The sequence below is a fragment of the Leucobacter faecis genome, assembly GCF_054456695.2.
On sequence record NZ_JBTJER020000003.1, the window covers coordinates 230161 to 287386 of the forward strand.

The following is a 57226-nucleotide window of genomic DNA, read 5'->3' on the forward strand; positions in this document are numbered from 1 at the left end:
GGCATTTATCGACGCGGTGATCGCACGCGAGATTCTCGATTCGCGGGGCAACCCGACCGTTGAGGTTGAAGTTGGCCTGACCGACGATTCGGTGGGACGCGCAGCGGTTCCCTCAGGTGCGTCGACAGGCGCCTTCGAAGCGTACGAACTGCGCGACGGTGACGAAGACCGTTACCTCGGCAAGGGCGTAACCCGCGCCGTCGACGCGGTGTTTGATGAGCTCGGCCCGGCCATTGAAGGCTTTGCGGCTGACGACCAGCGCATCATCGACGAGGTGCTGAAGGAGACCGACGGCACCGACAACAAGCAGCGGGTAGGCGCAAACTCGATTCTGGGTGTGAGCCTCGCTGTCGCACACGCAGCTGCAGCCGCAGCCGAGCTGCCCCTCTACCGCTACCTCGGTGGCCCCAACGCCTCGACGCTGCCCGTGCCGCTGATGAACATCATCAACGGAGGCGCACACGCCGACACCGGCGTTGACATTCAGGAGTTCATGGCGGTGCCGCTGGGCGCCGAGACCTTCTCTGAGGGGCTGCGTTGGGGCGTTGAGGTGTACCACGCACTCAAGGCACTGCTCAAGGAAAAGGGCCTGAACACGGCGCTCGGTGACGAGGGCGGCTTCGCCCCCGACCTGCCGAACAACGCTGAGGCACTTGAACTGATCGTCGAGGCGATCAAGCGTGCGGGCTACGAGCCCGGCCGCGATGTGGCGCTTGCGCTCGACGTGGCGTCGACCGAGTTCTACAAGGATGGCGTTTACACGTTTGAGGGCCAGGAGCGCACGGCCGCCGAGATGTCGGCCTACTACGCCGACCTGATGGCGAAGTACCCGCTCGTTTCGATCGAGGATCCCCTCGCTGAGGACGACTGGGAAGGCTGGAACCTGCTCACCGCCGAGATTGGTGACAAGGTGCAGCTCGTGGGTGACGACCTGTTCGTAACGAACCCCGAGCGCCTCGCCGATGGCATCGCCCAGGGCACGGCCAACTCGATCCTCGTGAAGGTCAACCAGATCGGCACGCTGACCGAAACCCTCGATGCCGTGCAGATGGCGCAGCGCGCTGGCTACACCGCCGTCATGTCGCACCGCTCGGGCGAAACCGAAGACGTCACGATCGCTGACCTCGCGGTCGCCACCGACTGCGGCCAGATCAAGACCGGCGCCCCCGCACGCAGCGACCGTGTCGCTAAGTACAACCAGCTGCTGCGCATTGAAGAAGAGCTCGGTGGTGCTGCGAAGTACGCCGGCCGCGCCGCGTTTCCCCGCTTCGCGGCCTAACCGGACGCTCAACTAGACACCGCAGTACAGCAGGAAAACGCGACAGGAGCACGGTGAAACGCTGGACAGACGACCTCAGGGCCTGGGCCTCGAGTCTGAAGATCAGCGGTTTCACCGTGCTCGTTGTTGTGCTGGTGATCGGCGGTGGGCTGATTGTGAGCCCCAGTCTGTCGACGTTTGTGGCGCAGCAGCGAGAAATCTCAGAGCTGCGCCGCAGCGTCGCCGAACGACGGGTTGCGGTTGACGAGATCGATGCCGAGCGTGCTAGATGGAAAGACCCGGTGTACGTCAAGTCTCAGGCGCGTGACCGGCTGTACTATGTGTTGCCGGGGGAGACCCAACTCAATGTGATTGACGACATCGTGATGCCGATCGAATCGACCGAAGAAACAAATGCGAAGCTGTCTAGGTCCCAGGAGAACTGGGCAAAGACATTCGCTGCCTCGGTTATCGCGGCAGGCCTCGCCCCCGAAGAAACCCCCGAAACAACCAAGAAGGATCCGCAGCCATGAGCCGCCCCCCGTATGACGCCCCGACCGCCGCTGACATTGACACCGTGAGTGCGCAGCTGAACCGCGAAGCTCGTGGCGTCGTCGGCATCGCCGCACGCACCGCAGCGGGTGAACCGACGGTCGTTGCGACCTCGCCCAGGCTGCCCGATGGTTCGCCGTTTCCGACGTTCTACTACCTGAGTCACCCCGAAGCCGTCGCGGCTGCCTCGCGCCTAGAAGCAGCGGGTGTGATGAACGAGTTCAACGAGCTGCTCGCTGAAGACGAAGATATGCGGGCCCAGTACCAGCGCGCGCACGAATCCTACGTTGCAGACCGCGACAGCGTCGGAGAGGTGCCCGAGCTTGCGGGCATTAGCGCTGGCGGTATGCCCGTGCGGGTGAAGTGCCTGCACGCCCTCATTGGTCATGCGCTCGCGGCAGGCCCCGGTGTGAATCCCATCGGTGACCTCGCGCTTGAACGCTGTGGCTGGAGCCCCGCCTCAATCTAAATATTTCGTTTCAACATAGAAAATGTGTTGATTCGAGCGTATTACTCAGATTTTCCGCGGAACTGGACAGTAACGCGTGAAAAAGCGAGTAGAGTAGTCGTCTGGGCGGTTTCGCCCAATTTTTCTGTGCCCGCACTCCGTGGGCCACGCGCTTCGTGCACCAGCACGGCGCATTTCATAGGCACACTGTTTCAAGGAGACTGCTTCGTGGCGAAGAAGATTCTGATCGTTGGCGGCGGCTACGCCGGCTTCTACACTGCATGGAAGCTCGAGAAGCTGCTCCGTGCGGGCGAGGCAGAGGTGACGATCGTCGACCCGCTGCCCTACATGGCATACCTGCCGTTCTTGCCCGAGGTGGCCGCGGGTTCAATCGAGCCCCGCCACGCGGTCGTCGCTCGTCGCCGCCACCTGAGCAAGACCGCAAACGTTGCGGGCAAGGTGACCGGTATCTCGCACGCCACGAAGACCGTCACCATCACGCCGAATGTTGGCGAGGCATACGACTTCGCATACGACCAGATCGTCATCACGACCGGCTCGGTCTCGCGCACGTTCCCGATCCCGGGTATTGCAGACAACGCAATCGGCATGAAGACGATCGAAGAGGCCGTCGCCGTGCGCGACCGCATGGTCGGCAACTTCGAGCGTGCAGCATCGCTGCCCGCCGGTTCACCCGAGCGTGCACGCCTGCTCACCGTCACCGTCGTGGGCGGCGGCTTCGCCGGCATCGAGACCGTGTCTGAGCTGCGCTCGTTCGCGACGTCGCTGCTGCGCCGCTACCCCGAGATCACGTTCGACGAGACGAAGTTCCACCTCGTCGAGGCAATGGGTCGCATCATGCCCGAGGTGACCGAGAAGCTTGCAGACTGGGTTGTTGCAGACCAGACGCGCCGCGGTGTTGAGATTCACCTCAACACGCAGCTGCAGTCGGCTGACGGTGGCCACATGGAGCTGTCGACCGGTGAGAAGTACGAGAGCGATCTCATTGTCTGGACCGCGGGCGTTATGCCCCGTCCCTTCCTGCGTGGCACCGACCTGCCGATTGGCCCCCGCGGCCACGTCATTGGCAGCCCGTCGCTGCGCATCACCACCGAAGAGGGCGAAGCTCTCGAGGGTGCCTGGACCGCGGGCGACACCTCGCAGACCCCCGACATTTCTTCGACCCCCGGCCCCGGCGGCTTCTGTGTGCCCAACGCGCAGCACGCTGTGCGCCAGGGTCGCCTGCTCGCCAAGAACATCGTCGCTGACCTGCGCGGCGAGGGTGTGCGCGAGTACAACCACAAGAACGCTGGCGCAGTCGCTGGTCTCGGCATGAACACTGGCGTGTTCAAGTCGGGCGGTAACTTCGCGATGAAGGGCTACTTTGCGTGGCTCGCACACCGCTTCTACCACGGCCTCGCGATCCCCACGTGGGAGCGCAAGTGGCGCGTGTTCGGTGGCTGGGCTAGCCACTTCTTCCTCGGCCGCGACATCGTCAACATCGAGGCGACGCAGAACCCCCGCGAAATCTTTGAAGAGTTCGCATCGCGCCCCAAGGCGTAATTTCGCAGCCATAATTTCTGGCTAGCATCACGAAGCGCCCTGTTCGGCTTACGCCGGCAGGGCGCTTCGTGGTGTTTCGGCTTAAAGGTGCATACCGTGCAAAGATTCAAGAGGTGGGTGTGGTGCAACGACGCTTAGTGACGTCGCCATACGTGAAGAGATCAGTAGCCGCCGTGCTGCTCACTGTTGTAGGAGTGAGCCTCGTCGGCTGTGGGGTAACTATGGCGGAGACGACGGGACCTGCGACGGGTGGAAAGTCGTCGGATGCAAAATCGTCGGGTGCTACGCCAGCTACCGTGCCAGAGGAAGCCGCCGCAGCTGAAGCCGCAACCACGGACCATGTGGTGCGTGTCGAACCGATCGGCGACGGGCCGATCGGTTTGCGTTTGGTGGATCCCTCGTCGATTGAGGCAAATGAGCAGTTCTCGGGCAAGGTGATCACCGGCCCAGGGGGCTGCCTCTCGCTTACCGCGAGTGAGCGTCCCTACACCCTGGTGTTCGATGCACCCACTAACTTTGGTTTAGCGAACCAGCGACCGCAAGTCTCTGACGGAACGCTGGGGTCGGTGCACGTGGGAAACTGGATCGATTTCACAGGCACGAGGGTTGCCATCGCCGACACAACAGGGGTGCCAGATAGGTGCGCCAAGGGCAGCGATTTCGTTGTCGCAATCGGCAGCGATTCGACTCGTTAGTTCAGCGTCGCTGCGTCTGGGCGTCCGGTGTCAGGCGCGCCAGGTCGTGCTACAGCGTCGGCGCGTGCTTCGTCAAAAATTCGTACATCTCGGTGTCGTCCACACCGGGAAAGGTGCCGGTGGGTAGCGGCGAGAGCACGTGCTGGTGCATGCGTGCGCTGGGCCACGCCTTGCCCTGCCAGCGCTCAAGCTGCGACGGCTCGGGGGTGCGGCAGCACGCCGGGTCAGGACAGGTGGACTGCATGCGTCCGCTCTTGTCGCGCCCGCGAAACCACTTCGAGTCTTCAAACCGCACGCCACACGCGATAGCAAAGAGACCCTGCTCTGCGTCGCCCGTCTGCACGCTCGTCCAAAACGTTCCCTCAGGCGTATCAGTGAACTGATAGAACTCGCTCGTGCGGTTTTTGCGGTTGAAGGCGCTGCGGCCGCCCCACTTGTGGCACAGCACTTCGCCCTCAATGGAGCCTGAATCGTCGCTCGGAAACGGTAGGCCATTATTCTCGTAGCCGCGCACTAGCGCGCCCGCCCCGTCGGCGCGGTAGTGGTGCACTCGCAAGCCCAGATGGCGGGTCGCGATATTCGTGAAACGGTGCGCCGCTGCCTCGTGTGTCACGCCGAACGCGTCGCGAAAGTCCTCGATGGCGAGGTTGCGGTTGCGCTTCGCGGCCTGCAAGAAATCCACGGCCTTGGCTTCAGGGATGAGGCACGCGGCAGCAAAGTAGTTGATCTGCAGCCGCTGCTCGAGAAACTCTGCGTAGCTCGACGGCTCCTTGTGTCCAAGCACGCGGTGCGCCATCGCCTGCAGCGCGAGCGATCTCAGGCCGTGCCCGCCGGGAATCGAGGTAGGAGGCAAATAAATGAGGCCATTCTCGAGGTCGGTAATGCTGCGGGTGTTTGACGGCAGCTCATCGACGAACGTGAGGGTAAACCCGAGCAGCTCGGCGAGCATCGCGACTTCGCGGTGCGTGACAGCCCCCGCGCCGTGCCCAATGCGGCGCATCAGGTCTGACGCGACCAGTTCGATATCTTGCACGTAGTTATCGCGTTCGCGCATCTGAAGCCGGATCTCGGTGTTGGCTCGCCGTGCTTCTTCGCTCGACGCCGCTGCTGCGCGTGAGCGCCTGGCGAGCTCACGGTGCAGCCCCACGAGCGACTTCAGAGCATCGTCGCCGAGCGTGCGGGGAGCGCGCACGTGGGGGAGGCCGAGCCGCAGGTAGCCCGGAGCGGTTTGCGCGCGCTCGAGTTCGATCTCGAGTGCGCTGCGCTGATCCGGAGCTTCGCGGCGCAGCAGCTCAGCGGCCTCGACACCGAGCTCGCGCGCGATCGCCTGGAGCAGGGTTAGCTTGGGTTCGCGGCGGCCGTTTTCAATGAGCGAGAGCTGGCTGGCAACTACACCGACGCGGTCGCCGAGCTGGCCCAGTGTCAGCCCGGCCTTGGCGCGCAGGTGCCGAATGCGCTTGCCCATGACGAGGCGGTCGAGGTCTGCCGGGTTTTGGTTGGGGGCCGGATCTTGCATCATGATTTTGACTATACGGCAATAATCGCGAATATTTCCACCGTAATTGGTGAATGAAAGGTGAATAGTCGCGTAAAAATAGAGATGTCACCGATTCTTCACCCGCTCGGGGTGACTAACGAGGAGAACAACGCTATGGGCAGCATCGATACAGCCGAGGCCACGATTACGATCGCGGAGCTCGTGCGAGCACAGGCCACTACCGCGAACACCGAGGTGCTCTCGTGGGTCACGGAGGTTGCCGAGCTGACCAAGCCCGACGCCGTCGTCTGGTGCGATGGCTCGCAAGACGAGTGGAACCACATCACGACCGAGATGGTCGAGGCTGGCACGCTGATTCGCCTGAACAAGGACCTGCGCCCCGGCAGCTTCCTTGCGCGCTCACACCCCGCAGACGTCGCACGCGTCGAAGACCGCACCTTCATTTGCTCTGAGAACGAGTCAGACGCGGGCCCCACGAACAACTGGGCTGCCCCCGCCGAGATGAAGCAGACGCTCATGCCGCTCTTTGACGGTGCGATGCGCGGCCGCACGATGTACGTGGTGCCCTTCTCCATGGGCCCCGTCGGCGGGGCCATCACCCAGCTCGGCATCGAGATCACCGACTCGCCGTACGCCGTGCTCAACATGCGCATCATGACACGCATGGGCCAGGCCGCAATGGACGGCATCACCGCTGGCAGCGAATGGGTGCGCACGGTGCACTCGGTCGGCATGCCGCTCGATGCTGGCCAAGACGACGTCGCATGGCCCTGCAGCGACACCAAGTACATCACCCACTTCCCCGAGACACTCGAGGTGTGGTCGTACGGATCAGGCTACGGCGGTAACGCACTGCTCTCGAAGAAGTGCTTCGCGCTGCGCATCGCCAGCGTCATGGGTAAGAAGGAGGGGTGGCTTGCCGAGCACATGCTGCTGCTCAAACTCACCAACACCGAGACCAACAAGGCCTACCACCTGTCGGCAGCGTTTCCCTCGGCGTGCGGCAAGACAAACCTTGCGATGCTGCAGCCGACGATTCCCGGCTGGAAGGTCGAGACGATCGGTGACGATATCGCATGGCTGCGCCCCGGCTCTGACGGCCGACTCTACGCGATCAACCCCGAGGCGGGCTTCTTTGGTGTAGCACCGGGCACCGGCGAGAGCACCAACCCCGTCGCGGTCGAGACCATGTGGGGCAACACGATCTTCACGAACGTCGCGCTGACCGATGAGGGCGACGTGTGGTGGGAGGGCAAGACCGACGAGGTCCCCGCCCACCTCATCGACTGGCAGGGCAACGACTGGACTCCCGAGTCGGGCCGCGTCGCGGCTCACCCCAACTCGCGCTTCACCGTGCCGATTCAGCAGACCCCCACTCTCGCGCAGGACTGGTACGAGCAGAACGGCGTGCCGCTTGACGCGATTCTGTTTGGCGGCCGCCGTGCCACCAACATTCCGCTCGTCGCCAAGTCGCTTTCGTGGGAGCACGGCGTGTTCATGGGCGCGACCGTGTCGTCAGAGAAGACCGCCGCGCAAGAGGGCACCGTCGGCGAGCTGCGCCGCGATCCCTTCGCAATGCTGCCGTTCTGCGGCTACAACATGGCCGACTACTGGGGCCACTGGCTCGAGATCGGCCAGAAGCTCGGTGAGAAGGCCCCCAAGGTGTTCCAGGTGAACTGGTTCCGCAAGGGCGCCGACGGTCGCTTCCTGTGGCCTGGCTTCGGCGACAACTCGCGCGTGATCGACTGGATCATTCGCAGCGTCGAAGGCGATGTTACGGGCGAGACGACCGCGATCGGCACCGTGCCCGCGGCGGGCGAGTTGAAGCTCGATGGCATCGAACTGCCCGAGGCCGACCTCCAAGAGCTATTTGCGATCGACGCGCAGTCGTGGCTCGATGAGGCCGCGCTCACCGAAGAATACTTCGCCCAGTTCGGTGACAGCCTGCCCGCCGAGATGACGGCCCAGCTCGAGGGACTGCGCAGCCGCCTCGGCGCGTAACCCAGCAGCCCGCGCGATGTGCGCCCGGGCCCCTAGACCGTAAGCCCCGCCGTTCTGCCCAACGGCGGGGCTTACTCTATGTAATCGAGGGCGCAGGTGCTGCAAAACCCGAGCGCTGCAGTATGCGCATTGGTGGTGCCCCTACTGGGATTCGAACCCAGACTTGATCGATTTTAAGTCGACTGCCTCTGCCGGTTGGGCTATAGGGGCGACGATCCATGATCCCACATATTTGACCCGCGAAATTACAGCACCTTGTTTAAGAATTCTCGCGTGCGTTCTTGCTGCGGGGTATCGAATATTACAGCAGGGGGGCCAGCCTCAACGACGATACCGCCGTCCATAAAGATGACGCGGTCGCCAACTTCACGAGCAAATCCCATCTCGTGGGTGACGACCACCATCGTCATGCCTTCTTCAGCTAGCTGCTTCATAACCGCGAGCACATCACCTACGAGTTCGGGGTCAAGAGCCGAGGTTGGCTCGTCGAAGAGGAGAATTTTAGGTTCCATCGCGAGCGCGCGAGCGATCGCGACTCGCTGCTGTTGACCGCCCGACAGCTGCCCAGGATATGCCTTTTCTTTGTCGGAGAGCCCGACCTTGTCGAGCAGCGCTCGGGCGCGCTTCATGGCATCGGGTTTGCTGAGCCCGCGCACCTTCATCGGCGCAAGGATCACATTCTCAATCACTGACTTGTGTGGAAACAAGTTGAACTGCTGGAACACCATGCCAATTTCAGTTCGCAACTCATCAACGTTGAGCCGTGGGGCAACAACATTCTTGCCGTCGACGAATACGGTGCCGCTGGTGATGGTTTCGAGCAGGTTGAGGCACCGTAGAAACGTGCTCTTGCCCGAACCAGAGGGGCCGATGACGCACACCACCTCGGACTCGGCGATCGAACAATTGATGCCTGAGAGCACCTCGTTGTCTCCGAACGACTTATGCAGGTCTTGCACCTCTATTATTGTGTTCATCGTCGGTCCAGTCTTTTCTCGGTGATGCTGAGCGCCTTCGATAGCGTCAGTGTGATGGCCAGATAGAACAGTGCAACCGTCGTGTAGATCTCGACCGCATTGAAGTGACTCGCTGCAATCATGCGGCCTTGGAAGATCAGCTCGGGGACGAGGATCACTGACAGAATCGAGGTGTCTTTGATGCTAATGATGAACTGATTACCGAGCGGTGGGATCATGCGCTTGAACGCCTGCGGCCAAATCACGTGGAGCATCGACGTGTGCTTACTCATGCCAAGGGAGCGGCTCGCCTCCATCTGTCCTTTGTCGACAGACTGAATGGCGCCGCGCACAATCTCGGCGATGTAGGCGCCTGAGTTGAGTCCAATAACGATAATGCCAGCGAGCACCGATGGCAGCGTGTAATTGATGATGAGTGGCAGCGCGAAGAAGATCCAAATGGCTTGCACTAGAACGGGGGTGCCACGAAAGAGCTCGACGTACATCGTGCTAAGCCAATACAAGGGCTTCAGTGTACTAATGCGGCCGACGCCCGCGGCGGCTCCCAGCGCGAACCCGATGATGAGCCCTGCGATCGAAACAAGTAGCGTGTAATAAAGCCCGGTAAGCAGTGCCGGAAGGAAGTCTACGACCCCGGCCCAGTCGAAGTTGGCGAGTGCAGTCAATGCGGGTGTGCCTCTCGTGAAGGGCCGGTCGGCATGATCTGACCGGCCCTATCGAACTGGGAAAAACTGCTATTTGGCAGAGGCTGCGAGCTCGTCGAGCCACGTGGGCTCTTCACCGAACCATTTGGCGAAGATGTCTGCATAGGTCCCGTTTTCGATGATGGTGGCGAGGGCCGAATCCATTGCTGCCACGAGAGCATCGTTGCCCTTCGACACGGCGATGCCGTAATCCTGAGCTTCTAGCAGGTCACCCACAACCTTCAGTTTGCCATCGCCCGCGGTGCTGACGTAGTACTCGACGTTGGGGGCGTCGTACAGCACGGCGTCTGCCGTGCCACCTTCGACGGCGAGATAAACCTGATCAAGCTGCTCGAAAGGCAGCGCCTTGGCGCTAGGAATATTCTCTTTAATGTAGTCAAGCGGAGCAGAACCCAGCCGTGAAGCCACAGTTTTCCCCTCTAGGTCTTCAACACCCTGAATATCTGTGTTGTCGACGGGGACGCCTACCTTGATACCCGATTTGTAGTAGGGGTCTGTGAAGTCGACGGCCTTCTTGCGGTCATCGGTGATCGTGATGCCGGCGATGGCGATGTCAAAAGCCCCGGTCTGCAGGCCGGGAATGATCCCGTCGAAGTTCGTGGTTTCGAGGTTAATGTCAAACCCGACCTCATCGGCAATCGCGTTCACGATATCGATGTCGAAGCCGACATGCTCGCCATCTTGGTCAAATTCGAATGGCACAAATGAGCTGTCGGTGGCGACAGTGTAAGACGACTTGAGGTCACCCGAATCGGCCGAGGTGCCCGCGTCGTCGGAGCCGCCTGAACTGCCGGTGTCGCCGCTTGAACAACCGACCACTCCCGCTACGAGTGCAACGGCAGCGGTGGCTGCGAATGCTGTAAAAATGCGCTTGGTGAACTTCACTGTTGACCCCTTGCTTTTCGAATCTCCGGGTAGGAGCTTTCACTCCACGCTATGGAACTTGTCGGCCACGGGCAAACAAGCAGGGCCCAGTGTGCGCCGATTTAGCCCGGCTCCGGGCTTTAGTCTGCTCGTCCACGCCACCCGCCGATCGTAGTGGTGGCGTGCATCTGAGCGTGCCACGCCAAATGTGCAACATCTGAAAGTCACGTTCTGGTACCGATTGAAATTGCGCCCCGAGCGGGGCGTGAATCGCGCGACCCAGTAGGCTGATGTGGTGCTATTTGCCAAGTTCGTTCTTATCGCCGCGATTGTCGCGGCCGCCTCGCTCGGTCTCTTCATGCGTGTGCGCGCGTGGCGGGTGCGCAAAATCGCCGAGCGTGCGCGCTGGGAAAGCGAGCTTTCGCGCGACCTGCGAGATCTCTGATCTATCGCGCGACGCCACCTCATTTTGCTGCGCGAACTCGGGCGACCGCATAGACTGCGGCTATGTCACTCGACCTCGGCGCTTCAGAGCTGCTGGCGGCTGCCACGCGCGAGCCCTGGCTTGATCCGGATCATTACTGGGGCACGATCGATGCTGCAGCACGCAGACACCCCGGGCCGGTCGTTGCGCTGTCGCTTGCGGCGCTCGCGCGTAACGCGCACGATCTGACGCGTCGAGCGGGCGGGATCCCGGTGCGTGTCGCGAGCAAGTCAGTGCGGTCACGCGCGGTACTAGAAGCCGTGCTCGCGCTGCCGGGATACCGCGGGGTGCTCGGGTACACCCTCGCCGAGGCGCTGTGGCTTGTGTCGACCGGCATCGATGACGTCGTGGTGGCGTACCCGAGCGCGGACCGGGCGGCGATCGCGCAGCTCGCGGCGAACGATGAGCTGGCGGGGCGGGTGACGGTGATGATCGACAGCGCTGAGCAGCTCGACCTGATCGACAGTGTCGCGCACCCCGGGCGGCGCGCCGACGTGCGAGTGTGCATCGACCTTGACTGCTCGTGGAAAGCGCCAACTCTTGGGCACATCGGCGTGCGCCGCTCACCCGTGCACGACGCCGAACAGGCCGAGTGGCTCGCTCGCCACGTGGCAGGCCGGGCTGGGTTCACGCTGGTGGGCGTGATGGCCTACGAAGCTCAGATCGCGGGAGTGGCAGACCGCCCCGCAGGTAAACCCGCGACGGGTGCGCTGATGCGCGCGATTCAGCGGGCGAGCGGGGCAGAACTTGCAGCGCGTCGAGCCGAAGCGATCAGGCGGGTGCGGGGCGAGGCCGAGCTCGAGTTTGTGAACGGCGGCGGTACCGGATCGGTCGAGCGCACCGCGCGCGAGGCCTGCATCACCGAGGTCGCCGCGGGCAGCGGACTATACGGTCCGCACATCTTCGACCACTATGAGGCGTTTGACGTGGCCCCCGCCGTAGGGTTTGGGCTCGACGTCGTGCGCAAACCCACGCCCGACCGGGTCACACTGCTGGGCGGCGGATGGATCGCGTCGGGGCCCACGGCGCCAGACCGGTCGCCCCTGCCCGTGTGGCCCGCAGGGCTCGCCTACGAATCACGCGAGGGAGCAGGAGAAGTGCAGACCCCGCTGCGCGGAGCTGCGGCGCGGGCGCTCACAGTGGGAGATCGAGTGTGGTTGCGGCATGCGAAAGCGGGCGAACCAATGGAGCATACCGAACACATCGTGCCCATCGGCGCCGCCGGTGAGCCGCTCGAGCCGATCGCAACGTACCGGGGCGAAGGGAAGTGTTTTCTGTGACCGCAAAATGGGTGAACTGGGCGCGCACCGAATCATCGCAGCCCGCGACCACGGTAGCTCCACGCAGCGCCGAACAGGTGGTCGCCGCAGTGCAGCGGGCGCGTGACACGGGGCACACCATCAAACCGATTGGCGCGTCGCACAGCTTCACCGCGATCGGTGCGACCGACGGGATTCGGGTCGATATGAGCCGCATGCGCGGGCTCGTGGGTGCCGACACCGCGAAAATGCGCGCAACACTGTGGGGCGGCACGCACCTGTGGGAGGTACCCGCGCTGCTTGCTCCGCTCGGGCTGGCGATGGCGAACCTCGGCGACATCGACCGGCAGACCATCACGGGCGCCACGCAGACCGGCACACACGGTACGGGGCTCGGATTCGGGGGACTCGCTACGAGCATTGTGGGCGCACAGATTGTGACGGGCGAGGGGGAGATCCTAGATATCGACGAGCAGACGAACCCCGAATTGCTGCCCGCGGTTGCACTTGGCCTGGGTGCGCTGGGCATTGTGCTCACGGTGACACTGCAGTGTGTGCCGCGGTTTCTGTTGTGCGCCGAAGAATCCCCGGCGGGACTCGACGAGGTTCTCGATGGTTGGGAGACGCGTGCACACGACGCCGACCACTTCGAGTTTTTCTGGTTTCCACACACTCGGTCGGTGCGTACCAAAACGAACACGCGACTGCCGTTTGACAACCCGCGAAAGCAGCTCGGCCGCGTCGCCAGGTTCGTCGACGAAGAACTCGCGAATAATGTCGCCTTCGGCGCGTGCGCTGCCATCGGTGCCGTGGCGCCGCGCGCGGTGCCGCGGCTTAATCGGCTGATCGAATCGGTGTCGAGCCGCCGAAGCTACGCCGACGAATCGTGGCGTGTCCTCATCACAAACCGCCGCGTGCACTTTCGTGAGATGGAATACGCGGTGCCGCTCGCTGCCGTGCCCGGCGCGGTGCGCGAGCTGGGGGCACTCATCGAACGCGAACGCTTTCGCGTGTCGTTTCCCATAGAGGTGCGCTCGGCCGCGGCAGACGATCTCATGCTGTCGACCGCGTACGGCCGCGAGTCTGGCTACATTGCGGTGCATCGCTTCTGGCGTGAGCGTGACACGGCCTACTTTCGTGAGGCCGAGGCGATCCTTGCCGCCCATGACGGGCGGCCGCACTGGGGCAAAATGCACACGCTCGGGGTCGATCAACTGCGCACGCGGTACGCGCGCTTCGGCGACTTCTTGGCTGCGCGCGAGCGGCTCGACCCGGATCGGGTGTTCGCAAACCCGTACCTGACCCGCGTGTTGGGCGAGTAAACGGCTAATCCACAGCAGACACTTGTTCCGTATCGATACACTTTTCCCATGTCTGGTGGATTGATTGCCGCGCTCGTCGCCGTGGGTGTCCTTGTTCTTCTGATCGGCTATGTCTGGATCACCTACAACTCCCTCGTCACGCTGCGGGTGCGCGTCGATGAAGCGTGGAGCGACATCACGGTGCAGCTCAAGCGGCGCGCCGACCTGATCCCGTCACTTGTTGAGTCGGTCAAGGGATACGCTGCTCATGAGTCGGGCGTGTTTGAAGCCGTCACGAAGGCGCGCGCAGAAACGATCTCTGCCGATAGCCCCGCCGAAGCGTCGGTGGCCGAGGGCCACATGCAACAGGCACTGAAGAGCATCTTTGCTGTGGCAGAGGCCTACCCGCAGTTGCAGGCAAGTCAGAACTTTCTGCAGCTGCAGGGCGAACTCGTTGACACCGAAAACAAGATCCAGGCGTCGCGCCGGTTCTACAACGGTGGCGTGCGCGAGTACAACACCAAGATTCAGCTCTTCCCCAACACCCTCTTTGCGCGGGGGATGGGATTCGCTGAGCGGCAGTTCTTCGAGGTTGACGACGTCGCGTCGATCTCTGAGCCGCCGCGCATTCAGTTCTAACCGGGGCGGGCCGTGTACAGCGCGATTCGCCGCAACAAGGTCAATAGCTTTCTCATCATCCTGCTGTTTCTCGTCATTATTGGCGGGCTAGGGTGGTTGGCCGCATATATTTATCAGTCGCCCGGCATTGTCATTACGGTGATGGTGTTTGCGCTGGGGTACGCTGTGCTGCAGTACTTCCTGGCGGGCAAACAAGCGATCTCGATGAGCGGCGCACAGCGCATCCAAGAAGCCGACAATCCCAGGCTCTATCGCATCGTCGAGAACCTCGCGATCACAACGGGCACACCGATGCCCGAGGTGTACATCGTGCACGACCCCGCCCCCAACGCGTTCGCGACGGGGCGTGACCCCGAGCACGCGATGGTAGCGGCGACTACCGGGCTGCTCGACATCATGACCGACTCAGAGCTTGAGGGTGTCATGGCGCACGAGCTGGGTCACGTGCGCAACTACGACATTCGGGTATCGATGATCGTGTACGGCCTCGTTGTCGCGATCGGCATGCTCGCCGACATGATGATGCGCATGGCGTTCTTTGGGCGCAACAACAACAACAACAACCCGGTCGTGCTCGTATTTGGGCTTGTCGCAATGCTCGTAGCACCGCTCGTGGCGACCATGGTGCAGCTCGCGGTGTCGCGGCAGCGCGAGTACCTCGCCGACGCAACGGGTGCGCTCACAACACGTCACCCCGAGGCGCTCGCAAGCGCCCTGCACAAACTGTCCACCTACGGTAGACCATTGCAGAAGCAGCAGTCGAGCATGGCGCACTTGTGGATCGCTGACCCGCTGAAGCCGGGCCTCGCACAGCGACTCTTTGCCACGCACCCGCCGATTCCCGATCGGATTCGCAGGCTGCTCGACATGGGGGGCAAATTCTAGGGTGCAGCAGGCCGGGCACGCTAGGCTAGGTAAGTTACCCGAGGAGGTTGCTCACCGTCGTGTCCACCATGTTTCGCTCGCTCCGAGGCCGCAACTACCGCATTTGGTTTGCTGGCGCGCTGCTATCAAACGTGGGCGGATGGATGCAATCTACCGCCCAGAACTGGGTGGTGCTCACCGAGCTCAGCGACAACAACGCCTCGGCGGTCGGCGTCACCATGGCGTTGCAGTTCGGCCCGCAATTACTGCTCGTTCCCTTCAGCGGTGCGGTGGCAGACAAGTTTGACCGCCGCAGAGTGCTCATGATCACCCAGAGCCTCTTGATGCTGTGCGCGGCGGCTCTCGGTGTGTTACTCGTCACCGGTGTGGCCGAACTCTGGCACGTGTACGGCTTTGCGCTCGCACTGGGCGTGATTAATGCGTTTGACGCGACTTCTCGTCAGGCATTCGTCTCAGATCTGGTGAAGGGCGACCAGATTTCAAACGCGATTGCATTGAACTCGGCGTCGTTCAACTCGGCCCGTCTCATCGGCCCAGCCATTGCTGGAATCCTGATCGCCGCGGTCGGTTCTGGCTGGGTGTTTCTGATCAACGCCGTGTCATTCTTCGCGGTGCTCATCGCACTGTCCGTGATCAAACCTGATCCGGAGCCGGTGGAAAATGGGCCGCACCGAGAGGGGCAGCTGCAGCAGCTCGTCGCAGGGTTTCGGTATGTGCGGCATCGCCAGGACCTGTTGGTGATCTTTGTGATGGTGTTTGTGCTGGGCGCGTTCAGTATGAACTTTCCGATCATCGCGTCTACCATGGCCGTCGAATTTGGGCGCGACGCGACCGACTATGGACTGTTGTATTCGATGCTCGCGATCGGTTCACTCACGGGCGCGCTCCTCGTTGCGCGCCGCCCCGCGGCCCGCATGCGCGCGGTGATCGCGGCATCGGGAGGCGTGGGCGTGGTGAGCCTCACGGGTGCGTTCATGCCCACGTTTTGGGCGTTCGCGGGGTCGCTCGTGTTTCTTGGTTTTGCTACCGCAACACTTTTGACTACCGCTAACGGATTTGTGCAGACGACGGCAGCGCCGCACGTGCGTGGCCGCGTGATCGCGCTCTATGTGGCCGTGCTGATGGGTGGCACACCGCTCGGGGCGCCACTTGTGGGCGCTGCCGCAGACAGCTTGGGTGCGCGTGCGACGCTCGTGATCAGCGCTGCCGCGGGACTTATCGCATTCTTTGTGGGCGCGATCTGGCTTGTGACGGCGCGCAAACTACGGCCGCACCGGGGCGCTGGCTGGCGGCTGCGGTTTACCCACGTTGGGCGACCGGGGCTCGAAGATGATCCGGCTGAGCAGGTTGAGACGCTCACCGCACCGCTCGATATTTTGCGCCGCCCCGCCGCCCCGATCCCCGCAGAAACTTCGGTGCCGCAAGAGACGGCGCAGGTTCCGCTCACGACCAGCAAGATCCAGCTCCCCGGGCACATCGCAAAGCGTGATGCGGGGGAGTAGGCTGGAGGGGTTCACGCGAACTCGCGTTCGCTTCTTACAACTTAGATGGAGCCAAGATACCGGTGAGTGACTTCCTGTCGGCACAAACCCGCACTGAAACGGACTCGATCGGCAGCGTGGAGGTGCCCGCAGCCGCGTACTGGGGCGTGCACACCTACCGCGCGCACGAGAACTTTCCGATCGCGCGCCGCCCAGTTTCGGTCTACCCCGACTTCGTGCGCGCATTTGCGTGCGTGAAGCAGGCTGCCGCCCGAGCAAACCTTGAGATCGGCGCGCTCGACGAGCAGCGCTCTACCCTCATCGACCGCGCGTGTGAAGAGATCAAGACGGGCATGCTGCTCGACCAGTTCGTAGTGGGAGTTGTGCAGGGCGGCGCTGGCACGTCGACCAACATGAACGCGAACGAGGTCATCACGAACCGCGCACTCGAGCTGGCTGGCCACGAGAAGGGTGACTACTCGTTCATCCACCCGAACGACCACACCAACCACAGCCAGTCGACGAACGACACGTACCCGACCGCGATCAAGATCGCGCTCGCGTTCTCGCTCGAGAGCTTGCTCGAAGAGCTGGCACTGCTCGCCGACTCGTTTGCGGCGAAGGGCCGTGAGTTCAAGGACATCATCAAGGTCGGCCGCACGCAGCTGCAAGACGCGGTGCCGATGACGCTCGGCCAGGAGTTCAACGCGTTTTCGGTCACGCTGCGCGAAGACATCGACCGCCTGCGTGAGGCCGTCACGTTGCTGCGCGAGATCAACATGGGTGCGACCGCCATCGGCACCGGTATCAACGCGCCCAAGGGGTACAAGGAGTCGGTGCTGAAGCACCTGCGCGACATCACGTCGCTCGACCTGGTGACCGCTGGCGACCTCGTTGAGTCGACGAGTGACACGGGCGTGTTCATCACGTTCTCGGGCGCGCTCAAGCGCAGCGCGCTCAAGCTTTCGAAGATCTCGAACGACCTGCGCCTGCTCTCTTCGGGCCCGCAGGCTGGCTTCGGTGAGATTAACCTCCCCGCCCGCCAGGCAGGCTCCTCAATCATGCCCGGCAAGGTCAACCCCGTGATTCCCGAGGCCGTGACCCAGGTCGCGTACGCAGTTGCCGGATCAGACGTCACCGTGTCGATGGCTGTCGAGGCGGGCCAGCTGCAGCTCAACGCTTTCGAGCCGATTATTGCGCACTCGCTGTTCCAGTCGATCACGTGGCTCGAGCGAGCATGTCAGACGCTGCGCGTCAACTGTGTCGACGGGATCACCGCGAACACCGATCGCCTCGACGACATGGTGTCGCGTTCGGTGACCGTGATCACCGCGCTCGCACCCGTCATCGGCTACTACGAGGCCGCAAGCCTCGCGAAGGAAGCGCTGGCGACCAACGAGCGCGTGGGCGACCTCGTGATCTCGCGTGGACTGCTCAGCCAGGCCGAGCTTGACGAGATTCTGAAGCCCGCGAAGCTTGCAGGTATTCACCCCGAGACGGGCAGCATTGATGTTGTTCCCGCCGAGACGGTGGCCGCGAAGGTCGTGGCAGACGACACCGCCGAGTAACACCGCGGCAGCGTTGTAAACGCGAAGGGGGCGGGTGAGCACTCAGTGCTCACCCGCCCCCTTCGCGTGGTGTGTGCGGTAGACGTCTCGGTTACGCCTTCGTGCAGTGTGACGTCACGGCGCCAATCTTTTCGATCGTAACGGTCACTTCACTGCCGGGTACGAGATACAGCGGGGGCTTGCGTGAACGGCCAGCACCGCCCGGCGAACCGGTCGAGATGAGTGTGCCCGGCAGCAGCGTAAGCGACTGCGAAATCGAGGCGATCAGCTCGGCGACCGTGCGAATCATGAACGAGGTGTTCGAGTCTTGCACGCGCAGACCGTCGACATCGGTGGTAATGCCGAGCACCTGCGGGTCAGGGATCTCGTCTGCGGTCGTAACGACCGGGCCCACCGGGGTGAAGCCGTCGAACGACTTGCACCGCGACCACTGCGGTTCGAGAAACTGAATGTTGCGCGCCGTGATGTCGTTGATCGTGGTGTATCCAAACACGTAATCGAGCGCTTCTTCAGCAGAAACATTCTTCGCGGGCTTGCCGATGATCACACCGAGTTCGCCCTCGTAGTCGACCTCTTCGCTCAGGTGCACCGGGATCGGCACCTCGCCATCGTGTGATCCGAGGGAGTTGGGGAACAGCGAGAACAGCACCGGGCCGGAATCGTTGTCAAGGTTGAGCTCGCTTGCGTGCTCGTCGTAGTTGAGGCCCACGGCGAGGGTGATGGGGGGCCCGATAACTGCGGGTCCAAAGCTGATCTCCGTGAGCGGCGTCCACTCTGCGGCCGGCATCGTGCTGACCGCTTTGCGTAGGGCTTTGTGGGCTTCGGGGCCGGCCTCGATGTGCTGCTGCAGGCTGCGTGCGCTGCTACCTAAGCGGCTCACAGCGATGCACGTTTCTTCACGAACGACTGCAAGCTCTGGAGCGGAATCGGGGGAGAAGATTAGGTGCGCGAGTTTCACTCCTCCAGCGTAGCCGACCGTGGCGTGTGGCGGGCGAAAGGAGCTTGTGTGACGTGTCAGGCCGCGTTTTTTGTATGGTCGGCACGGGATTCATACGGCGGCGGCGGTGTTTCCTCTGAGCGAACGGGAAGGCAGGGTGATCAAGTTTCGGGGAGAATGGTGGTCATGACCGAGAATGCGAAGACTAAACCCGAAATTGAATTTCCTGACGGCCCGGCACCCGCCGAGCTGCAGATCGTAGACGTTGAGGTGGGCACCGGCGCAGAGGCAGCCGCGAGCTCAACCGTTGACGTGCACTACCTGGGCGTTGAATACGACACGGGCGAAGAGTTCGATTCGTCGTGGGGCCGAGGCGAGTCCATCAACTTCCCGCTGCGCGCGCTCATCCAGGGCTGGCAGGTCGGTATTCCCGGCATGAAGGTTGGTGGCCGTCGCAAGCTCATCGTGCCCCCTGCCCAGGCCTACGGCACCTCAGGCGGTCATCCGCTGTCGGGCAAGACGCTGATCTTTGTGATCGACCTGCTGGGCGTTAGCTAGGCGACCACTAGCAGGCGGCGGGCACGCCCGCGCGTGGTGAAGAGGGGGCTCGGCCGTGTGGCCGGGCCCCTGTTTCGTCTGCGCAGAGGTGGTCAGCGCGCTCGTGGGTGGTAACGTAGCTTCGTTCAGCACACGCACAGAAAGAAACGGAGCCGCCGGTGACCGCAGTCGACCAGCAGCAGGAGGCACAGGGTAACGCTGTGCCACGAGAACCCAAGAACAGGCTCGACCGGTTCTTTTTGATCAGCGAGCGAGGATCAACTTTCGGCAACGAGATCCGGGGTGGCCTCGTCACCTTCGTCACGATGGCATACATCGTGATCTTGAACCCGATCATTCTCACGAGCGGCGTAGATATCGAGGGTAACTCGCTCTCGTTCCCAGCGGTTAGCGCCGTCACCGCGCTTACCGCTGGCGTGATGACGATCCTGTTTGGGCTTGTCTCGAAGCTGCCGTTCGGTTTCGCTGCGGGACTCGGCATTAACGCCTTCGTGGCGTTCTCGGTCGTCGGTCAGGTGACCTGGCCCGAAGCGATGGCGATCGTCGTGATTAACGGTGTGCTGATCGTGCTGCTGTCTGCCACCGGTCTGCGCCGCATGATTTTTGACGCGGTGCCCGTTGAACTGAAACTCGCCATTACCGTGGGTATCGGCCTGTTCATTGCGTTTATTGGGTTTGTGAACTCGGGCTTCGTGACCGCGACGGGACAGGGGTCACCGCCTGTCGGGCTCGGCGGCGGCGGTTCTATCGTCACCGTGCCGACCCTGATGTTTGTGCTCACGCTCCTGCTCACAGGTGTGCTCGTGGCGGCGCGCGTCAAGGGTGGCCTGCTGATCGGCCTCGTCACGGGAACAGTGGCTGCTGTCATCGTTGAAGCCATTGCAAAGCTGGGCCCGCGCACGGGCGCTGACGGTGATGTCGCGAACCCGGGCGGCTGGGGTCTCACCGTACCGGAACTTGGCGGCGCCCCCTTCAGCGTGCCCGACCTGAGCCTTGTCGGGGCCGTGAGCTTCGATCTTGGGCGCGTGGGCATTGTGACCCTGGTGATGCTCGTCTTTACCCTCCTGTTCACCAATTTCTTCGACGCTATGGGCACCATGACGGGGCTGTCGCGAGAGGCTGGCTTGTCAGACAAGGACGGCAACTTTCCGCGCCTCAAATCGGCCCTGATCGTCGAAGGTGTCGGTGCGATCGCCGGCGGCATGACGTCCTCATCTTCAAACACCGTGTTTGTTGAATCGGGGGCTGGCATTGGTGAAGGAGCCCGCACGGGCTTCGCAAACCTCATCACGGGTGGCATGTTTTTGCTCGCCATGTTCTTCACCCCGCTCACGCAGATCGTGCCTACCGAGGTCGCTGCCGCGGCTCTCGTGATCGTCGGAGCGATGATGATGGCACAGATCAAGCACATCGATCTGGGCGACTTCCGCGTGCTGTTGCCGGTATTCTTGACCGTCTCGGTCATGCCGATGACCTACTCGATCGCCAATGGCATCGGCGCAGGCTTTGTCGCATGGGTGCTCGTGCACGCATTCAGCGGTCGGGCAAAGCAAGTGCACTGGCTGCTGTGGATCGTAGCGGCGGGCTTCGTCGTGTTCTTCGGGCGCGGTCCGCTCGAGGCATTCCTCGGTGCTTAATGCGTAATTGACCTGGGAACGCCCAAACAGAAGGGGCCCGGAATCTGACGGTTCCGGGCCCCTTTTGTGACTTCTACGAAACAATTACTCGTTTCGTTGACAGATGATTCGCAGCACCGATATTGTCTCAATCAGATCACAACACCAGTGTTTGTTAGACATCGGGCGGCCGGAGCAATCGGACGGCCACTCTTCACCGCAGCGTCGCGAAGGAGAGTAGTACATGAGTAGTGTAGGGCTGTTGTATGTCGGGGCCGTGCTGTTTATCAACGGTCTCATGCTCATCGACGTGGTGCCGGCGAAATCTGCCGCCGCGATGAACCTGTTTGTCGGGGGCATGCAGGTCATCTTTCCCACGATCATCATCGCGCAGTCGGGTGGCGACCCCGCGACGATCCTGGGTGCCTCGGGACTGTACCTGTTTGGCTTCACCTACTTGTATGTCGCCTGGAACACGCTCACCGGCGCGAGTGGTGAAGGGCTCGGCTGGTTTTCTCTCTTCGTCGCAGCGTGCGCGGTCGTTTTCGGCATTGTGCAGTACACGATGGCCCAAGACCCGGTGTTCGGCGTGATCTGGTTTGCGTGGGCCGTGCTCTGGTTCATGTTCTTTCTGGTGTTGGGGCTCGGCAAAGCCCATCTGGGTCGCTTCACCGGCTGGTTTACGCTCTGGCTGGGCATCTTTACGGGCGCGATCCCCGCACTGCTCATGCTCACCGGCCAGTATGTGACCGGCACCACAGAAGGCCTCATCGCTCTTCTGATCGCAGCGGTGCTGTTTGTCCTGTCTTGGGTGCTGGGCAAGCCACGGGCCGAAGGCGACGTGGCTGCGAGCGCCACTCCGGTCTCATCTCGGGCCACGTAACAGCAACCGATTTCAACTGTATCCACACAAAGAAAGGGGCCCATTCGTGCCCAACTACCGGTTCAAATGTGCACAGGGTTGCGAGTTCGATGCACTGTATTCGATGCAGGAGGTACCGCGTGAAACGAGCTGCCGCGCCTGTGGTTCGACCGCGAAACGCGCGGTGACCGCACCACACCTATCGGGTGCGGGCACAGCGGCGTTTGGGCTCGTGGATCGCGCCGCCCGCAGCGCTCACGAACCCAGTGTGGTATCGAGCCTGCCGAGCACGGGCGGCAAACAACAGCGCTACACGCACAACCCGCTGCACGCAAAGCTTCCGCGCACCTAGACCTCGCTCGAGGTGCGCGTGTAAATTTCGACGGCACCGAAGCCGTCGAAAATCCGCAGGAACAAGTAGGAAGTACGAAAGGTAGAAGTCGATGCCCGAACACATTTTCAAGCTGGATTCCAATAAGCGATTCGTTGACCAGGAGAAGCTCGGCCACAACAGGTGGCACCCCGAGATTCCGCCCGTCGCAACAGTCAAGCCCGGAGACAGCTTTCGTGTGGACTGCCGTGAGTGGTTCGACGGGGCGATCAAGAACGATGACTCCGCACAAGACATCCTTGACGCTCCGCTACTCACAGTGCACACCCTGAGCGGCCCCTTCAAAGTTGAAGGCGCAAAGCCCGGGGACCTCCTCATCGTTGATATTCTCGACGTTGGGCCCATCCCGCAAGAGGACAACGGGCCGCTCGCGGGTCAGGGGTGGGGGTACACCGGCATCTTCGCGAAGCGCAATGGTGGCAGCTTTCTCACCGACCAGTTTCCCGACGCGTACAAGGCGGTGTGGGACTTTAACGGGCAAACCGCGACATCCAGGCACGTGCCGGGCGTCTCGTTCACCGGCATCATTCACCCGGGCCTCATGGGCACGGCGCCGTCGGCTGAACTACTCGCCAAGTGGAACAAGCGCGAGGGTGACCTGATCGCGACGGACCCGCTGCGGGTACCACCGCTCGCCCTGCCACCCGAGGCGGAGCACGCGATTCTCGGCGGGCTCGACCGCGGTGAGTGGGCCAGGGTGGGCTCGGAGGCGGCGCGTACCGCGCCGCCGCGCGAGAACGGCGGCAACCAAGACATCAAGAACCTGTCGAAGGGCACACGTATCTTCTACCCCGTGTTCGTCGACGGGGCGAACTTCTCGGTGGGTGACCTCCACTTCTCGCAGGGCGATGGTGAGATCACCTTCTGCGGCGGTATCGAGATGGGCGGGTTTATTGACCTGCGCGTTGACATTATTCGCGGCGGGATGGAGACCTATGGCGTCGCTGAGAACGCCATTTTCATGCCGGGCAACGTCGAACCGCAGTACAGCGAGTGGCTCGCGTTCTCGGGTACGTCGGTCACCCTCGAGGGTGAGCAGCGCTACCTCGACTCGCACCTGTCCTATCAGCGGGCGTGCCTGCACGCGATCGACTACCTGACAAAGTTCGGCTACAGCCCCGAGCAAGCGTACCTGCTGCTCGGCGCAGCCCCCATCGAGGGGCGCCTGTCGGGGGTCGTCGACATTCCCAACTCGTGTTCGACGGTTTACTTGCCCACGGCGATGTTTGACATCGACATTAGGCCGTCGGCATCTGGCCCCGCGCAGATCGACCCGGGAATTGGGGCACCGCGCGCGAACGCGTAGCGCCAACCCCAGCGTTTAGCACACGCCTAGAGCAAGGCCCCCGGCTGCCCGCCGGGGGTCTTGCGTATTTTGGCGCTCGGGCTGAATAAGCACGGTGAAAGCGGATACGGTACGAGCGAGGGGAAGCAAAGATCGGTAGTGGGTACTTCAACCACCACAACCGAAGGAGACACCCATGCAACTTTCGCCTCAGTCACACGCTCTCGTCGAAGCGACCGCGGCGGTTGTCGCCGAGCACGCCGACGAGATCACGAGTGTGTTCTACCCGGCGATGTTCGCGGCCAACCCCGAGCTGCTGAACGTGTTCAACCAGGCTAATCAGGCCGTCGGTGAGCAGCCTCGAGCACTCGCAGCATCAGTCGTTGCTTTCGCTGTGCAGCTGATTGATCCGAATGCGCCGGACTTCTCGCCCGTTATGCGGAGGATCGCGCACAAGCACGTTTCGCTCGGTATTCAGGCCCGCTCGTACACGATTGTCGGCCATCACCTGCTGGCCGCTGTGAAGACCGTTCTGGGTGACGCAGTCACGCCCGAGATCGCCGCTGCGTGGGACGAAGTCTACTGGCTGTTTGCGACTGCGCTGATCGCCGAAGAAGCCCGCCTGTACGCGCTGGGCGGCACCGACCCCGAAATTCCGTGGCGTGACTACCGCGTAGCTGAGCGGTTTGAAGAGACCGACGGAATCTTCTCGCTACTGCTGGCCCCGGTCTCGGGCGAAGCACCCGAGCACCACACCGGCCAGTACGTCGCTATTTCCGTCGAGCTACCGGGAGGTCTTAGGCAGCCCCGGCAGTACACGATCTCGTCTGGGCCACGCGGTGACACCCTGCGTGTGACCATCAAGCGTGTGCTGGGGGAGAACGGTGCCCCCGACGGGCAGGTATCGGGCTGGCTGTACGACAACGCTGTGCCTGGCGCCGTGTTGCAACTGTCGCAGCCGGCGGGCGACGTGGTGCTTGACGCGTCTGATGACCCGCTCGTGCTCGTGTCTGCAGGAATCGGCATCACCCCGGTGGCCGCGATCATGGAAGACCTGTCTAGGCGCCAGCCCGGCCGCACCGTGCGTCTGTTCCACGCCGATCAGTCGCACGATACACACGCGCTGTACGCGGGCCTGCGCAGGCAGGTCCTCGCCATGAATGATGCGCGCGCCCAAAACTGGTACGCACAGCATGCAAGCGACGCACCAACGTTGCACCCCGCGAAGACGGGTCGCATGAGCCTTCGCGACGTCGAGCTGCCTGAGGGAGCGCGGGTATTCATGTGCGGGTCGCTGCCGTTCATGCAGGCGGCACGCCGCGACCTCGTAGGCCGCGGCGTGCCGAGCGATCGCATCCACTACGAGGTGTTTGGGCCCGACATGTGGGCCCAGAACCCCGCGTAACACCTGCGCCTGACGTTATACGGTGATGGGGCGGCCCACTCCCACGGGGGTGCTGGCCGCCTCGATCCGGATCACGATCGCTTTCGACACCGGCGTGTTGCTGCCGATAGCGGTGCTGTCGAGCGGCACGAGCACATTGGCTTCTGGAAAGTATGCCGCGGCGCAGCCACGCGCTGTGGGAAACGCGACCGTGCGAAACCCGCGCAGTACGCGGTCGGGCTCGTCCTTCCACTCACTGAAGATATCAACGGTCTGACCGTCGCGAAGCCCCAGCTCAGCAAGATCGTCGGGGTGCACAAAGATCACGGAGCGGCCGCTCTTGATGCCACGGTAGCGGTCATTGAGACTGTAAATGGTGGTGTTGAACTGATCGTGCGAACGCATCGTCTGCAGCAGCAGGCGACCGGGCGGGCAGTCGACGTGCTCGAGCTCGTTGACCGTAATGCGGGCCTTGCCCGTGTCAGTGTCAAAGCGACGTTCGTCGCGGGGCCCATTTGGCAGAATGAAGCCGTCGCGGCGGCGAGTTTTCTCGTTATAGTTCTCACAGCCCGGCACAACCCGAGAGATGTGATCGCGAATCACGTCGTAGTTGTCGACCATTGCGAGCCAGTCAATGCCGTACTTGTCACCCAGGGTGGCGTGCGCCATGCCGCCGATCACCGCGACCTCAGACCGCATCTGGTCTGAAATCGCCTTCACCTGCCCGTGCGAGGCATGCACCGCGCACACCGAGTCTTCGACGGTCACATACTGGGGGCCCGATAGCTGCACGTCGATTTCGGTGCGGCCGAGCACCGGCAGAATCAGTGCCTCGTCGCCGGTGATCACGTGTGAGCGGTTCAGCTTGGTTGAGAACTGGACGCTGAGCTTCGTCTTGCGCATGGCAGACTCGGCGAGGTTCGTGTCAGATATTGCGCCCAGCAGGTTACCGCCCAGGCCCACCCACACCTTGATCTTGCCCTGGTCGAGCGCCCTGATACCGTGCACAGCATCGACGCCGTGGTCACGCGGCGGCTCAAAGTTGAACTCTTTGCCGAGCGCGTCCAGGAACGAGTCGGGCATCTGCTCCCAGACCCCCATGGTGCGATCGCCCTGCACGTTCGAGTGGCCGCGAATGGGGGAGGCGCCAGCGCCCGGCTTGCCCATGTTGCCGCGCAGCAGCAGCAGGTTGATGATCTCCTTGATCGCGTCGACACCCTTGCGGTGCTGGGTGATTCCCATCGCCCAGGCAATGATGACCCGCTCAGAGTTCAGGTAGCGGTCTGCGAGCTCATCGATCTCGGCCGAAGACAGGCCGGTGGCCTGCTCGACCTCGCGTTCGTCGACGTTCTTCATGTGTGCGGCGAACTCTTCGAAGCCGTCGCAGTGACGCTCAATGAAGTCGCGGTCAAGCACGGTGCCCGGGTTGCGCTCCTCTGCTTCGAGTACGCGTTTTGAGATCGCCTGCAGCAGTGCCATGTCGCCGCCCAGCCTGATCTTCATGAACTGGTCGGCGATCTCGATCGGTTTGCCGACATAGCCGCGCACCTTCTGCGGATCCTTATAGCCGATGAGGCCCGCCTCTGGCAGCGGGTTCACGGCGACAATCTTGGCGCCGTTCTCTTTCGCTTCCTGTAGCGCCGTGAGCATGCGCGGGTGATTCGTGCCCGGGTTTTGCCCCATGATGATGATGAGATCTGACTCGAGAAAGTCATTGTAAGCGATCGTCGACTTACCGATGCCCACCGAATACTGCATTGCGGTGCCCGTGGACTCGTGACACATGTTGGAGCAGTCGGGGAGATTATTTGTGCCGAGGGCGCGGGCGAACAGCTGGTACATAAACGCCGCCTCGTTTGAAGCGCGGCCGCTCGTGTAGAACGAAGCCTCGTTGGCATGCTCAAGACCGTTCAAGTGGTCGGCGATGATGCTGAAGGCGCGATCCCAGCTGACAGGCTCGTAATGGTCTGAGTCCTTCGCCTTGTACACGGGCTCGATGATGCGACCCTGCATGCCCAGCCAGTACTCGGTCTTGTCCTCGAGCGATGTGAGCGAGTGCTCCTTCCAGAATGCACGCTCCACTTTGAGCGGCGTCGCCTCCCACGTCACAGCCTTGCCGCCGTTTTCGCAGAACTCTGCGATCTTGCGGTGGTCAGGGTCGGGCCAAGCGCAGCTCATGCAGTCGAAGCCGTCTTTGTGGTTGATCTTGAGCATCAGCTTCGCGGTGCGGGCGAGTCCCATGCCCTTGAGGGCGGGTTCCATCGAGTGGTAGACACCACCGAGGCCCGCCGCGTAATCTTTCGGGGCAGAGACCTCGAGGTCGGCGTCCGAAAAGTCATTCTTGGGGGCCTTGGGAGTCATGACTTGCCTGCTTTCGTGTGCAGCGTATCGGCGGAGGAGCCCGCCAGGGAAACGGTGGAGTTGGTGACGCGATCCGGCCTTGCATAGATCACCATAGACGGGCCGCGCAAGAAACCGATGAGCGTGAGGCCCGCGTCTTCGGCGAGATCGGCCGCGAGCGACGAAGGAGCAGAAACGGCCGCGAGCATGGGGATCCCCGCCATGATCGCTTTCTGCGTGAGTTCGAAACTCGCGCGCCCCGACACCATGAGTACGCAGGAGCGCGCCGGAAGCAGATCGCGCATAAACGCCCAGCCGACGACCTTGTCGACGGCGTTGTGCCGCCCGACATCTTCGCGAATCACGAGCAGCTCGCCCGTCACTCCGTCGAACAGCGCCGCGGCGTGCAGTCCGCCCGTGCGATCAAACACGGCCTGCTGCGCGCGCAGCGCATCGGGAAACGTGGCGAGCCGCGCGGCATCGATCTTGAGCGGGTCGCTTGCGACCTCGAACCGCGAGTTCGTGTGCACATCGTCGATGGACGACTTGCCGCACAGCCCGCACGCGCTCGTCGTCGTGAAGTTGCGTGCGAGACTCGGGTCGGGCGGCGTGATACCCGGGGCGAGCTGCACGTCGAGCACGTTATAGGTGTTGCCGTCGTCTGCTGTGGCGCCCGCACAATAGCGGGCGGTCGACATGTCTGCAGACGCCGCAATCACACCCTCTGACACGAGAAACCCTGCGGCGAGTTCGACATCGTAACCCGGGGTGCGCATGGTGACGACGAAGGAGGAACCGCCGAGACGAATCTCGAGCGGCTCCTCTACCGCCAGAAAATCAGCGCGGTGAGAGACCTCCGCCCCTACTGTGAGGCGGGTGACTCTGCGGCGGGCTGCTATTCGTGACACGTTACTTGCTTAGCACCGATGAGGCGCCGGATCAAGCCGTGCTAGTTGCCCAGTACCTTTTGGAACGCCTGGGCGTACCGGTTGTCTTCCTCGGACGTGAGTGAGCGCATGTCATAGACCTTGCTCGACATGCTCTCATCGGGAAAGATCAGCGTGTTCTCGGCGAGTGCTGGATTGAGTTCTTGCATTGCCTCGCGTGCGCCCTTTACTGGCGTAACGTACTGCACGTACTCGGCGACCTGGGCCGCGACCTCGGGCTCGTAGTAGTAGTCGATGAGCTTGTGCACCTGGTCGGTCGATTCGGTCGCGACGGGCATGCAGAAGGAATCGATGAAGAGCGCCGCACCGGCATCTGGGACCACGAACTTCCAGACTTCTTCGCCCTCTTCTTCATTGAGCATGGCGATGTCGCCCGACCAGCACATGCCGGCGAGTACGTCGCCCTTCTGCAGGTCTTGTGTATAGGAGTTGCCTTTGACGTTAAAGACCTGGCCCGCGCGCAGCTGCTTCTCGACGACGTCGAGAGCCGCAAAGAACTGATCGTCGCCCCAGTCCCCGGTAATGTCGACGCCCTGTTCGAGCATCACGAGGGCGAGCGTGTCGTCTTGCTCGCTGAGCAGGTTCACCTTGCCCTTGAGGTCGGGGCGCCAGAGGTCTGAGACGCTCTCAACGCCCTGCGGGTACAGCTGCGTGTTGTAACACAGGCCGGTCATGCCGGCCTGGTACGGAATTGACCACTCACGATCCGGATCGAACGTGGCGTGCTGCACCATATCGATCATCTGGCCGTTCACATTGGGCAAGAGCGCACGGTCGAACTCACGTAGTTGGTCTTGTTCGAAGAGTCGCACGAGCGAGGAGTCTGTGAGACAGAATACGTCGTAGCCGGTGTCTTGCTCGAGCTTAAGTTGATCCTTAATCTTGGCGATGAAGGTCTTGTTGTCGTCGATGTCTTCGTAGTACTCGGCGGTGATGTTGGTGAGTTCCATGAACTCATTCAGGCTCGGGTTCTCACCCGTATCTTCGTCGTAGTCGAGATAATACGTCCAGTTGGCCCAGCGGACTTTGCCGCCTGAGCCGTCGCCTGGGCCAGACGGGCCAGCGCAGGCGCTCAGGGCGCCTGCGCCTACGAGGGCGGCTCCCAGCGCGCCGCCGCGCAGTAGCTGACGTCGGCCGAGCTGTGCCTGGCGCATGCGGCTGACGATTTCGAGGACGATGGGGTCTTGCGAACGGGGCGACATGTTTCCTCCCTTGGAAACCACGAACTTCACTGTTGTCAATCATCATGACACATTCGCTGATCGAAGGGGGAGTAAATCGCACCGCGACGAGTGTCGCAGGGGTTGCTACGCGCCCACCACGCGGTCGCGCAGCTGGTGCACGAGGCCGGGGTCGGCAACAAACATGAACGGCTCACCCGGGGCCGTGCCATCTGGGGCGCCCAAGATTTGCAGACCAGCCTCGGTGGCAATGAGGGCGCCTGCGGCATAGTCCCACGGTTGCAAGCCGAGCTCGTAGTAGGCGTCGATTCGGCCGCAAGCGACCATGCACAGGTCGCCCGCAGCAGATCCCATGCGGCGAATATCGCGCACGGTGGGAATGAGGCGCGCAGCCATCTCAGCCTGGGTCTCGCGGCGCTCTACCGTGTATCCAAAGCCCGTCGCCACGAGCGAGGTGGCTAGGTCGGTGTTGCCGGTGGGGGTGATGGGTGCGCCGTTCAAGCGTGCCCCACCGCCAGTGTAAGCCTCGAACATTTCGTCGCTGTTGGGGTTATATACGGCGCCAGCGATGGCGCGGCGTCCGTCGGCGTACGCGGTATCGTCGGGCACGGTCGCGGCGATGCTCACGGTGTAGTAGGGAATGTTGTACAGGTAGTTGACGGTGCCATCAATGGGATCGATGACCCAGGTGATGCCACTCGTGCCAGGGACCCCGGTACCCTCCTCGCCGAGTACGCCATCGTCGGGGCGGGCTGCGCGCAGCGCCTCGGTGATGAGTTGTTCAGCTTCTCGGTCTGCCTCGGTGGCAATATCGACCGCACTTGACTTGGCCGCCGCAACGCTCACACCGCGGTGGCGCAGTGCAACAATGCGGGCGCCCGCGACTCGTGCAACGTCTGAAGCGATTTGGGCAAGGGTAGCGGGGGAGTGTTGAGCCGAGGTCATGCATCGAGCCTAGCTCGCGAGTGTGTGAAAAGGTGCTCGCAGGTGCTAAGATAACAAGGTTGCCGTTTAACGGCCGCGGATTAAGAGAGCCCCAGCATTCAGCTGACGGCGCCGCGCAGCAATTGAAAGGGGTCCCTATGGCACTGGAATCAGCAGTCAAGAAGGCCATCATGGAAGAGTTCGCGACCAAGCCCGGTGACACCGGTTCCCCCGAGGTTCAGGTGGCAATGCTCACGCGTCGCATCAAGGACCTGACCGAGCACCTCAAGGATCACAAGCACGATCACCACTCGCGCCGTGGCCTGCTGCTGCTCGTGGGTCAGCGTCGCCGCCTGCTGTCGTACCTGCAGCGTCTCGACATTGCACGTTACCGTTCGCTCATCGAGCGCCTCGGCCTGCGTCGCTAAGTTTTTCGATCCTTCACGGATTGCTCAAGCGCCCGTCACCTTTCGGTGGCGGGCGCTTTTTGCTGCTGGATCCTGCGATTCGCAAGCTCACGCAGGATGACATGTGAGGCCACGGCAAGATGGCGCTGGAGGTGTGCGCGACGTGCCTCTGGTCATGCTGCGCGACGTTCCTCTGGTCATGCTGCGCGACGTTCCTCTGGTCATGCTGCGCGACGTTCCTCTGGTCATGCTGCGCGACGAAGGAGTCGCAGTATCCAAGCGCAGCCTGCCGGTAAACGAGTGATGGCCCCCTCGCAACTGCGAGGGGGCCATCACGATTCAGATCAGATTAGATCTTCGACGAAGCGTCCTTCAGAACGCTACGCAGGATGCCACCGATCTCAGCGAACTCCGACGGACCAATGGTCAGCGGGGGAGCAAGCTGGATGACGGGGTCTCCACGGTCGTCGGCACGGCAGTACAGGCCGGCGTCCCACAGAGCGGGCGACAGGTAGTCGCGCAGGAGTCGGTCTGACTCCTCCTCGTTGAACGTCTCCTTGGTCGCCTTGTCCTTGACAAGCTCGATGCCGAAGAAGTAGCCCTCGCCGCGCACGTCACCGACAACGTCGATGTCGAGCAGCTTCTCGAGCTCGGCGCGGAACAGCGGGCTGTTCTCGCGCACGCGGCCGTTGAGGTCCTCTTCCTCGAAAATGTCGAGGTTTGCGAGGGCCGCAGCAGCTGCCGCCGGGTGACCAGCGAAGGTGAAGCCGTGGTAGAAGGTGTTCTCGACCGAGTTGAAGGGCTCCGACACCTTGTCCGAGACGATCATGGCGCCGAGGGGCACGTAGCCCGAGGTGATGCCCTTCGCCGAGGTGATGATGTCGGGCTCGTAGCCGAGCGCCTTCGAAGCGAAGAAATCGCCCACGCGGCCGTATGCACAGATGACCTCGTCAGATACGAGCAGAACGTCGTACTTGTCGCAGATCTCGCGCACACGCTTGAAGTAACCGGGGGGAGGCGGGAAGCAGCCACCCGAGTTCTGTACGGGCTCGAGGAAGACGGCCGCAACGGTGTCTTCGCCCTCAAAGAGGATCGCCTCTTCGATGCGGTTAGCGGCCCACTGGCCGAACGCCTCGATGTCGTTTGAGGGGGCGCCCATCTCTTCTGCACGGTAGAAGTTCGTGTTGGGCACGCGGTGACCACCGGGGGTCAGCGGCTCGTAGAACTTCTTCATGTCAGGGATACCGGTGATCGCCAGAGCGCCCTGAGGGGTGCCGTGGTACGCGACCGAACGCGAGATCACCTTGTGCTTCATGGGCTTGCCCTGGATCTTCCAGTAGTGCTTGGCAAGCTTGAACGCCGACTCAACAGCCTCGCCACCACCAGTGGTGAAGAAGACCTTGTTCATCTGGCCGGGAGCGTAGCTCGAGAGGCGCTCCGACAGCTCAATTGCTGCGGGGTGCGCGTACGACCAGATCGGCATGAAGTCGAGCTGCTTCATCTGCTTGGCAGCTGCCTCGACGATGCGATCGCGGCCGTGGCCAGCGTTCACAACGAACAGGCCTGCGAGGCCGTCGATGTACTGCTTGCCAGCAGCGTCGTAGATGTGGTGGCCCTCGGCGCGCGTGATGACGGGGATGCCGTCGTTGAGCACCTTGCGGTTGGTGAAGTGCGGCCACATGTGCTTCTTGGCCGAAGCCTGAAGCGCGGGAGTGTCGACCGCGGCAGTCGGATCAAATGACATGGTTATCGTGTTCCCCAGTCGTATTTCTGTTTGGTGAGTTGGAGGTAAAGGAAGCTCTCTGTTGAAGAGACCCCTTCGATTCCGCGAATCTTCTCGTTGAGAAGCTCGATGAGTCCCTGGTCGTCTTCACACACAACCTCGGCGATGATGTCAAAGGACCCCGCGCTGAGCACGACGTAACTGATCTCTGGCATCTCGGCGAGACGGTCTGCGACGATTCGGGTATCCCCTGAAACGCGAATGCCCAGCATGGCTTGTCTGCTGAAGCCGAGCCGCATGGGATCGGTGACAGCGACAATCTGCATAACTCCGGCATCCGTGAGCTTTTGGACCCGTTGACGGACGGCGGCCTCGCTGAGGCCGACGGCCTTACCGATCTCTGCGTACGATCGACGCCCATCGCGCTGTAGCTGCTCGATGATGGCCTTCGATGTGTCATCGAGGGCTGCCGATGTGCGTTTGGTGCTCACGCTACTGATTCTTGCAGTGAAACACTAAAAAAGCAAAGGAATCCGAAGATTCACTATCTCTTTTAAGTAGATTCCATCGCTCTTGCTCTCCGGATCGGGTGGATCGTGCCGTATGTAACTGTTTCGTGAAGAATCATCGCCGCTCCGAGAATTGTTTTGCATCATGTCACGCGATGTGACATATTCAATTCACGAATCGGCAACGCTGCCGATCGCGCGAAATGCGGATTTCGCCTGTGAGAACCAAGGGAGATATCTCATGAACCGTCCGCTTCCCGAAGACCCGATCGTACGCAACATTGTGCAGATGATTCGCGGCGCTCAGATGAACCGACGTCAGCTGCTGCGCGGTGTGGCTGCTGCAGGCGCAGGTGTCGGCGCGCTGGGCCTTGCCTCGTGCGCCGGAGGCGGTGGCGCTGGCGGAGATGGCATCATCTGGGGTAACTGGACCTACTACCTCGACTACGACTCCGATACCGACACGAACCCCTCGCTTGTCGCTTTCACTGAAGAGTCGGGGATCCCGGTTCAGTACATCGAAGACATTGATGACAACAACACGTTCTACGGCAAGATCAAGGACCAGCTGAAGCTTGGCCAGTTCACCGGGTATGACGTGATCACGTTCACCGACTGGATGAACGCGCGCATCATCGAGGCCAACCAGGTGCAGGAGTTTGACTACGCAAACCTGCCCAACGTGAAGAAGAACCTCGTCGATAGCCAGTGGGACGCGCTCGACGTTGACTCCGGCCGCAAGTTCTCGGTGCCGTGGCAGCTGCCTGCATCGGGCTGGGTGTGGAACACGAAGGAGGTGCCGAAGGGAATTAAGACCCTCGACGACTTCTTGCGCCCCGAGCTCAAAGGCAAGGTGGGGGTCCTCTCTGAAATGCGCGACACGATGGGCATGATTCTTGCGGGCCTCGGGTATGACCCCGCCGGCGAGTGGGGCGACAAGGAATTTGACGAGGCGCTCGCATGGCTCGACGACGGCATCAAGAGCGGTCAAATCAAAAACATTAAGGGCAACTCGTACACGCAAGACCTGCAGCGCGGTGACACGCTCGCAGCGATGGCCTGGACGGGTGACGTCATTATGCTCAACGCCGAGAACGACAACCAGTGGACCATGGAGGTGCCCGAGTCGGGCGGCATGATCGCGGCAGACTCGTTCACCGTGCCCAACGGTACGTCGAAGGAAAACAAGGCCAAGGTCGAAGAGATGATCGACTACTACTACGACCCTGTCGTGATGGCGCAGGTCGCTGACTACGCGACGTTTGTGCCTCCGGTGAAGGGCACGCAAGAGGCGATGCGCGAGCTGAACCCCGAGAATGCCGATAACCCGCTCATCTTCCCGAGCGACAAAGACTGGGAGCACCTGCTCACCTTCCGCACACTGTCACCCGAGGACGACAAGAAGTACTCGACCGAATTTCAGAACGTACTGGGGCTCTAAGCATGGCAAACCTCAACTCCTTCGCCGAGGCGGGAGCCGACCTCGAACTCGTCGGCATTCAAAAACGCTTCCCTGGCTTTACAGCCATCGAGCACGTCGATCTCACGATCCCAGCCGGATCTTTTTTCGCGCTGCTGGGTCCCTCAGGCTGCGGCAAAACTACGACCCTGCGGCTTGTCGCCGGGCTTGAGGATCCCACAGAGGGCCGGATCCTGCTCGGCGGCAAGGACGTTACTGAGCTGAAGCCGCACAAGCGGCCCGTCAACACGGTGTTTCAGTCGTACGCGTTGTTTCCGCACATGACGATTCTTGAGAACGTCGCGTTTGGGCTGCGGCGCCGCAAGATCGGATCACCCGTTGCAAAGGCGCACGAGGCACTCAAACTCGTAGAGCTCGATCACGTCGCCGACCGTAAACCCGCACAGTTGTCGGGCGGGCAGCAGCAGCGCGTTGCCCTGGCACGCGCCGTTGTCAACAGGCCAGCGCTGCTGCTGCTTGATGAGCCGCTGGGCGCGCTCGATCTGAAGCTGCGCCGTCAGATGCAGCACGAGTTGAAGCAAATTCAGCAGGAGGTTGGGCTCACGTTCCTCCACGTCACCCACGACCAAGAAGAAGCCATGACCATGGCCGACACGGTCGCGGTGATGAATAAGGGGCGCATCGAGCAGATGGGAGCGCCCGAAGAGTTGTACGAGCTACCCAAGACGGTGTTCGTCGCAAACTTCCTGGGGCAGTCCAACCTGTTCTCGGTAACGGTCGCGGGTGGCACAGATGCGGTGCTACACACCGACTTGAACGGCAACCGCATTTCGCTGCTGCGCTCGCGCAGTGAGCGCGATACGGGTGAGATTACCGTGGGTGTGCGGCCCGAGAAGCTGCGGCTGCACCGCGAAGCCCCGGTAGCAGAGGCGGGCGTCAACATAGTTGGCCCCGGCCGCATTACCGACGTGTCGTTCATTGGTGTGAGCACGCAGTACTCGGTAGAAGTGCCCGGTGCTGGCGACGTGCAAGTGTTCGCTCAAAATGTTGAGGCAGGCCCGGCCGCGCGCGAGGGCGACGAAGTCTGGCTGAGCTGGCTGGCCGAGCACACATTTGGACTTGCAGACGACCGCCTCGAGACAGGTGCGCTCACCGCAGACTTCTCGACGCGGGCGATCGCGACCCAAGCCGCGCTCGCCGAGTAAAGGAGCCTCAGATGGCAATGACAGCCTTCTCGGCGAACGCAAAAACGGTAGATCAGGCTCCCCGCAAGGGCGGGCGTATCGCGCTGGCGCTGCTCGCGCCGGGCATCGCCTACATGCTGCTGTTTTTCGTCGCGCCGTTTATTCAACTTATTCTGACGTCGCTGCAGGCGCCAGACGCGAGCGGTGGTATTGGGCAGTACGTCGCCGCCGCGCAGTTTTCGAACTACTGGGTCGCGATTCAGGAGTACTGGCCGCAGATTGTACGCTCGTTTGTCTACGCTCTCACGGCTACCATCATTGGACTGTTGATCAGCTACCCGCTCGCCTACCTCATTGGCGTAAAGGTGCGTTCGAAGCCGATGTTGCAGGGGATTTTGTTGATCCTCGTCGTGGCCCCGTTTTTTATCAGTTTCCTGCTGCGCACCCTGGCATGGAAGTCGCTCTTGCCGAGTGAGCTTGTCGGCACGCATTTCTCGGTCATTCTGGGTCTTGTCTACAACTTCATTCCCTTTATGGTGCTGCCGATGTTTGCGTCGTTGCAGGCGCTCGATCTGCGGCTCGTCGAGGCCGGCACCGACCTCTACGCATCACCGATGACCGTGTTTCGCAAGGTGACGCTGCCGCTGTCGCTTCCTGGTGTGGTTTCGGGCACGCTGCTGAGCTTCATCCCGATGGCTGGCGACTACGTCAGTGCGTCGCGCGAGTTCTTGGGTGGCACCGAAACGACGATGGTCGGTAACGTCATCGAATCGAACTTCCTGCAAACCCAGAACTACCCGATGGCGGCCTCGCTGTCGATCGTGCTGATGGCGATCATTCTCGTCATTGTCGCGACCTATGTGAAGAAGAGTGGGGCGGAGGATCTGCTGTGAAATCGTTTAGCCTCGGTAAGGCATTTGTGCCGGTGGTCAGCGCGATCACCCTGATCTTTCTACTCACCCCGATTGTGCACGTGATCGTGTTTTCGTTTAATAATGCGGGTCGCAGCAATATTTTGTGGAAGGGCTTCACCCTCGACAACTGGCGTAACCCGTGTGGCGCCCCTCAGGTGTGCACGGCATTTGGTAACAGTATTCTTGTCGGCGTCATTGCCACGGTGGCCGCCACAGTGCTGGGCACGCTGATCGCCCTCGCGCTCGTGCGTTACCAGTTCAAATTCCGCTCGACCATCAGCCTGCTGCTGTTCACTCCGATGGCCACCCCAGAGGTAGTGCTCGGTGCCGGCCTGGCGTCACAGTTTCTGCTCGCCGGTGTCGAAAAAGGTATCGGCACGATCATCCTGGCCCACACGATGTTCTGTATTTCGTATGTTGTGGTTGCCGTGAAGGCGCGCGTGGCGAGCCTCAACCCGGCGATTGAAGAAGCGGGGCGCGACCTCTACGCCCCGCCCGGCCAGGTGTTCTGGCGCATCACGCTGCCCATGTTGATGCCCGGCATTATTGGCGCTGCACTACTCAGCTTCGCCCTGTCGTTCGATGACTTCATCATTACGAACTTCAACTCGGGCACCTCAACGACGTTCCCCAAGTTCATCTACGTGTCAGCGCTTAAGGGCGTACCCGCGCAGGCGAACGTGCTCGCGTCGATCGTGTTTATTGGTGCGCTCGTGCTGGTAATTCTTGTGCAGGTGCTCAACATCAACAAACAAAAGCGGCTGGCACGCCAGTAGCAGCGCAGCTGCACCGCGGTAGCCGGTAACTTGCGGCGCACAAGAGGGGGCGGGAGCATTCCCGCCCCCTCTTATGCGTGCGTTCTTCGGCCTGCGGCACTGATCCGGCACCCCAAATGAACATTGTTCGGTTATTGCGTGTCGCTTTGCGCGGCACCGTTAGATCGCGGCAAGATTGGGGGTTGACAGCGCGAGGGAGCGATGCGGCTCCCTGCGCGATCACGAGGATCGTGAAGGAGAATCGATGTCAAAAACGGCTGTAGCCGGGGTGGCAAAGGGCGCCACCCTCAAACGCAACCTGGGGCTCTGGGCGATCGTCGGCCTGGGGCTCGGATACATGACACCCACGGTCGTGTTCGACACGTTCGGCATGGTGGCGCGCGACACCAACAACGTCGTGCCCATGGCATATCTTGTTGCGCTCGTGGTGATGGTGTTCACTGCGATTAGCTACGGCAAGATGGCCGGTGCGATTCCGAGCGCGGGCTCCGCCTACACCTACGTACGCGAGTCCATGCACCCCAATGTTGGGTTTATGGTCGGCTGGACCGCGCTCATCGACTACATGCTGCTGCCAATGGTCAACTGCCTCATTATTCGCAGCTACCTCGAAGCGATCTTTCCGAACGTGCCCGGCTGGATCTGGGTGGTCGGCTACTGCCTGCTCACCACATCAGTGATCTACCTCACGATGCGCGGCACCTCAAACCTCAACGGTATTCTGCTCGTGTTCTCGCTCGTCGTGATGGTCGTCTTCATCGTCATGGTGTGGGCGCAGCTCGCGGGCGGTGAGGGCGTCGGTACCCTCGCATCGATGGATCCCTTCTTCCACGACGGCGTCACCGCGGGTGCGGTGCTCATGGGGGCGACGATCGTCTGCTTCTCGTTTATCGGATTCGACGCGGTCACGATGTACGTCGAAGAAGCCCGCAGCCCCAAACTGGTGCCGCGCGCCCTGCTGCTCACGGTTGTGTTGGGCGGCGCGATCTTCCTCATCGCTGGCTACTTTGCGCAGCTGCGCTTTCCCGCCTGGGAGGAGTTCGCCCCGGGCGGCGACATGCAGTTCATCGAAGACTCGACGCTGCCGCTCATGGGTGAGGCCGTCGGTGGCCCAGTGCTCATGGCGGTGCTCACCGCCGCGGGGTTTGCCGCGACGCTCGCTTCGGGCCTTGCCTCGCACGCGTCGGTTTCACGCATGCTGCTCGTGATGGGTCGCAACAACGTACTGCCCAAGAAGGCGTTTGGGTTCATTAACCCCAAAACGCACACGCCCACGTTCAATATTGTGCTCACCGGTGTCGTCTGCATGCTCGCGATCGCATTCACGCTCGAGATGATCGCGGCGTTCATCAACTACGGCGCGCTCATCGCGTTCTCGTTCGTCAACCTCTCGGTGATCGCCTGGTTTGCGATCAAGCAGGGTCGCCGCAAGACGCCCGGCGACATCTTCAAGTTCATCGTGATGCCCGTCATCGGCTTCGGCATGACCATCATCTTGTGGGTCAACCTGCACCTCGACGCCCTTATCGGCGGCGTGGCCTGGACCGTGATCGGGTTCTTCTACCTGCTCTACCTCACGAAGGGATTCAAGAAGAAGGTCGCCGCCTTCGACGAGGATCAGCCGGTCACCGGCTTCAATAAGATCCCCGAGGATGTCGAATAGCCCACGCTGCTATGCCCACGGGGCGATCTCGCTCCGGATCCCCGATGCCACCCCGCCCGCTCACGGGCGGGGTTTGGTGTTCAAGCGATAGAATCAATGCATCATGCTCGATATCGATTTCAGTGCACGCATCCGCGCGATCCGCTCCACCTACGCCGACATTGCGGCGGTGACCGACCTGGCGAAGCTCGACCGAGAGATCGCCGAGCTCGAAGAGCAGGCGGTCGCGCCCGGCCTGTGGGACGATCCTGCCGCGGCGCAGAAGGTTACGAGTGGCCTGTCGCACCGCCAGGCGCGCGTCAAGAAGCTGCGCGGCGTGGAAAGTCGCATCGACGATCTTGAGGTGCTCGCAGAGCTTGCGCAAGAGATGGAAGACCCCGACTCTGAGCAAGAGGTGATGGCCGAGCTGGCGTCGCTTGAAGAAGCCATGCAAGACCTCGAAGTGCAGACGATGCTCGGCGGCGAGTACGACGAGCGCGCGGCGGTCGTCACCATTCGCTCGGGGGCGGGCGGCGATGACGCCACAGATTTTGCCGAAATGCTGCTGCGCATGTACCTGCGCTGGGCCGAGGACCACGACGTGCCGGCGAAGGTGCTGGACACCTCGTACGCCGAGGGCGCTGGCATCAAGTCTGCGACGTTCGAATTGAACGCGCCGTACGCGTTTGGCAAGCTCTCTGTTGAAGCGGGCACGCACCGCCTCGCGCGCATCAGTCCGTTCGGCTCCGCCGATAAGCGTCAGACCAGCTTCGCTGGCGTCGAAGTGATCCCGCTGCTCGAAGAGGCCACCGAGGTTGAGATTCCCGAGACCGACATTCGCGTCGACGTGTACCGCTCGAGCGGCCCCGGCGGCCAGTCAGTGAACACCACCGACTCGGCGGTGCGTATTACTCACATTCCCACGGGCATTGTGATCTCGATGCAGAACGAAAAGTCACAGATTCAGAACCGCGCGGCTGCGATGCGGCTGCTGCAAACTCGCCTGCTGCTGTTGCAGAAGGAGCAAGAGGCAGCGAAAAAGAAGGAGCTGGCTGGTTCGGTGACGGCAAGCTGGGGCGACCAGATTCGCTCATATTTCCTGTATGGCCAACAGCTCGTGAAGGACCTGCGCACGGGCTTTGAGTCCTCGCAGCCTGACGCCGTATTTGACGGCGAAATTGACGGGTTTATCGCGGCTGGTATTCGCTGGCGATCGCTCGCAAAGAACGGCTAAAGGCAGCGCGCCTGCGCTTAGTTGTCAGCCCGGGGGCATAGGGTCGACCTGTCATGATTCTCTTCGAAAACGTCACCAAGAAATACCGGGGCACCCAGAAACCCGCGCTCGACGGTATCGACCTCCGTGTCGACCGTGGCGAGTTCGTGTTCATCGTGGGCGCCTCCGGGTCGGGCAAATCAAGCTGCCTTCGGCTGATCCTGCGTGAAGATCAGCCGTCGAACGGCAAGATTCACGTGCTGGGGCAAGACCTCAGCAAGATTTCATCGCGTAAGGTGCCCTATTTTCGGCGCAACCTGGGCACGGTGTTTCAAGACTTCAGGTTGCTGCAGAATAAGACGGTCTACGACAACGTCGCGTTCACGCTGCAGGTGATCGGTAAGTCGCGCGGCTTTATTCAAGAGGCGGTGCCCGACACGCTCGAGATGGTCGGGCTCGCCAATAAGGCGAAGCGGTTTCCGCACGAGCTGTCGGGCGGCGAACAGCAACGCGTCGCGATTGCGCGCGCGATCGTCAACAAACCCGCCATCTTGCTGGCAGATGAGCCGACGGGCAACCTTGACCCGGCCACGAGCCTCGGCATTATGCAGCTGCTGCGCGCCATCAACGCTTCGGGTACGACCGTGGTGATGGCGACACACGAGGCCACGTTTGTGGACATTATGCAGCAGCGTGTGGTTGAGCTCTCGAACGGTATCGTCGTGCGTGACGAGGTTGGCGGCGGCTACGGTGAGACCGCCTCAATTCCCGTGACCGACCTGTCAGAGGAGGGTATGCAGGTGCTGCGCACCACCGAGGCTGTGGTGCGTGCGGCGCTCGCGCCTGAAGAAATGGCGCCCGCCGAAGTGGCGCCCGAGGCCGTCGCTGCCCCTGCCCCCGAGAGTGAAGACCTCGCTGCAGCGCAGGTCTATGCACATCAGGATCCGGATCACGAAGAGCCCGGGCCCGAGGCCATTGCAGCGTCGCCCGCTGCGTCAGAAGACTTGGTGCCCGGAGTGTCGACGACCGACGCGGCTGCGGCTGCGCAGCCGGTCGAAGCTTCGGTGTACCAGGAGCCTGCGCCGTTTGGCGATCCAGACGACGACATGGACGACGACTTCACCGACACGCGCGACGCGGGGCCGCAGGGTAAGCGAATTCCGAGCTTCCTCGACCCAGACCGGCCACTCGACGCGGTGCGCATGTCAGAAACGGGTAGTCTCGCCGAGCACCTCGGGCTGAAACACAGTAACGATGACCAGACAGATGTGGGGCCTGTGCGATGAGAATTGGGCTCGTACTCGGCGAGGTCGCAAGCGGCCTGCGCCGCAACCTTTCAGTGGTGATCTCTGTGATCCTGGTCACGTTTGTGTCGCTCACGTTTGTGGGCGCCGCGATCTTGATGCAGCTGCAGATTCAGCAGATGAAGACGTTCTGGTTTGACCGGGCGCAGGTCGCGGTTTACCTGTGCACGGACTACGACGAGAGCGCCACCTGTGCAGGTAAAGATGCGGGGGAGGAGGAGATCGACGCCGTCGAGGCGGCTCTGGCATCAGACACGCTCGCACCGTACGTTGACGACTACTTCTTCGTGACGCACGAGCAGGCGTTTGAGGAGTTCCAAGAGCAGTTCAAGGGCAACCCGATCCTCGACATCACGCGGCCCGAACAGCTCAACCAGACGTTCTGGGTGAAGCTCAAGGACCCGTCGCGCTCTGAGATTATTCAAGAGACGTTTGCGGGCATTCCCGGTGTGCAGAGCGTGTCTGACCAGCGCAGCCTGCTCGATCGCATCTTCTTGTTCCTCGGGGTCGCAAGCTACACCGCCATCGCGATTGCTGGGCTCATGCTCGTCGCCGCGATGCTGCTCATCTCAACGACGATCAGGCTGTCTGCCTACTCGCGCCGCCGCGAGATCGGCATTATGCGGCTGGTCGGCGCGTCGAACAGGTTCATTCAAACACCGTTCATTCTCGAGGGCATCATCGCCGCCCTCATCGGCGCGGTGCTTGCAGGGGCCGCGTCGGTCGCAATCGTCAAGTTCTTCGTACAGGGGTTCTTGGTAGCCGAGGTGCCGTTCACCAGTTACATCACGGTCGAGCAGGCGCTCGTTGTGCCGCCGATTCTGCTCGCCCTCGGCGCGCTCCTGTCGGCAATCGCCGCGAAGATTGCGATCGCAAGATACCTGCGCGTCTAGTGTGCCAGGCCGCGATAGGCTGGTGAGCTAGCGCCGGATCCCGGGGGTGCGATGCATCGCACCCCCGGGATCCGGATCATGCGGCAGACGCCGCAACCAAGACCCGCGAGGAAGGACGTGACCGTGCCCAAGGAGACCGGTGAGAAGCTGATCGCTTCGAACAAGAAGGCTCGGCATGAGTACCACATCATCGACACCTATGAGGCGGGGATGGTGCTCACCGGTAGCGAGGTGAAGTCGCTGCGTATGGGGCGCGCGTCGCTCGTTGACGGCTACGTCTTTATTGATCGCGGTGAGGCGTGGCTCGACACCGCCTACATTCCCGAGTATTTAAACGGTTCGTGGACCAACCATGCGCCCAGGCGTAAGCGCAAGCTGTTGCTGCACAGGCAGCAGATTGACAAGCTCTACCAAAAGACGCGTGAGGGTGGCATGACGATCGTGCCTCTGCGACTGTACTTTTTGAACGGTCGAGTCAAAGTAGAGATTGCGCTTGCCAAGGGCAAGAAGGAGTACGACAAGCGGCAGGTCCTACGCGAGCGGCAGGATACTCGCGAGGCCGAGCGCGCCATGCGGCAGCGTAACCGCACGGGGGAGTGACGCGCGATTTTATCGCCTGCCCGGCGTGTACGCATTCAAAAGTGTTAGCATGGAGACACCGGCCAGTGGCCGGCCCCACAACTCCATAGCGCGCAATGTGAATGCTCCTGGCTGTACCCGCTTTGCGGGGCAGGTTTCGGGGCCGATCGGTTTCGACACGTCGATTTGAGACTGTGAGAAGCGGGTCGAGGACGCGAAGTTATCTCGTAAACGCCCTTCGCAAAACAATAGGTGCAACTTCTAAGCGCACCGACTTCGCTCTCGCTGCCTAAGCACGAGACCGAGTCCGTCAGACCGGGTTCGCCTCCGCCCCGGTTTCTGGCGTCATTTAGGAGGCTTGCTGGCACGTCGCGTCTCAGGGCGTGCCGGGACTTTTTCTGAGGCTGGGCTCGTCGCACTAGCTGTTCGTGGCAAAGAGCGGAGCCGAGTAGAACGATTTCACGAACTACACCCGTAGAAGGCATGGAATCATCGAAGTGGACCGGGGTTCAATTCCCCGCGGCTCCACCGGAGTTCACACTGCGCGCTGTGGCGTTGCTTGTAGGCTGAAGCACTATGAAGCGCGTTGTCGTTGTGGTGTTAGAGGGCGCGAAGCCGCTCGATGTTGGGATCCCGGCGCAGGTGTTCGCCACCCGTGCGAGTATGCCCTACTCTGTCGAGGTGTGCGGCGTGCACCCGGGCCTTATTACGGGCGGTGACGGCCTCTCGTACCATGTCGAGCACGGCCTTGAAGCGCTTGCAGGTGCCGATCTCGTCTTTATACCGGGGTACCGGCGGCCCAACACGGAGCTTGCGCCGCCAGAGCTGTTGGCCGCATTGCGGGCCGCTCATGCGCGCGGGGCGCGCATTGCGGCTATCTCAACGGGTGCATTTGCGCTCGCTGCTACGGGGCTGCTCAATGGGCGACGTGCGACGACTCACTGGCACTACTCGCACGCGCTGGCAGAGCAGTTTCCAGAAGTGCGGGTCGACGAGCGTGTGTTGTTTGTTGACGAGGGTTCGGTGCTCACGTCGGCGGGGGCTGCGTCAGGTATCGACCTGTGCTTGCATATCTTGCGCCAGGAGGCTGGCATGGCGGCGGCGAACCATGCGGCCAGGCGGCTCGTGGCCGCACCGTACCGCAGCGGTGGTCAGGCGCAGTATGTGCCGCAGAGCGTGCCAGAGCCGCACGGGGAGCGGTTCACGCGCACCCGGCAGTGGGCGCTCGAGCGTCTGGGGGAGCCGCTGTCGATCGAGGCGCTCGCCGAGAACGCGGTGGTGTCGCCGCGCACATTTGCGCGGCGGTTCCGTGACGAAACGGGATACACACCCATGCAGTGGGTGATGCGGGCGCGGGTCGACCGTGCGCGCGAGCTCCTCGAAGAGACTGAACTCGGCGTTGATGCGATCTCGGCGATGGTGGGGCTCGGCACCGCGACGAATCTGCGGCGGTACTTTCGGCGGGTGCTGGGCACAACCCCATCAGAGTACCGACGGGTATTTTCGCGCGAATCGGCTGCCGTTCACCGGGGAGATGCGGGCGTTTTGAGCTAATCAACCTGCATGTCGGGCGTGTTGGCAGTATTCGTTTGAACTGTGGCATTGCTGCCACTGTTCGCGGGGCATTCGATCGACGATGCTGGAGATAGTTAAAGATGTCTCGCGTTGAAAGGGAACAGTTTCATGACTGGTCGAGTGGCTATTAATGGGTTCGGGCGAATCGGGCGCGGTGTGCTGCGTGCAATGCTCGAGCAGGGAAGCGACCTCGAGGTTGTCGCGATTAACGACCTGACCGATCCGGCCACGCTGGCTCACCTGCTGGCGCGTGACAGCGTTTACGGCAAGCTGTCTGAGACTGTTTCGGTCGACGGTGACGAGCTGGTGGTCGGTGACCGGCGCATCAAGATCCTCGCTGAGCGCGACCCCGCAAAGCTGCCCTGGGGTGAGCTGGGCGTCGACGTCGTGCTCGAGTCGACGGGGTTCTTCACCTCGAAGGAGGGTGCACACAAGCACATCGAGGCGGGCGCCAAGAAGGTGCTGGTGTCGGCTCCTGCTGGCGGCGCAGACCTGACGGTTGTCGTCGGCGTCAACGATGACCTGTATGACGCGGCCGAGCACACCATCGTGTCAAACGCATCGTGCACGACGAATGCGCTTGCGCCGCTTGCAAAGGTGCTTGACGACCTCGCTGGTATCGAGCACGGCTTCATGACTACCGTGCACGCCTACACGGGTGACCAGCGTCTCGTCGACGCACCCCACGGTGATCTGCGCCGTGCCCGAGCGGCGGCGCTCAATGTGGTGCCGAGCTCGACCGGTGCTGCTAAGGCGATTGGGCTGGTGCTGCCCAGCCTCGACGGCAAGCTCTCGGGCGACGCGCTGCGGGTGCCGGTGCCGGTGGGGTCGATCGTGGAGCTCAACGCTACGGTCTCGCGCGAGGTGTCGCGTGACGAAGTACTCGCGGCCTACCGTGCCGCTGCTGATGGCCCGCTGGCGGGAGTGCTTGAGTACTCGGAGGAACCGCTCGTGTCGAGCGATATCGTCGGCAACACACACTCATCGATCTTCGACTCAGAGCTGACTCGCGCCGAGGGTAAGCACGTAAAGGTCGTCGCCTGGTACGACAACGAGTGGGGCTTCTCGAACCGTGCCGTTCAGGTGCTCACGCGCCTGGCTGCCTAGCTCGTCAGAAAGGGGCGTCTCGCGGTCTTCCGCGAGGCGCCCCTTTCGCGTCGCCGCCGTGCGGGTGCCCACTCTGGGGAGCTCGCGTCAAATATGCGCGACTACTTCCGCTTATGAGTAAGACTTAAGCGGAACTAGTCGCGCATATTTTCGGGTATCGGGCCGTACTTCGATCGCCACGTTGGCTGACGTGGGTGTCAGTGCTTTAGGCCGCGGGCCGTCGCAGCCGAGCCGCGAGCGCGGCAATCGCACGCCAGCCGAGTAGAAACACGGCGAGTGTCCCTGTCGCGACCAGCACGAACGGTAGTGCCGTTCCTGAGCCGGTGGCGAGACGCAGCAGCATGCCGATAGCGACGGTGCCGAGCCACACGGGTACACCCGTGCGCACGATCGCGAGCGGTCGGCGGAAGGCGAGAGTCATCAGCCACATGATGGCGAGGCCCGCCAGAAACGGCCAGGCCGTCTGCCCGAGCCCCAGCAGGCTCGCATCCCGTGCGTGCTCCGAGCGTCCGAGGGCTGCAAACAGTACAACCAGTGCGATGTCGCAAGCGGCAGCGAACGTGATGGTGAGAAGTGCGGGGCGCCCGGGGCGCGCAGCGGGTGTCTTGGCCATGGTGCTCCCTCTTTACGCGCGTGCGTTCTTGATCGTTGTGAGTACCGCTTCGTGCACCGCACCGTTTGTGGCGAGCGAGCTACCGTTCCACGCGTTTTCGGCGCCGTTGATGTCGGTGAAGCGCCCGCCCGCTTCGCGTACGATCGGCACGAGCGCGCTCAGGTCGTACGGCTTCACGTCAAACTCGGCGACGATGTCCACCAGGCCCTCTGCGAGCAGCATGTATGACCACATGTCTCCGTACGCGCGATCGCGCCACACCGCGCGGCTGAGCGCGATGAGGGGTTCAAGGTATCCCTCCTCGTCCCACTGGGCGATGCTCTGAAAGCTGAGTGAGGCGTGCTCGAGATCTTTGACACCCGAGACGCGCAACCGGCGCGGCGCATCGCCCCGCTGCTGCCCCCAAGCGCCGCTGCCCAGCTCTGCCCACCAGCGCGCTTCAAACGCCGGCGCCGAGACCACTCCAACCGTCGGCACTTCGTCCACCTCAAGTGAGATGAGCGCCGCCCAGTTGGGTACGCCACGCAAAAAGTTTGAGGTGCCATCGATCGGGTCGATGACCCACCGGCGCGAGCCCCGGTCGCTGCGTCCTGACTCTTCGCCAAAGAAGCTATCGTTCGGACGTTCCTCCTCGATCCGGCGCCGGATCGCGGCCTCGACTGCCTGATCTGCGTCGGTGACGAACGTGCGATCTGGTTTGGTTTCGATCGTAAGATCTGCGGCACGAAACCGGGGGAGGGCGATCGAGTCAGCGAGATCGGCGAGCTCGAGTGCAAATTTGAGATCTTCAGAGTGGGTGAAGTGCTGGGCAGTCATCGGCCACGCTTTCCATTAGCGAAGAGTGAAATAACTCGTGGATACGCGAAAGGCCCGACTGTAACAGTCGGGCCTTTCTCATTCTGTACACCCCCGGGACTCGAACCCGGAACCCATTGATCCCAGTTCGGCCAAAGTGTAGGGAGTGACAGAAGCGAATAGGCCCGGTTAGATCGGGTTTCTTTCGATCGTCTTTAACGATAGCAAACGACAGAAAACGACACGAATTAACTCAAAGTCATGAGTTGATCATGATTCCTAGGTCACCAATTCTTCGAGGTGCTCCGCAAAATCGGCCATTATTTCGGCCTGTTCGATGTAGTAGCGCGTGGTCACGTCTGCCGACTCGTGCCCCAACTGTAGCTGCGCGCCAGCCGCCCCCGCTTTACCGTCGAGGTACGTTACTACGGACTTGCGGAAGTCGCGGGGAGTGACGCCCTCAAACGCGGGGTCGTCGGTGATCGCTCGCCACTTGCGGCGGAAGTTGTTCGGTCACTGGTATTCGCCGTTACGTGCCGGGAATACCGGTTCGCCCTCGGCCATCGCGTACTTGTCCCGTAGCAGCTGCACCACGGACATCCGGAGTGTCATGCCGCGCGTCGCCGCGATACTCTTGCCCTCTGGCTGATGTTTCATTCTCTTCGTCTTGGAGTCGGGAACCATCGTGCCCGTGATAAGCAAGATGCCCTTGTCGAGGTCGAGGTCGAGGTCGAGGTCGAGGTCGAGGTCGATGTCTTGCCAGCGGATCGCCAGCAACTCGCCGGTGTGGCACCAGGTCACCGCGAGAAGCTTGAGCGGCACGTTCAGGTCGCGTTGACGTACCGCCGAAGTGATCTCCAAGAGCGCGAGCATCGCTTTCACCTGGTCGGGCTTGAGCGCTTTCACTGCAGCCTGTTTCACTACGACGGGTTTCGTGTTGTTAGCGAGGCTCATTCGCATTGCGTCGTGGCGCACCGCGACCGCGCACATGTTCTCGAGCACCACGCGAATACACTTGGCCGTGGATGGCTTGTCTTTCTGTGCCCGGATGATCTGTTGTTGCCGTGCCACTGTGAGCTGACGTAGCTTCACTGGCGAATAGCCGTATCGAGTAGCGCTAGTCCGCGTATCGCGTACGAAGTCGTGAGATTCGGTGTCCATGAACTCATGAGGTTTGGTGTCCACGATGTTGCGAGGTTACACACTCGATACGTGGACTGGCGCTACTCGATACGGCTATTCGTCAGCTTCACCTCGCCAAGCTCGGGCTTGACGTGGCGGTCATAGTTGGACCGGTACGTGGTGATCGTGCCGTCTTTCGTGCCTTCGTCTTCGAGTTCGGTGAAGTAATATTCTGCAAGGTCATCGAACGTCGACTCCGCCGTGATCGTCCCGTCGCCTGTCGCGGTTTTCGCTAGCTGTTTGAGCGCGGCTGTGAGGTTGCGTTCTGCGGCCGCGCCAGTATCGCCGCGGCGCTGCACGTGGACGCCCATACCGCGCCCGTCGCGACGGTATGCCCGCGCGGCGGGGCCGTGCGGGGTGTCGAAGCGCTTGATCTTCCCCCACTCACCGATCTCTAGCGGGATGCGGGCCATGATGCTTCACCCCGCAGGGCATGGTCAGATAGCGTAGAGAACATCGGATTGTCCTTTCGAGGTGATTCGGTGCGACCCTCGTGGTGTGTGATTGTCTGGCGACGTTTCACACCGCGGGGGGTTTCTTTATTCTCGAGACTGAGTCTGGTCTGCACCCGCGTTCAGGCCTGCTTCGTACGCGCGCTGCAGCTCGGCCTGCTTGACGCCTGCTTCGTACGCGCGCTGGCGTTCCTGCTCGGGCGTAACCCGATGCTTCTTGTTGGAAGCCTTGACTGCGAGCACGATAATGATCACGATCACCGCAATGATGATCAAGATACTGAGCATAAGGGTGAGCGGGTTGAGGTTGCCTAGCATGAGGTGTCCTTTCGGTAATGGCTGGTGGAGTGATTTCTGGTTATGCGGGGATGCAGCGATCCCATTGGCTGGTCATGCTCGATGGGTACGAAATCGCGCTAGGGCAGGGCGACGGAATCACCGCACCCGTACTAGTTTGCGTGAACTGCGGCAAACGAGTCTCTGGAGCGACGATGCGCCGCTCACTCCGACAGCATGCAGCCGACGCGAAATTGCACACGAACGAATGCGAGGCCGCAGAATGAGTATTGCAGAGTTGCAGCTACGCGACGTAACCACCGATGATGGGGGCATGACAGAACGTTACCTATCGACCACAGAAATTGCGCTCCTGTGGGGCGTATCACGCCCCGCAGTGAACAAAGCGTTTGAGGATGTTGAAGCCGACGCGCGTATTGGCGAGGTGCGCGGGTGGACGCATGAAACAGTCGACAAAGTGCAAGCAGCGAGGAACGCGAGCCCTGGCAGAGGTAACTGGGGGCACGCAGCGAAGTCTCCGGGACGACTAATGTGAAGCTTCACATTAACAGTGTTATCGTTCAGTGTTGAACGCCACAGCACCTGTGGAGAACCACCCCACAACGAGGGAAGCTAGCAGAACGTAGGCTTGTGCTTCCTCCGCGGATTGAGGTGTACCTCCGTGACGGTCTGACTGGGCGAACGAAAGGGTTTCGAGCATTCCGATGACCATCGCTCGGTGGTCTGGTACCCCGTCGTCCCTTCGTGCCAGCATCAAACTCCAATCGTCTTTAGATTTGAGCCGCTGAACGATTTTCGACATTCGAAGTCGCATGTCCTTAGGGGTAGCGACAGCGCCAGCCGCAAGCTCGGCGGCCTTCATCGCTTCATTAATCGCCTTCGAGGTATCGGGTTCCAATAGATTCAGTGCTGCCCATGCCTTCCCGAGATGGCTGCCTGCAGACTCTGATGCCATGTCTGCAGAGAGTTGGGCGGCTTCTTCGACTCCCTCGGGAAGGCGTCGGGAAAGCCTGAAGCGGTCATCTCTTTCGACAACTTCTACGCTCGAGCCTGTCTGGACAAGATGCCAGGCTAGGTCCGAAACAGGCTGAGCCGTGCCCATGTAAGAGTGTGGGTCAAAGTCCGCAGCCAGGAGAAAATCCACTACTCGAAGAACATTTTTGTCACCTAACCCAACGATCTTGTCAACGAGCCCGCTCGTCATTACATGCTCTGCATCTGCGGTTATAGGCAACCTTAAGGCGCTTTGGATTTGGTGCATGCGCTGAGGGGACGTGTTTTCGTATCCAGTATGAAGCCGTTCCCAGAGCCAAAGTCGTAGCGGCGCAACAAGCTCTGGGGGGATTTCGTCTCGAACCACTTTTCGGGCCATTACTTCGTCTGTATCCGCATCCCAAGGTATCCATACAGTCATGGCAGGCATCTTATCGATTATCAGGTGGCGCTCGGGGGATAGCCAGATATCCACAGATCGTCGCCAGTAGGCCCGCGCGCACGGTGTATGGGTTGGTGCGGGTGTAATCCGGCACCCTATTCACGTGCAGTGCTACGGGCGCCGCGTCGGCCGTTTTTCAAAGTCATGAGTTAATCATGATTTCGCTTGACCCCAGGAAACAAGAAAGGGCCGAGATCGTGATGATCTCGGCCCTTATCTGTACACCCCCCGGGACTCGAACCCGGAACCCATTGATTAAGAGTCAATTGCTCTACCATTGAGCTAGAGGTGCTTACCGCTGCTGGGCTGTGTGAAACTCTGTGTTTCTCTCTGCCGCGGCAACAAGAATTACTTTAGCACGGCCCTGGGCGGGCTAAAAACTTGACGCATTCGCCCGGGCGTGGCGGGCGGTAACTTCGTTACGAGAACTGGCGTGAGCGGGGTTTGCGTACGAGGAAGCAGGCCGCGACAGCGACCGCCATGATCGAAGCAACCATCACTGCCAAGCGTGCGGTATCGGCGTCGCCGGGGTGTGTGAAGCTCAACTCCGTCACAAGCAGAGACACGGTGAACCCCACGCCGGCGAGCGCGCCCACCCCAATCAGCTCGCGCCACTTCACTGCCGCGTCTAGCTCGGCGCGAGTAAAGCGGGTGAGTAGCCACGTAGTAAGCGCAATGCCAACCGGTTTGCCGACCACGAGCCCAAGCATCACGCCCACGGCGATCGGGTCGAACGGAAAGTTTGATTCTCCGCCGACGGCAACGCCCGCGGCAAAGAATGCAAACAGGGGAACGGCGATGCCCGTCGAGAGCGGGCTGAATCGGTGCTCAAACGCTTGGGCAAGGTCGGTGTTGCGGCGGCCAGAGACAGGAACAATGAATGCCAGTACGACGCCGGCGATGGTGGCGTGAATGCCCGAAGCGTGAAACAGTGCCCAGACAACAATGCCGAGCGGCAACATGACGAGCCAGGGGATCCACGTGCTGCGCGCGAGGCGTGCCGGGAATCGGTGCGCGAAGAATGCGTACAGTGCGAGCGGTACGAGCGAGAGCGCGAGTGGCAGCAGGTTGATTTCGGCGGTGTAGAAGATGGCAATGATGGTGATTGCGATGAGATCGTCGACAACGGCGAGCGTGAGTAGAAATACGCGCAGTGCGGGCGGAATGCGCGGTGCAAGGAGCCCGAGTACGGCCACCGCAAAGGCGATATCGGTCGCGGTGGGAATGGCCCAGCCGTGTGCGCCGGGGCCACCCGAATTCACCGTTGTATAAATGAGCGCGGGTACGATCACGCCACCAAAGGCGGCCACGACGGGCACCACGGCTGTCGAGAACTTGCTCAGTGCACCAAATGCAAACTCACGCTTGAGTTCGAGGCCCACCATAAAGAAGAAGATTGCGAGCAGACCGTCTGCCGACCACTGGCCAAGCGACAGATTGAGGTGCAGCGCCTCGGGCCCCACTCGGGTGTCACGCAGAGCAAAGTAGCCGTCTGCTAGTGGGCTGTTTGCCGCCAAGAAGCCGATCAGCGCCGCGACCATGATGATCACACCGCCCACGAGTTCAGCGCGCAGCAGTCTGCTTACGCGGGCGGCTTCTCGTTTATTGACGAGCGCCAGAATGCGGCGTGTGCGGCCGCGATTGCTGGGAGCTGTGGGAGAGTGGTGGGGGTGTGACATAGGGCACCTTCGCGTTTTACGGGTTGCTGAGCGACTTCGTCGACCAGACTTCCCGACACACCAGTGAACAGCATAACGGGTATGTCGCGATAGATGCTTGGTGAAATGTGAGTGCTATTCGCGTTCGAGTTCGCGATCTTGCTCTTGCATGGCGACGCTCGCGATCGCGAGCGTGAGGCCCGCGGCCCACGTTCCCCAGACAAGCAGCCGGCGCCAGTCGCGCGGCATGGCGGAGGTTCTCTTGGCGGCGCCAATTGCGCCGAGAGCGGCGCCGATGACGGCTGGGCTGGTCACAAACTTGCCGATCTGCACGGATCCTCCTGGGGGCTCGTCATCCATACGCGAAGATGCGCGTGCGATCAGCCTACCCGCTAGATCATGTCGGGCACTCGAACTGCGCGGTGTGCGATACCCTGGTCTCAAGGTCCGATTGTGGGCGTGGTTTTGTTATGGGCGTTCGAGAGCGCCCACCTGAACTTAAGGAGAGGCCAGAACATGGCGAAAGAGAACACCCAGGCGCTGTTCGAGGAGAGCTCGCGCGGCGCGGTGAGCGCGATCACAGCCGTGTTCTTCGTGCTGTCCTTCGTGCTGTCCATGGGCGGCATTGTGTTGATGAGCTACGGCTTCAACGTCACGCTTGGGTCAGTGACCGAGCTTGCGATGTTCGCGGGTGGCCTCGCCGCTACGACGATCGGCTTCGCGCTTCCTTTCACGGTGCTGCCCAAGATTGGCAAGTAACGACTGAAGTAACAGCGCGTAACATGCGACACGATGCCGGGGCCCTTCTGGGGCTTCGGCATCAGTCATTTCTGCGGGCCTCGCCGGTACGTGATCGGGGCGGCATCGCTAAGGGCATAGACTGGCGACATGGCAGAGATTGACATGAAGCCGCGAAGTCGCGACGTCACAGATGGAATCGAAAAGGCTGCAGCGCGAGGCATGCTTCGCGCGGTAGGTATGGGCGACGAGGACTGGGATAAGCCGCAAATCGGTATTGCCAGCTCCTGGAACGAGATCACCCCGTGTAACCTCAGCCTCAACCGCCTCGCGCAGGGTGCCAAAGAAGGCGTGCACGCGGGCGGCGGCTACCCGATGCAGTTTGGCACCGTCTCGGTGTCTGACGGCATCTCGATGGGGCACGAGGGTATGCACTTCTCGCTCGTGTCGCGCGAGGTCATTGCCGACTCGGTCGAGACCGTCATGATGGCTGAGCGCCTCGACGGCTCGGTGCTACTCGCTGGCTGCGACAAATCGCTCCCCGGCATGCTGATGGCCGCGGCTCGCCTCGACCTCGCATCTGTATTTCTCTACGCCGGATCAATTGCGCCGGGCTGGGTGAAGCTTTCCGATGGTACCGAGAAGCAGGTCACTATTATCGACGCGTTTGAGGCCGTGGGTGCCTGCGTCGCCGGCACGCTCAGCGAAGAAGATCTGAAGCGGGTCGAGTGCGCAATTGCTCCCGGTGAGGGAGCGTGCGGTGGCATGTACACCGCGAACACCATGGCGTGCGTGGCCGAGGCACTCGGCATGAGCCTGCCCGGATCGGCGGCCCCGCCCAGCGCTGATCGCCGCCGCGACTACTACTCGCACCGCGCGGGTGAAGCCGTCGTAAACCTGCTGCGCAAGGGCATCACCTCGCGTGACATCCTCACAAAGAAGGCGTTTGAAAACGCGATCACCGTTGCGATGGTGCTTGGCGGTTCGACCAACGCAGTGCTGCACCTGCTGGCGATCGCACGCGAAGCCGAAGTTGAGCTCACGCTCGACGACTTCACGCGTATCGGCGCGGTCACGCCGCACCTCGCCGACATGAAGCCCTTCGGTCAGTATGTTGCCGAGGACTTTGACCGAGTGGGCGGCATGCCCGTGATTATGAAGGCGCTGCTTGACGCGGGCCTGTTGCACGGTGACGCGCTGACCGTGACCGGCAAGACCCTTGCCGAGAACATTGCCGAGCTTGATCCGGCACCGATCGATGGCAAGGTGATTCGCAAGCTGGACGACCCGCTGCACGCCAATGGCGGTCTCACTATTCTGAGCGGTTCGCTGGCGCCCGAGGGAGCTGTCGTGAAGACGGCAGGCTTCGACCTTGAGCAGTTTGAGGGGCCCGCGCGCGTGTTTGAGCGTGAACGCGCCGCGATGGACGCGCTCGAGGCGGGCGAAATTAACAAGGGCGATATCGTCGTCATTCGCTACGAAGGCCCCAAGGGTGGCCCAGGTATGCGCGAGATGCTGGCCATCACCGCGGCCATCAAGGGCGCGGGGCTCGGAAAAGATGTACTACTATTGACGGACGGACGATTCTCAGGCGGCACAACCGGCCTGTGCATCGGCCATATTGCACCGGAATCCGCTGATGGCGGTCCGATTGCACTGGTGCGTGACGGTGACCTGATTCGGGTTGACATCACCCAACGAACGCTCGACTTGCTGGTAGACCCCGCTGAGCTTGAGGCCCGCAAAGAAACTTGGGCCCCGCTTCCCCCGCGATACACGCGCGGCGTTCTCGCTAAGTACGCCAAGCTCGTGCATTCCGCGTCAGAGGGCGCCATTACGGGCTAGTCCTCTCGGTGTTGCGGTCGCATGACACTCATGTGACCGCAACACTGTACGCGCGCAAGCCACTTCCAGACGAAAGAAAGCAATGACCTCGGATTCGAGTGCAACTCCACCCATACCCGACGCGCGCGGTGAACGCATGAACGGTGCTCAGGCTGTCGTACGCAGCCTCGAAGCTCTCGGCGTCACCGATGTCTTCGGTCTTCCTGGCGGCGCAGTGCTGCCGCTGTACGACGCGCTCATGGACGCAGCCAAGCTGCGCCACGTGCTCGTGCGTCACGAACAGGGCAGCGGCCACGCTGCCGAGGGTTTCGCGAGCTCCAGCAACCGTGTAGGCGTGTGCATCGCCACCTCGGGCCCCGGCGCCACGAACCTCGTCACCGCCATCGCCGATGCCTACATGGACTCGGTGCCGATGCTTGCGATCACCGGTCAGGTGTTCTCGCACCTCATGGGCACCGACGCCTTCCAAGAGGCCGACATCGTGGGCATCACGATGCCGATCACCAAGCATTCCTTCCTCGTAAAGAAGGCCGAAGACATTCCTGGCGCCATCGCGGCGGCCTACCACCTGGCCTCTTCAGGGCGCCCCGGTCCCGTGCTCGTGGACATCACGAAGGACGCGCAGGAGGGCATGCTCGACTTTGTGTGGGATCCCCGCGTGGATCTCGCGGGCTACCGCCCCATCACAAAGGCGAACAGCAAGCAGATTCAAGCCGCGGCAGAGCTCATTGCACAGGCCGAGCGGCCCGTGTTTTACGTGGGTGGCGGCGTTGTGCGCGCAGGGGCTGCAGACGAGCTGAAGCAGCTCGTTGAGCTCGTGGGTGCGCCTGTGGTGACCACGCTCATGGCGCGCGGTGTGTTCCCAGACTCACACCCGCAGCACATGGGTATGCCGGGCATGCACGGTACCGTTCCCGCAGTGCTGGCGCTGCAGGAGGCCGACCTGCTCATCACCCTCGGTGCACGGTTTGACGACCGTGTGACCGGCAAGGCGGCACTGTTCGCGCCCGATGCAAAGGTGATCCACGCCGACATCGACCCCGCCGAGATTGGCAAGATTCGTGCGGCCGACGTGCCGATCGTGGGCGACGCTGCAGAGGTGATTTCTGACCTTATCGCGGCTGTTACGACGGCGAAGGTGTCGCGCGAGTTCGCCGACACCTCAGCCTGGTGGGAGCGATTGAACGGGCTCCTCAAGACTTACCCGTTGGGGTATCAGGAGACGACCGACGGGCTGCTGTCACCCCAGTACGTGATTCAGCGCATCGGCGAGCTGACGGGCCCCGAGGGCATCTACGCCGCGGGTGTCGGGCAGCACCAAATGTGGGCGGCGCAGTTCATCAAATATGAGCGCCCGCACGCCTGGCTCAACTCGGGCGGTGCTGGCACCATGGGGTACTCGGTGCCCGCTGCGATGGGTGCGAAAGTTGCTGAGCCGGATCGTCACGTGTGGGCGATCGACGGTGACGGCTGCTTCCAGATGACCAACCAGGAGCTCGCCACGTGTGTGGTGAATAATATTCCGATCAAGGTTGCGGTCATCAACAACTCGTCGCTTGGCATGGTGCGCCAGTGGCAGACTCTCATCTATGACGGTCGCTACTCAAACACCGAGCTCAACACCGGTCATGGCTCGCAGCGCGTGCCCGACTTTGTGAAGCTTGGCGAGGCCTACGGCTGCTTGGCGATTCGCGTGGAGCGCGAAGAGCAGGTCGACGAGGCAATCAAGTTGGCACTCGCCACGAACGACCGCCCCGTCGTGATCGATTTCGTCGTGAGCGCCGACGCCATGGTCTGGCCGATGGTGCGCCAGGGCACATCGAACAGCGACATCCAGTACGCCCTCGAACACAGCCCCGAGTGGGAGGAAGAGTAAACCATGTCACGTCACGTACTCAGCCTCCTCGTAGAGGACAAGCCGGGCCTATTGACCCGTGTAGCCGGGCTCTTTGCACGCCGCGGCTTCAACATCGAGTCCCTCGCTGTTGGCCCCACCGAAATGCACGGTCTGTCGCGCATCACAGTCGTGGTCGACGAAGACGAGACGCTACTTGAACAGGTCACGAAGCAGCTCAACAAGCTCGTCAACGTGATTAAGGTGGTCGAACTTGATGCCACGAGTTCGGTGCAGCGCGAACACGTTCTCATCAAGGTTCGTGCAGATAACCAGTCACGATCACACGTGCTTGAAGCGGTCAACCTGTTTCGGGCGCGGGTCGTCGATGTGGTGCCCGATGCCCTCACGATCGAGGTCACGGGTGACACCGGCAAGATCGAGGCCTTTCTGAAGGTGCTCGAACAGTACGGCATCAAGGAGATCGCCCAGTCGGGGCTGATCGCCATGGGCCGTGGTTCGAAATCGA

The 57226-nt window shown here is 61.9% G+C and carries 55 protein-coding genes, 2 tRNA genes and 1 other RNA gene (2 of these 58 running past the window's edge); 37 read left to right on the top strand and 21 right to left on the bottom strand.

Annotated features, from left to right (window positions below; translation table 11 throughout):
• From eno to ACXR2W_RS04745, 5 genes are all read left to right on the top strand, one after another.
• Window positions 1-1279, top strand: partial view of a phosphopyruvate hydratase gene (eno, locus tag ACXR2W_RS04725; protein ID WP_458814343.1) — the 3' portion only. Its footprint begins 2 nt before the window's first position; only the last 1279 of its 1281 coding nucleotides appear in the window; only part of the start codon is in view: it crosses the left edge, with 1 base visible at window position 1; its stop codon occupies window positions 1277-1279.
• A gap of 53 nt (window positions 1280-1332) precedes the next feature.
• A complete protein-coding gene (locus ACXR2W_RS04730; RefSeq protein WP_458814119.1) occupies window positions 1333-1791 on the top strand; it encodes an FtsB family cell division protein in 459 nt (152 codons plus the stop codon).
• The gene (locus ACXR2W_RS04735) at window positions 1788-2279 is read left to right on the top strand and encodes a DUF501 domain-containing protein (protein ID WP_458814121.1); all 492 of its coding nucleotides are present in this window, start codon (window positions 1788-1790) and stop codon (window positions 2277-2279) included. Before ACXR2W_RS04730 ends, ACXR2W_RS04735 begins: the two co-directional genes overlap by 4 nt.
• A gap of 207 nt (window positions 2280-2486) precedes the next feature.
• Complete coding sequence (locus ACXR2W_RS04740) at window positions 2487-3821, top strand: NAD(P)/FAD-dependent oxidoreductase (protein WP_458814123.1); 1335 nt, start codon at window positions 2487-2489, stop codon at window positions 3819-3821.
• 221 nt (window positions 3822-4042) lie between these two features.
• Window positions 4043-4516: a hypothetical protein gene (locus ACXR2W_RS04745; RefSeq protein WP_458814125.1), complete on the top strand. Its 474-nt coding sequence runs from the start codon at window positions 4043-4045 to the stop codon at window positions 4514-4516.
• Window positions 4517-4565: 49 nt separating this feature from the next.
• On the opposite strand, the gene ACXR2W_RS04750 is transcribed toward ACXR2W_RS04745, so the two are convergent.
• Window positions 4566-6035: a helix-turn-helix domain-containing protein gene (locus tag ACXR2W_RS04750; protein ID WP_458814127.1), complete on the bottom strand. Its 1470-nt coding sequence runs from the start codon at window positions 6033-6035 to the stop codon at window positions 4566-4568.
• A gap of 132 nt (window positions 6036-6167) precedes the next feature.
• On the opposite strand from ACXR2W_RS04750, the gene ACXR2W_RS04755 reads away from it, so the two are divergent.
• Complete coding sequence (locus ACXR2W_RS04755) at window positions 6168-8015, top strand: phosphoenolpyruvate carboxykinase (GTP) (RefSeq protein ID WP_458814345.1); 1848 nt, start codon at window positions 6168-6170, stop codon at window positions 8013-8015.
• Window positions 8016-8148: 133 nt separating this feature from the next.
• On the opposite strand, the gene ACXR2W_RS04760 is transcribed toward ACXR2W_RS04755, so the two are convergent.
• From ACXR2W_RS04760 to ACXR2W_RS04775, 4 genes are all read right to left on the bottom strand, one after another.
• Window positions 8149-8225: transfer RNA gene (locus tag ACXR2W_RS04760), tRNA-Leu, on the bottom strand.
• 35 nt (window positions 8226-8260) lie between these two features.
• On the bottom strand, window positions 8261-8992 hold the full coding sequence (locus tag ACXR2W_RS04765; RefSeq protein WP_458814129.1) for an amino acid ABC transporter ATP-binding protein: 732 nt from the start codon (window positions 8990-8992) through the stop codon (window positions 8261-8263).
• A complete protein-coding gene (locus tag ACXR2W_RS04770) occupies window positions 8989-9657 on the bottom strand; it encodes an amino acid ABC transporter permease (protein ID WP_458814131.1) in 669 nt (222 codons plus the stop codon). The genes ACXR2W_RS04765 and ACXR2W_RS04770 overlap by 4 nt, the downstream gene beginning before the upstream one ends.
• A 69-nt stretch (window positions 9658-9726) precedes the next feature.
• Complete coding sequence (locus ACXR2W_RS04775) at window positions 9727-10581, bottom strand: transporter substrate-binding domain-containing protein (RefSeq protein ID WP_458814133.1); 855 nt, start codon at window positions 10579-10581, stop codon at window positions 9727-9729.
• Between the two features lie 274 nt (window positions 10582-10855).
• Between ACXR2W_RS04775 and ACXR2W_RS04780 the strand changes: the two genes are divergently transcribed.
• From ACXR2W_RS04780 to ACXR2W_RS04810, 7 genes are all read left to right on the top strand, one after another.
• Window positions 10856-11005, top strand: coding sequence for a hypothetical protein (locus ACXR2W_RS04780; protein ID WP_458814135.1), 150 nt, complete (start codon window positions 10856-10858; stop codon window positions 11003-11005).
• A gap of 62 nt (window positions 11006-11067) precedes the next feature.
• The gene (locus tag ACXR2W_RS04785) at window positions 11068-12324 is read left to right on the top strand and encodes a type III PLP-dependent enzyme domain-containing protein (protein WP_458814137.1); all 1257 of its coding nucleotides are present in this window, start codon (window positions 11068-11070) and stop codon (window positions 12322-12324) included.
• The gene (locus ACXR2W_RS04790) at window positions 12312-13625 is read left to right on the top strand and encodes a D-arabinono-1,4-lactone oxidase (protein ID WP_458814139.1); all 1314 of its coding nucleotides are present in this window, start codon (window positions 12312-12314) and stop codon (window positions 13623-13625) included. Before ACXR2W_RS04785 ends, ACXR2W_RS04790 begins: the two co-directional genes overlap by 13 nt.
• A gap of 48 nt (window positions 13626-13673) precedes the next feature.
• Complete coding sequence (locus ACXR2W_RS04795) at window positions 13674-14243, top strand: LemA family protein (RefSeq protein WP_458814141.1); 570 nt, start codon at window positions 13674-13676, stop codon at window positions 14241-14243.
• Between the two features lie 12 nt (window positions 14244-14255).
• Window positions 14256-15128: a M48 family metallopeptidase gene (locus ACXR2W_RS04800; RefSeq protein WP_458814143.1), complete on the top strand. Its 873-nt coding sequence runs from the start codon at window positions 14256-14258 to the stop codon at window positions 15126-15128.
• Between the two features lie 68 nt (window positions 15129-15196).
• Window positions 15197-16630, top strand: coding sequence for an MFS transporter (locus ACXR2W_RS04805; protein ID WP_458814347.1), 1434 nt, complete (start codon window positions 15197-15199; stop codon window positions 16628-16630).
• Between the two features lie 62 nt (window positions 16631-16692).
• Window positions 16693-18177: an aspartate ammonia-lyase gene (locus tag ACXR2W_RS04810; protein WP_458814145.1), complete on the top strand. Its 1485-nt coding sequence runs from the start codon at window positions 16693-16695 to the stop codon at window positions 18175-18177.
• 91 nt (window positions 18178-18268) lie between these two features.
• Here the strand turns inward: ACXR2W_RS04810 and ACXR2W_RS04815 are convergent, their stop codons facing one another.
• Window positions 18269-19135 carry a fumarylacetoacetate hydrolase family protein gene (locus tag ACXR2W_RS04815; protein WP_458814147.1) on the bottom strand — a complete coding sequence of 289 codons (867 nt, stop codon included), beginning with the start codon at window positions 19133-19135 and terminating at the stop codon, window positions 18269-18271.
• Window positions 19136-19300: 165 nt separating this feature from the next.
• On the opposite strand from ACXR2W_RS04815, the gene ACXR2W_RS04820 reads away from it, so the two are divergent.
• From ACXR2W_RS04820 to ACXR2W_RS04845, 6 genes are all read left to right on the top strand, one after another.
• Window positions 19301-19672: an FKBP-type peptidyl-prolyl cis-trans isomerase gene (locus tag ACXR2W_RS04820; protein ID WP_458814149.1), complete on the top strand. Its 372-nt coding sequence runs from the start codon at window positions 19301-19303 to the stop codon at window positions 19670-19672.
• A 158-nt stretch (window positions 19673-19830) separates the two neighbouring features.
• The gene (locus tag ACXR2W_RS04825; protein WP_458814151.1) at window positions 19831-21309 is read left to right on the top strand and encodes an NCS2 family permease; all 1479 of its coding nucleotides are present in this window, start codon (window positions 19831-19833) and stop codon (window positions 21307-21309) included.
• Between the two features lie 223 nt (window positions 21310-21532).
• Window positions 21533-22171 (top strand): AmiS/UreI family transporter, encoded by a 639-nt coding sequence (locus tag ACXR2W_RS04830; RefSeq protein WP_458814153.1) that lies wholly within the window; start codon window positions 21533-21535, stop codon window positions 22169-22171.
• 163 nt (window positions 22172-22334) lie between these two features.
• Window positions 22335-22502, top strand: coding sequence for a hypothetical protein (locus ACXR2W_RS04835; protein WP_458814155.1), 168 nt, complete (start codon window positions 22335-22337; stop codon window positions 22500-22502).
• A 91-nt stretch (window positions 22503-22593) separates the two neighbouring features.
• On the top strand, window positions 22594-23847 hold the full coding sequence (fmdA, locus tag ACXR2W_RS04840) for a formamidase (protein WP_458814157.1): 1254 nt from the start codon (window positions 22594-22596) through the stop codon (window positions 23845-23847).
• Window positions 23848-24022: 175 nt separating this feature from the next.
• Window positions 24023-25231, top strand: coding sequence for a globin domain-containing protein (locus ACXR2W_RS04845; RefSeq protein WP_458814159.1), 1209 nt, complete (start codon window positions 24023-24025; stop codon window positions 25229-25231).
• Window positions 25232-25246: 15 nt separating this feature from the next.
• Here the strand turns inward: ACXR2W_RS04845 and ACXR2W_RS04850 are convergent, their stop codons facing one another.
• From ACXR2W_RS04850 to ACXR2W_RS04865, 4 genes are all read right to left on the bottom strand, one after another.
• Window positions 25247-27571: an FdhF/YdeP family oxidoreductase gene (locus ACXR2W_RS04850; RefSeq protein WP_458814161.1), complete on the bottom strand. Its 2325-nt coding sequence runs from the start codon at window positions 27569-27571 to the stop codon at window positions 25247-25249.
• Window positions 27568-28458, bottom strand: a complete 891-nt coding sequence (gene fdhD, locus ACXR2W_RS04855) for a formate dehydrogenase accessory sulfurtransferase FdhD (RefSeq protein ID WP_458814163.1) — start codon at window positions 28456-28458, stop codon at window positions 27568-27570. The genes ACXR2W_RS04850 and fdhD overlap by 4 nt, the downstream gene beginning before the upstream one ends.
• A gap of 41 nt (window positions 28459-28499) precedes the next feature.
• Window positions 28500-29699 (bottom strand): ABC transporter substrate-binding protein, encoded by a 1200-nt coding sequence (locus ACXR2W_RS04860; RefSeq protein WP_458814165.1) that lies wholly within the window; start codon window positions 29697-29699, stop codon window positions 28500-28502.
• 105 nt (window positions 29700-29804) lie between these two features.
• Window positions 29805-30623: an inositol monophosphatase family protein gene (locus tag ACXR2W_RS04865; protein WP_458814167.1), complete on the bottom strand. Its 819-nt coding sequence runs from the start codon at window positions 30621-30623 to the stop codon at window positions 29805-29807.
• A gap of 137 nt (window positions 30624-30760) precedes the next feature.
• Between ACXR2W_RS04865 and rpsO the strand changes: the two genes are divergently transcribed.
• The gene (gene rpsO / locus ACXR2W_RS04870) at window positions 30761-31030 is read left to right on the top strand and encodes a 30S ribosomal protein S15 (protein WP_458814169.1); all 270 of its coding nucleotides are present in this window, start codon (window positions 30761-30763) and stop codon (window positions 31028-31030) included.
• A gap of 133 nt (window positions 31031-31163) precedes the next feature.
• Window positions 31164-31313 (top strand): hypothetical protein, encoded by a 150-nt coding sequence (locus ACXR2W_RS04875; protein ID WP_458814171.1) that lies wholly within the window; start codon window positions 31164-31166, stop codon window positions 31311-31313.
• Window positions 31314-31358: 45 nt separating this feature from the next.
• On the opposite strand, the gene ACXR2W_RS04880 is transcribed toward ACXR2W_RS04875, so the two are convergent.
• Window positions 31359-32753: an aspartate aminotransferase family protein gene (locus tag ACXR2W_RS04880; protein WP_458814173.1), complete on the bottom strand. Its 1395-nt coding sequence runs from the start codon at window positions 32751-32753 to the stop codon at window positions 31359-31361.
• A gap of 2 nt (window positions 32754-32755) precedes the next feature.
• Window positions 32756-33223, bottom strand: coding sequence for an Lrp/AsnC family transcriptional regulator (locus tag ACXR2W_RS04885; protein ID WP_458814175.1), 468 nt, complete (start codon window positions 33221-33223; stop codon window positions 32756-32758).
• 259 nt (window positions 33224-33482) lie between these two features.
• On the opposite strand from ACXR2W_RS04885, the gene ACXR2W_RS04890 reads away from it, so the two are divergent.
• From ACXR2W_RS04890 to gap, 12 genes are all read left to right on the top strand, one after another.
• A complete protein-coding gene (locus tag ACXR2W_RS04890) occupies window positions 33483-34682 on the top strand; it encodes an ABC transporter substrate-binding protein (RefSeq protein ID WP_458814177.1) in 1200 nt (399 codons plus the stop codon).
• A gap of 2 nt (window positions 34683-34684) precedes the next feature.
• Window positions 34685-35866 carry an ABC transporter ATP-binding protein gene (locus ACXR2W_RS04895; RefSeq protein ID WP_458814179.1) on the top strand — a complete coding sequence of 394 codons (1182 nt, stop codon included), beginning with the start codon at window positions 34685-34687 and terminating at the stop codon, window positions 35864-35866.
• A gap of 11 nt (window positions 35867-35877) precedes the next feature.
• On the top strand, window positions 35878-36738 hold the full coding sequence (locus ACXR2W_RS04900) for an ABC transporter permease (protein ID WP_458814181.1): 861 nt from the start codon (window positions 35878-35880) through the stop codon (window positions 36736-36738).
• The gene (locus ACXR2W_RS04905; protein WP_458814183.1) at window positions 36735-37535 is read left to right on the top strand and encodes an ABC transporter permease; all 801 of its coding nucleotides are present in this window, start codon (window positions 36735-36737) and stop codon (window positions 37533-37535) included. Before ACXR2W_RS04900 ends, ACXR2W_RS04905 begins: the two co-directional genes overlap by 4 nt.
• Window positions 37536-37779: 244 nt before the next feature.
• Entirely contained in the window at window positions 37780-39198 is a 1419-nt protein-coding gene (locus ACXR2W_RS04910; RefSeq protein WP_458814185.1) for an APC family permease, read from the top strand.
• Between the two features lie 103 nt (window positions 39199-39301).
• Complete coding sequence (gene prfB / locus ACXR2W_RS04915; protein ID WP_458814187.1) at window positions 39302-40411, top strand: peptide chain release factor 2; 1110 nt, start codon at window positions 39302-39304, stop codon at window positions 40409-40411.
• 53 nt (window positions 40412-40464) lie between these two features.
• Window positions 40465-41676, top strand: coding sequence for a cell division ATP-binding protein FtsE (gene ftsE, locus ACXR2W_RS04920; RefSeq protein WP_458814189.1), 1212 nt, complete (start codon window positions 40465-40467; stop codon window positions 41674-41676).
• Window positions 41673-42587, top strand: coding sequence for a permease-like cell division protein FtsX (gene ftsX, locus ACXR2W_RS04925; protein WP_458814191.1), 915 nt, complete (start codon window positions 41673-41675; stop codon window positions 42585-42587). The genes ftsE and ftsX overlap by 4 nt, the downstream gene beginning before the upstream one ends.
• Window positions 42588-42710: 123 nt before the next feature.
• A complete protein-coding gene (gene smpB, locus ACXR2W_RS04930; protein WP_458814349.1) occupies window positions 42711-43187 on the top strand; it encodes an SsrA-binding protein SmpB in 477 nt (158 codons plus the stop codon).
• 138 nt (window positions 43188-43325) lie between these two features.
• Window positions 43326-43697: a transfer-messenger RNA gene (ssrA, locus tag ACXR2W_RS04935) on the top strand.
• Window positions 43698-43742: 45 nt separating this feature from the next.
• Window positions 43743-44720: a GlxA family transcriptional regulator gene (locus tag ACXR2W_RS04940; protein ID WP_458814193.1), complete on the top strand. Its 978-nt coding sequence runs from the start codon at window positions 43743-43745 to the stop codon at window positions 44718-44720.
• Between the two features lie 129 nt (window positions 44721-44849).
• Window positions 44850-45848, top strand: coding sequence for a type I glyceraldehyde-3-phosphate dehydrogenase (gene gap / locus ACXR2W_RS04945; protein ID WP_458814195.1), 999 nt, complete (start codon window positions 44850-44852; stop codon window positions 45846-45848).
• Window positions 45849-46053: 205 nt separating this feature from the next.
• Here the strand turns inward: gap and ACXR2W_RS04950 are convergent, their stop codons facing one another.
• The 9 genes from ACXR2W_RS04950 to ACXR2W_RS04990 all read right to left on the bottom strand — a co-directional run bounded on the left by ACXR2W_RS04950 (window position 46054) and on the right by ACXR2W_RS04990 (window position 52640).
• On the bottom strand, window positions 46054-46461 hold the full coding sequence (locus tag ACXR2W_RS04950; RefSeq protein ID WP_458814197.1) for a DUF3054 domain-containing protein: 408 nt from the start codon (window positions 46459-46461) through the stop codon (window positions 46054-46056).
• Window positions 46462-46473: 12 nt separating this feature from the next.
• Complete coding sequence (locus ACXR2W_RS04955; protein ID WP_458814199.1) at window positions 46474-47277, bottom strand: inositol monophosphatase family protein; 804 nt, start codon at window positions 47275-47277, stop codon at window positions 46474-46476.
• A 492-nt stretch (window positions 47278-47769) separates the two neighbouring features.
• Window positions 47770-48327 carry a site-specific integrase gene (locus tag ACXR2W_RS04960; RefSeq protein ID WP_458814201.1) on the bottom strand — a complete coding sequence of 186 codons (558 nt, stop codon included), beginning with the start codon at window positions 48325-48327 and terminating at the stop codon, window positions 47770-47772.
• A 152-nt stretch (window positions 48328-48479) separates the two neighbouring features.
• Complete coding sequence (locus ACXR2W_RS04965; RefSeq protein ID WP_458814203.1) at window positions 48480-48851, bottom strand: tyrosine-type recombinase/integrase; 372 nt, start codon at window positions 48849-48851, stop codon at window positions 48480-48482.
• A gap of 126 nt (window positions 48852-48977) precedes the next feature.
• Window positions 48978-49208, bottom strand: coding sequence for a hypothetical protein (locus ACXR2W_RS04970; RefSeq protein WP_458814205.1), 231 nt, complete (start codon window positions 49206-49208; stop codon window positions 48978-48980).
• Window positions 49209-49740: 532 nt separating this feature from the next.
• Window positions 49741-50391: a hypothetical protein gene (locus tag ACXR2W_RS04975; protein ID WP_458814207.1), complete on the bottom strand. Its 651-nt coding sequence runs from the start codon at window positions 50389-50391 to the stop codon at window positions 49741-49743.
• A gap of 451 nt (window positions 50392-50842) precedes the next feature.
• Window positions 50843-50914: transfer RNA gene (locus ACXR2W_RS04980), tRNA-Lys, on the bottom strand.
• Between the two features lie 127 nt (window positions 50915-51041).
• Window positions 51042-52301, bottom strand: a complete 1260-nt coding sequence (gene nhaA, locus ACXR2W_RS04985) for a Na+/H+ antiporter NhaA (RefSeq protein WP_458814209.1) — start codon at window positions 52299-52301, stop codon at window positions 51042-51044.
• Between the two features lie 114 nt (window positions 52302-52415).
• Window positions 52416-52640, bottom strand: a complete 225-nt coding sequence (locus ACXR2W_RS04990; RefSeq protein WP_458814211.1) for a hypothetical protein — start codon at window positions 52638-52640, stop codon at window positions 52416-52418.
• Between the two features lie 156 nt (window positions 52641-52796).
• Between ACXR2W_RS04990 and ACXR2W_RS04995 the strand changes: the two genes are divergently transcribed.
• The 4 genes from ACXR2W_RS04995 to ilvN all read left to right on the top strand — a co-directional run.
• Window positions 52797-53039 (top strand): hypothetical protein, encoded by a 243-nt coding sequence (locus ACXR2W_RS04995; RefSeq protein ID WP_458814213.1) that lies wholly within the window; start codon window positions 52797-52799, stop codon window positions 53037-53039.
• A 129-nt stretch (window positions 53040-53168) separates the two neighbouring features.
• Complete coding sequence (ilvD, locus tag ACXR2W_RS05000; RefSeq protein WP_458814215.1) at window positions 53169-54863, top strand: dihydroxy-acid dehydratase; 1695 nt, start codon at window positions 53169-53171, stop codon at window positions 54861-54863.
• A gap of 82 nt (window positions 54864-54945) precedes the next feature.
• Window positions 54946-56739: an acetolactate synthase large subunit gene (locus tag ACXR2W_RS05005; RefSeq protein ID WP_458814217.1), complete on the top strand. Its 1794-nt coding sequence runs from the start codon at window positions 54946-54948 to the stop codon at window positions 56737-56739.
• 3 nt (window positions 56740-56742) lie between these two features.
• Window positions 56743-57226, top strand: the 5' portion of a protein-coding gene (ilvN, locus tag ACXR2W_RS05010) for an acetolactate synthase small subunit (protein ID WP_458814219.1). It continues 26 nt past the right edge of the window; 484 of the gene's 510 nt are visible here — the first part of the coding sequence; the start codon lies at window positions 56743-56745; its stop codon lies off the right edge, out of view.

Excerpts from the sequence above, each read along its gene's own strand:
- ACXR2W_RS04735 (WP_458814121.1), top strand. The coding sequence starts at position 1,788 with ATGAGCCGCCCCCCGTATGACGCCCCGACCGCCGCTGACATTGACACC.
- ACXR2W_RS04745 (WP_458814125.1), top strand. The coding sequence starts at position 4,043 with ATGGCGGAGACGACGGGACCTGCGACGGGTGGAAAGTCGTCGGATGCA.
- ACXR2W_RS04750 (WP_458814127.1), bottom strand. The coding sequence starts at position 6,035 with ATGATGCAAGATCCGGCCCCCAACCAAAACCCGGCAGACCTCGACCGC.
- ACXR2W_RS04755 (WP_458814345.1), top strand. The coding sequence starts at position 6,168 with ATGGGCAGCATCGATACAGCCGAGGCCACGATTACGATCGCGGAGCTC.
- ACXR2W_RS04765 (WP_458814129.1), bottom strand. The coding sequence starts at position 8,992 with ATGAACACAATAATAGAGGTGCAAGACCTGCATAAGTCGTTCGGAGAC.
- ACXR2W_RS04785 (WP_458814137.1), top strand. The coding sequence starts at position 11,068 with ATGTCACTCGACCTCGGCGCTTCAGAGCTGCTGGCGGCTGCCACGCGC.
- ACXR2W_RS04795 (WP_458814141.1), top strand. The coding sequence starts at position 13,674 with ATGTCTGGTGGATTGATTGCCGCGCTCGTCGCCGTGGGTGTCCTTGTT.
- ACXR2W_RS04805 (WP_458814347.1), top strand. The coding sequence starts at position 15,197 with ATGTTTCGCTCGCTCCGAGGCCGCAACTACCGCATTTGGTTTGCTGGC.
- ACXR2W_RS04820 (WP_458814149.1), top strand. The coding sequence starts at position 19,301 with ATGACCGAGAATGCGAAGACTAAACCCGAAATTGAATTTCCTGACGGC.
- ACXR2W_RS04830 (WP_458814153.1), top strand. The coding sequence starts at position 21,533 with ATGAGTAGTGTAGGGCTGTTGTATGTCGGGGCCGTGCTGTTTATCAAC.
- fmdA (WP_458814157.1), top strand. The coding sequence starts at position 22,594 with ATGCCCGAACACATTTTCAAGCTGGATTCCAATAAGCGATTCGTTGAC.
- ACXR2W_RS04845 (WP_458814159.1), top strand. The coding sequence starts at position 24,023 with ATGCAACTTTCGCCTCAGTCACACGCTCTCGTCGAAGCGACCGCGGCG.
- ACXR2W_RS04850 (WP_458814161.1), bottom strand. The coding sequence starts at position 27,571 with ATGACTCCCAAGGCCCCCAAGAATGACTTTTCGGACGCCGACCTCGAG.
- ACXR2W_RS04860 (WP_458814165.1), bottom strand. The coding sequence starts at position 29,699 with ATGTCGCCCCGTTCGCAAGACCCCATCGTCCTCGAAATCGTCAGCCGC.
- ACXR2W_RS04865 (WP_458814167.1), bottom strand. The coding sequence starts at position 30,623 with ATGACCTCGGCTCAACACTCCCCCGCTACCCTTGCCCAAATCGCTTCA.
- rpsO (WP_458814169.1), top strand. The coding sequence starts at position 30,761 with ATGGCACTGGAATCAGCAGTCAAGAAGGCCATCATGGAAGAGTTCGCG.
- ACXR2W_RS04880 (WP_458814173.1), bottom strand. The coding sequence starts at position 32,753 with ATGTCATTTGATCCGACTGCCGCGGTCGACACTCCCGCGCTTCAGGCT.
- ACXR2W_RS04890 (WP_458814177.1), top strand. The coding sequence starts at position 33,483 with ATGAACCGTCCGCTTCCCGAAGACCCGATCGTACGCAACATTGTGCAG.
- ACXR2W_RS04895 (WP_458814179.1), top strand. The coding sequence starts at position 34,685 with ATGGCAAACCTCAACTCCTTCGCCGAGGCGGGAGCCGACCTCGAACTC.
- ACXR2W_RS04900 (WP_458814181.1), top strand. The coding sequence starts at position 35,878 with ATGGCAATGACAGCCTTCTCGGCGAACGCAAAAACGGTAGATCAGGCT.
- ACXR2W_RS04910 (WP_458814185.1), top strand. The coding sequence starts at position 37,780 with ATGTCAAAAACGGCTGTAGCCGGGGTGGCAAAGGGCGCCACCCTCAAA.
- prfB (WP_458814187.1), top strand. The coding sequence starts at position 39,302 with ATGCTCGATATCGATTTCAGTGCACGCATCCGCGCGATCCGCTCCACC.
- ftsE (WP_458814189.1), top strand. The coding sequence starts at position 40,465 with ATGATTCTCTTCGAAAACGTCACCAAGAAATACCGGGGCACCCAGAAA.
- ftsX (WP_458814191.1), top strand. The coding sequence starts at position 41,673 with ATGAGAATTGGGCTCGTACTCGGCGAGGTCGCAAGCGGCCTGCGCCGC.
- ACXR2W_RS04940 (WP_458814193.1), top strand. The coding sequence starts at position 43,743 with ATGAAGCGCGTTGTCGTTGTGGTGTTAGAGGGCGCGAAGCCGCTCGAT.
- gap (WP_458814195.1), top strand. The coding sequence starts at position 44,850 with ATGACTGGTCGAGTGGCTATTAATGGGTTCGGGCGAATCGGGCGCGGT.
- ACXR2W_RS04950 (WP_458814197.1), bottom strand. The coding sequence starts at position 46,461 with ATGGCCAAGACACCCGCTGCGCGCCCCGGGCGCCCCGCACTTCTCACC.
- ACXR2W_RS04955 (WP_458814199.1), bottom strand. The coding sequence starts at position 47,277 with ATGACTGCCCAGCACTTCACCCACTCTGAAGATCTCAAATTTGCACTC.
- ACXR2W_RS04965 (WP_458814203.1), bottom strand. The coding sequence starts at position 48,851 with ATGGCCCGCATCCCGCTAGAGATCGGTGAGTGGGGGAAGATCAAGCGC.
- ACXR2W_RS04970 (WP_458814205.1), bottom strand. The coding sequence starts at position 49,208 with ATGCTAGGCAACCTCAACCCGCTCACCCTTATGCTCAGTATCTTGATC.
- ACXR2W_RS04975 (WP_458814207.1), bottom strand. The coding sequence starts at position 50,391 with ATGACGAGCGGGCTCGTTGACAAGATCGTTGGGTTAGGTGACAAAAAT.
- nhaA (WP_458814209.1), bottom strand. The coding sequence starts at position 52,301 with ATGTCACACCCCCACCACTCTCCCACAGCTCCCAGCAATCGCGGCCGC.
- ACXR2W_RS04990 (WP_458814211.1), bottom strand. The coding sequence starts at position 52,640 with ATGGATGACGAGCCCCCAGGAGGATCCGTGCAGATCGGCAAGTTTGTG.
- ACXR2W_RS04995 (WP_458814213.1), top strand. The coding sequence starts at position 52,797 with ATGGCGAAAGAGAACACCCAGGCGCTGTTCGAGGAGAGCTCGCGCGGC.
- ilvD (WP_458814215.1), top strand. The coding sequence starts at position 53,169 with ATGGCAGAGATTGACATGAAGCCGCGAAGTCGCGACGTCACAGATGGA.
- ACXR2W_RS05005 (WP_458814217.1), top strand. The coding sequence starts at position 54,946 with ATGACCTCGGATTCGAGTGCAACTCCACCCATACCCGACGCGCGCGGT.